Origin of the sequence: Campylobacter sp. RM15925, from assembly GCF_012978775.1 — a bacterium.
GTDB classification, from domain to species: domain Bacteria; phylum Campylobacterota; class Campylobacteria; order Campylobacterales; family Campylobacteraceae; genus Campylobacter_A; species Campylobacter_A canis.
On record NZ_LIWP01000002.1, the window covers coordinates 57,672 to 115,342 of the forward strand.

Sequence of the window (57,671 nt, forward strand, 5' to 3'; positions counted from 1 at the left end):
TAATATCGCTTTCTTTTAGTTGTAAACTAAAATATAAACTACTATTATATTGTTTTGGAATAGCCTTATCAATTCGATATAAAAATTTAATATGGCATATCCGATTGTCACTTTGTACATGCCTTATAATCCCTATACCAACAAACACCTCAATATTTTCGCTATTTATAAAATAAAGCTTTATAATATCATTATATGTTAATTCAATAGATGAATTATTTACAAAAAGTTCATTACCTTTTACGTTTTTATATAAAGGTTTAAGTTTAAGTTTTTTAATAAAGCTATAGTCTGTTGTATCTTTCTTGATATCATACAAGTAGCCAACAAGAATTGAAACAGTGACTAGAAAAATAAAAATAACAAAAACAAGCCATTTTATACTTATCAAATCATTTAGATTAATAAACAAAGTAACAATAGCTGACAAAAAACCTGATACGCCTATAACAATCGAAATTATATTTGCTTTAAAATATTCAAGCATAAAATGCCTTTTATAAAAATTAATACTACATACATTTAAGTAAAAAATCCAAATTTTTCAGCCACTCGTTAATCAAATTTATCTGCTTTTGCACGCTAGAATTTGCCGTGCCGCCAAGCGACGTTCTAGCCTCTTTTGAGGCGTGCAGATCTAAAAATTTAACCGCATTTTCGTCCAAATTTTCATCGACATCTTTTAACTGCTCAGAGCTAAGCTCGCTTAGATCAACACCCAAACTCTCAGCCTTTGCCACAGCTTTACCCGTGATAAAGTGAGCGGTTCTAAACGGCACGTTTTTTTCTCGCACTAGAAAATCAGCCAGATCGGTTGCGCTTAAATGCCCTTTTTTAGTCGCCTCAAGCATACTTTTTTTATTAAATTTAGCCTCTTTCATCATCTCATTTAAGATATGAACCGATGTAAGCGCAGTATGCACGCTATCAAAAACACCTTCTTTATCCTCTTGCATGTCCTTGTTATAGGCTAACGGCAAGCCTTTCATGGTAGTTAAAAGCGCTATTAAATTTCCATTTACGCGACCCGTTTTTCCGCGGATAAGTTCCGCTACATCGGGGTTTTTCTTCTGAGGCATGATGGAGCTTCCTGTCGAGTAAGTATCGCTAATGGTTACAAAGCCAAATTCTTGCGAACTCCAGAGTATCAACTCCTCGCAAAGACGCGAAGCATGAGTCATCAAAACGCTTATGTTAAATAAAATTTCCATAGCAAAATCACGATCCGAAACGCTATCCATCGCATTTTGCGTAACGCCGCTAAATTTAAGCTCTTGCGCCACAATCTTTCTATCTATAGGATGTGGTGTGCCCGCAAGCGCAGCTGAACCCAGCGGACAGAGGTTATTTCGCTCATGCGAGCTTGCAAATCGCTCATAATCGCGCTTAAACATAAAAGCGTAAGCAAGCAAGTGATAAGCAAGGCTTACCGGCTGAGCGTGCTGAAGGTGCGTAAAACCGGGCATTAGCGTATCAAGATGCTTGCTTGCAATAGAGCTTAAAGTAGAGACAAAAGAGTAAATTTCATTCATGATTTCAAGCGAGCTACGCTGCACATAAAGTCTAAAATCAAGAGCGACCTGATCGTTTCTGCTGCGCGCCGTATGCAGTCTTCCTCCAAGCTCGCTTCCGATGATCTCGCTTAGACGCTTTTCAACCGACATGTGGATGTCCTCGTCTTCGATTTTAAACTCGAATTTATTATGCTCTATCTCGCCCAAAACTATATCAAGTCCTTTTATGATAGTTTGCGCCTCTTCTTGCTTTAATATCCCGCACTCGCCAAGCATTTTTGCATGAGCCTTGCTACCTGCGATATCTTCGCGATAAAGGTTCTTATCAAATCCTATAGAGGCGTTAAACTCTTCAAGTAATTTGCTGCTTTCGTTTTTAAATCTGCCCGACCACATCTTTTTCATGATTTTTCCTTTTTAAATTTAAATGCTATTTTATAAAATTTAGCCTAAAGAAAATCCAAATCGCCTACAGATTATGGAAATTCTATGATTTTAAAATTTGAAGCTATAATAGTAAAAACTCTACGGAATTTTAAAACTTATGCCTTTAGAGTTTGATATGAAAGAGCATGCTTCAAAAGAGAAATTTGCAAAACTTGGGCAAATTTTATCCTTAAACGATTCCGCTCAAGGAGATATAAAAGTCGGCGATTTGATGCTGTATAGATCAGATACCCTAGTGCTGTTTTATAAAGATTTCAATGAGAGCTTTTATAAATACACAAAAATCGGCACTATAAAAAATACCGACGAGCTTTTAAAAGCGCTTGGAAATGCTGATGTGAAAGTAAAAATTTAAGCTTCAAAAATAGTCTTAAACCTACTTTCTTAAACCTCTTCCTATAAGAACAAATACTATTATCACGCCGATAACCATAAGCGTGGCTTTGATGATATAAATTTTGCGTTCGCTTTTGGCTTTTGGCGAACTTTCGCTAAGGCGAACTTTGACCTCATCTCCACCGCTTGTCTTTATCGTAAGCATATCACCCTCCAAGCCGCTTAAATTCACGCTTAAAGTGTTTGTTCCGCTTTGTTTAACCTCTGAATTTAAAAGAGCGGATGAATTATAAGAGTAACTTGTAAGCAGGTCGTTGCAGTCCTTTGGACGAAAGAAAATTTCATATACGGTATCCGGTTTTACGCTCAGCACATCGCCGTCTTTTGCATCAAAATAAGGAAATTTAAGCGTTTTGGTCTTAAAATTCCACTTTATCTGTTTAGGTTCATTTTCTTGCGTGTAACTAAAAATAGCCGTATAATCTGCGCCAAATTCAAAAACATCTCTTGAAAATGCAGCAAACTGATGAGATGAAAATTTGCGGTTTATGTCGCTTTTTTGATCTAGAATTTTTAAATTTCTAAGTTTCTCATCGCCTTTATAAATTTCAAAATTCAGAAATTTTATATCTTTTAAATTCTCGTTAAACTCTATACTTACAGGGTTTGCAGTGATCTTGCACTCAGGAAACGGATCTGGAACTTCGCCGCTAAAATAAGGCACAACAGGAGCTTTATCAGGGAATTTTACATACTGTTTGGTTGATTTTAAAAACCCCTCAAGCCTAGTGTCTTTTACTTTGATATCTTTATTCGCGCAGACATTTGTGTAGAATTTACCAGAACCGTTATCACTCGCACCTCTTTTGCAAAAGCCATTAAGATTTGAGTTGCCCATCAAAAAAACATAAGCGCTAAATTTATCAGAAGTTGCCGCATTGAAACCTACTTCATTTACGCTTAAATTTAAAAAGGCAAACCGATGATAAATCGCCGAAAAAAGCCCGTCTATGGAGGTTATAAAGTCACTCTTATAAGCTATATTTTCAAGCACGTGCATAGAGCTATAGCCTGCAAATTTTGCTCTATCGCCCGGAGTTACGCCTGTAAATTTTGCAAGCCCGGCACTCTCGTCATGCCCCATATGTGAGTTGGCTACGCTGTATTCGGCATGATTTTTAGAAGCTAGGCTTAAATTTTCATTGAATTTAAGCGCAAACAGTCCCGAGCCTCTGCGATAGTCGTTTAAATAGCTAAGCGCATCGCTATCGATTATGTAAGAAATTTGAGGCTGGCTTGCCTCTTTGAGTCTTGCGGGATCGTAACTATTTTTATAGTCGCATCCCGCAAGAAAAATAAATCCGAAAGCAATCAGCCCAAATTTAAGCTTTTGGGCCTGCTTTTGCGTATTCAACGCCCTCTTTCACATCTTCATATCGTTTGAAATTTGCTTCAAACATCTTAGCCAGCTTATCTCTCATGGCTATATATTCATCTTTATTTTCCCAAGTATTTATCGGATTTAAAAGCTTTGTTTCCACACCCGCAAGCTCTTTTGGGATAGATAAGTTAAATTTCTCAAAATTCTCAAATTCGCACTCTCTTATGCTTCCGTCAAGTATAGCGTTTATGCAAGCGCGAGTAGCTTTTATGCTCATTCTTTTGCCGACCCCGTAAGCGCCACCGCTCCAGCCGGTATTTACAAGATATACATTTACGTTGTGCTTATCTATTTTTTCACCTAAAAGCTTAGCATATACGGTTGGATGAAGCGGCATAAAAGGCTCTCCAAAGCAAGCGGAAAATGTCGCTACAGGCTCGGTTATACCGCGCTCTGTTCCTGCAACTTTAGCCGTATATCCGCTTAAGAAATAATACATCGCCTGCTCTTTTGTAAGCTTTGCAACAGGAGGAAGCACGCCAAACGCGTCCGCCGTTAAAAATATAATATTTTGCGGATGTCCGGCACTTAGGCTTGGCTCGTGATTTTCAATATGCTCGATCGGATAGCTTACGCGCGTATTTTCGGTCTTGCTTCCGTCTTTATAATCAACCACTCCGTTTGCATCCGCCACGACGTTTTCAAGTAGTGCATTGCGCTTAATAGCTGCATAAATTTCAGGCTCGCTCTCAGGATCAAGGTTTATACATTTTGCATAGCATCCGCCTTCAAAGTTAAACACGCCGTCATCGTCCCAACCGTGCTCATCATCGCCTATTAGCTTTCTTTTTGGATCTGTTGAAAGAGTGGTTTTGCCCGTTCCGCTAAGACCGAAGAAAAGCGCCGTGTCGCCTTCTTTGCCTACATTCGCAGAGCAGTGCATACTTAGCTTGCCTTCAAGCGGAAGCCAGTAGTTCATCATAGAAAAAATTCCTTTTTTCATCTCTCCGCCATACCATGTTCCGCCTATAACGGCAACGTTTTCTTCTATATTAAATATAACAAAAACTTCTGAATTCAGGCCGTCTTCTTTGAAATTTTCATTTGAACACTTACAAGCGTTATAAACTACAAAATCCGGGCTAAATTTCGCCAAATCCTCTTTGCTCGGGCGAATAAACATATTTTTTACGAAATGCGCCTGCCAAGCAACCTCTGTTATAAATCTAACCGATTTTTTACTCTTATCGCTAGAGCCGCAAAATGCGTCTTGCACGTAGATATCTTTACCGCTTAATCTATCCTTGGCCTTTTTAAGAAGTTTGTCAAAAAGCTCTTTTGAGATAGGCTGATTTACCTTTCCCCAAGCGATGTATTTAGCGCTTGGATCTTGCTTCACGAAATACTTATCCTTAGGGCTTCTGCCGGTAAAAATACCCGTATCGACCATAAAGGTTCCGTTGCTACTCACCCTTCCTTCGCCGTTATTTTTCTCATGCTCAAAAAGCTCATCATAGCTTAAGTTATGATAAATATTTTTGATACCCTGCAACCCCAACTTATCGAATTCATTTACCATTGTTGTTCCTTTTTATTTATATCATCTGATTTTATTTTTATAAAGCATAGATCAAAAAATACTAAATTCTAGCTAGAATTTGACCGTTTTTGACCGTTTGCCCCTGTTCTACTTCGATTGAACTCACTACGCCGTCTTTTGGCGCAACTACTTCTATCTCCATTTTCATAGCTTCTAAAATAATAAGAATTTGTCCTTTTTTAACCTTATCTCCCACTTTTGCTAAAATTTTAAATACATTTCCCGGCAAGCTGCTTACCACGGCTTCGCCGCTACCGTTTTCATTGGTAGCCTTTCTTCCCGCAGGTGAAATTTCAGGAGGCATCAGCATAGCATCGCCTACGGGCTTTATGCTTTTAACCTCTACTTCTGCATTTTGGCTATCGTAAATTTCAACTTCGAATTTTTTACCGTTTACGACAACGCTATATTTTTCATTTACGCCGTCCTTGCTCTCTTTGGCAGTGCAAATTTGCTCTTTTGCCTTAGGCATTTGAGAAATTTTGCGCACATTTACCTTACCCTCTCCTTTTAAGAACGCTATGCCTTTCTCCTTACATGCGGCTGCTATAAAGATATTTTCTTCGGTTGCTTCAATGCCCTCTTTTTTAAGTAGCTCTTTTGTAAATTTGATTGATTTTGTTTCGTCACGATCTGCGATATCTATGGCATTTTCTTTGGTAGGTTTAAGCCCAAGCTGCTCGCTTGCAAGCTTGATGACCTCTTTATCGGGCTTTGACGGGGTCTTGCCGAAGTAGCCAAGCACCATCTTACCGTAGCCTTCGGCAATCTTCTTCCATTTACCAAACATCACGTTATTAAAGGCTTGCTGGAAATAAAACTGGCTCACAGGAGTTACGCTAGTGCCGTATCCGCCCTTTTCAACCACCTCTTGCATAGCATCAATCACATCAGGGAATTTATCTAAGATATTATTATCTCTCATCATTTGAGTATTTGCCGTAAGCGCACCTCCCGGCATCGGAGAAAACGGTATAAGAGGGCTAACTTCGGTAGCTTCAGGCGGTATAAAGTAGTCTTTAAGACACTCTTTTAAAACTCTTTCATATTTTAAGACTTTTTGAGTATCAAGGCCGCCCAGATCGTAGTCCTTGCCTTTAACGGCGTGAAGCATAGTAAGTATATCAGGCTGGCTTGTGCCTCCACTTACGGGACTTGCGGCTAGATCGATACCGTCTGCGCCCGCTTCAAGTGCAGCAAGATAGCACGCCACGCTAACGCCTGCAGTTTCGTGAGTATGAAGCCTGATGTGAGTTTTTGCAGGAAGTAGCTTGCGAGCCATTTTTATAGTTTCATATACCTTTTGCGGACTGCTTGTACCGCTTGCATCCTTAAAGCAAACGCTATCGTAAGGAATTCCTGCATCTAAAATTTCTCGTAAAATTCTCTCGTAAAACGCCACATCATGAGCGCCCACACATCCGGGAGGTAGATCCATCATCGTAACTACAACTTCATGCTTAAGTCCGTGATGAACTATCCGCTCTCCAGAGTATTTTAAATTCTCAACATCGTTAAGCGCATCAAAATTTCTAATAGTAGTCGTGCCGTGCTTTTTAAACATCTTAGCATGCAGATCCACAAGCTCCCTACTGCCCGTATCAAGAGTTACGGTATTAACACCTCTGCTTAGGGTTTGCAAATTTGCGTCTTTACCCGCTATCTCTCTAAATTTATCCATCATAACAAAGGCGTCTTCATTCAGATAAAAATAAAGACTCTGAAAGCGCGCGCCGCCTCCGAATTCAAAGTGTGTGATACCCGCTTCTTTTGCTGCGCTCACGGCAGGCAAAAAGTCATCCATCAAAACTCTCGCACCAAAAACAGACTGAAATCCGTCTCTAAAGGTGGTATCCATTACATCTATGAATTTTTTCGCCATAAGTCGCCTTTCCGTCGTAGTTTAAATTTGCTCAACGAAGCTAATTTTATCTTTATTTGCTTTAATTAATAATTATAAAAATGCAAATTTTATTAATTATTTGTTGGCTTTGTAAGCTCGTAAGTAAATTCTACTTTTTTGTTCTCGTTTGGTTTAAGCTCAAATTTCCAGCTTACTTCGCCCTGCTTGCTTATCTCGCTCTCTTTTGGCGTATTTTTAACGGCTACGCTTATGCTATCATGCGTTGAAACGGGAACTTTTTCTATAAGAGTTATATCCCAAGGCTTATCTGAGCCGTTTTTTATCTCGTAGCTAAAGCCGGTTGAAATTTTCTTTTTGTTACCGAAAAAGCTCTCTTTAGTAAAATTAACAAGACTCTCTTTTTTAACGCTTATGAGATCGTTTTTACCAAAATATACGAAATTCTCTTCGTTCGGCTTTAGACTAAAGCTTGAGCTCTTGCCCACGCTTATGCCGTCTATCTTCATGGCCGTGCTTGCATACTCCATGCTTTTTATAGGAGTAAAGATAGCCTTGATATAGCCGTTTGAGCCGCTGTATCCGTCTATGACTATCTCAAATTTAGCCTTTACGCTTTGTCTATCATAGACAAATTTATTATCCTCGCCCGCTTTTAAATTTACGTTTGAAATTCTCCATGAATTTGATAGGGTGTTTTGGACATTTTGTCCGCTTACTTCACTTGCGGTCATCTTAGCGCTTCTCATCTTAATGCTTGCGGCATCAGCCATCTCCATCATCGGTGCAGCCATGCTATTTACAGGTCTAGGCTCGGGCTTGCCCTCATACCACGGATAAAAATGCGGCGGGATCAAATTTGACGAGTAGCTAAAAGGATAAAGCGCGATATCAAGGTTCTTTATATCTTTTACAAACGGGCTAGTTAAGCTTAAGCCCTGAATGATATCTACTTGAGATTTTGAGGTGTCGGCTGAAATTTCATTTTGCAGATCAAGTTTTACATTTACGGGATATGAAATTTTTACGAATTTAGGCTCGCACTCAAAGCTTAGATCAAGCTTTTTAACCTGCTTTACTTTAAATTTATTAAGTTCTAAATTTAGCTTTTCAAGCTCTTTTTGAGTGTCTGAAATTTCATCTAAATTTTTTAACACAACCTCATAAAGCTTATCGCTCTCATCTTTTAAACTATCAGCCGTCATCTTATCGCTTGGAGTAAAGTCCGATAAAAAATTTGACTTTGAGTTAAGTGCGGATAGTTTGTTATTAAGGTTTTTAATACGTTTTGAGAGCTCCTCATGTAAGCTATATTCATCGTCTTTTACGAACTCGGCATCATTTAAGGTTAAATTTTGTACTTCACAGCTTGCCGAAATGTCGATATCTCTTATATTTATGGTATTTGGAACCTCGATAGAAAAAGAGCTTTTAGCATCGCTTAAATTCTGATGAAAAAATGCCCTGTTTTTATAAATTTCAAGCAAGCTTGAATCAGCCAAAACAAAAACCGCAGGGATAGAAATAAGACTTAAGGCTTTCATAAATTCTCCTGTTTTAAATTTATAAAATTATAACGCCTAAATGTTAATGCTCTATTTTAATCAAACTCTCCTTGCAAATTTGCAAGGAGCGATTTTAAAGTAGTATTATGGTAAATATTATAAGTATGGAAATTTGAAGCAGGATAAACGGCGCTACGCCTTTATAAATATCCATCGTGCTAACTTCAGGCGGAGTAACTCCCTTAAGATAAAAGAGACTAAAACCAAAAGGCGGAGTTAAGAACGAAGTCTGTAAATTCATGGCTATTATAATGGCAAAATATAGAGGATTTATACCTAAATTCATAGCAATAGGCACCAAGATAGGAAGTACGATGTAAGAAATTTCAACAAAGTCTATAAAAAATCCAAGCACAAAGATAGTAATCATGGCTAAGATTATAAAGCCCCATTTTTCGCCGGGCAAATTTGACATAAAGGCTTCTACGACCTCATCGCCTCCGGTGTAGCTAAATACCATAGAAAAGGCTGTTGCACCTATTAGTATGGTAAAGATTATAGCGGTGGTTTTAACGCTTTCTTCAAGTGCTTCTTTTAGAGTTTGAAATGAAAAAGTTCTGTAGCAGACAGAAAGTATTATCGCACCCACACAACCAAACGCCGAACTCTCAGTCGGTGTGGCAATACCGTTAAAGATAGAGCCAAGAACGAGCAATACAAGCACAAGAGGGGGTAAAATAGCCTTAATCGCATTAAAAATTTGCTTGCTTTTTGGTATCCCGCTCTCATCAATCACCGGCGGAGCGTAGTCTTTATTCATATAAGAAACAAATAAAATATAAGCTATATAAGCTCCTACAAGAGCAAGCCCCGGAGCTATAGCCTCGCGAAATAGATCTCCAACAGGCACGGTAAATACATCGCCCAAGATGATAAGCACGATAGAAGGCGGAATGATCTGCCCAAGTGTACCTGAAGCGCATATGGTGCCACATCCTAAGGCTTTATTGTATCTGTACTTTAGCATGACAGGCAAACTCATCACACCCATAGCCACGACACTTGCCCCCACAACTCCCGTTGAAGCCGCAAGAAGAGCGCCGACTAAGACGGTGCTGATAGCCACACCTCCGCGAATTTCTCCAAATAAAAACGCCATGCTTTCAAGCAAACGCTCGGCAAGCTTGGTCTTTTGTAAAATTATGCCCATAAATACAAAAAGAGGCACGGCTATTAGGATTTTATTTTCCATGATGGAATAAATTCTATAAGGCATAAAAGCAAACATCTCTTTAAAAATTTCAAGCCCGCCCACAAAGCCATCTCCGTCACCAAAGCTCTCCACTATAGCCCCTATAAGCCCAAAGATAACAGAAATAGCTCCAAAAGTAAATGCAACCGAAAATCCTATAGCAAGCATAAAAAGAGCAGCTAAAAACATCACAACGCCGGTCATTTTCGCTCCTCTTTTTTGCACGCTATATATAAATTTAGGTATTTGATAAAGTAGCCTATGCTAAAAAATATCAAAAGATAGAAAGAAAACGGTATAAAAGCCTTTATAATCCAGCGATAAGGAAGTCCGCCGGGATCTGCACTTCCTTCATTTGATTCATAAGCTTCAACCACATAATCAAAGCTAAGCCAAGCCACAAGAAGCGCTAAAGGAAGGATAAAAAACACAACTCCAAGCATATTTATAATCGCCTTTGTTTTGGGCTTTAATCCGTCATAAAAGACATCGACTCGCACATGAACGTCCTCTTTAAGCGCGTAACTCATGCCAAGCATTATGATAATGCTAAAAAAGTGCCACTCAAGCTCCTGAAGCCCTACATTGCCGTATTTGAAAAAATATCTAGCAGTTACGTTAAAAAACACATCGGCTATCATCAAAAACATCACAAATATACAGATGTATCCGATAATATCTGCTAGTTTATTAAAAATTTTCTCTATCTTTAGTAGTTTTTGCTCCATTTATTGCCCCACAATCTGCCTAATCATAACGAGCACGACGCAAGTCGGCGCTACGTATCTAAGCAAGAAATACCAAATTTTAAACACAATTTTACCCATATATGGCAAAAACAGCTCTTCTAACATCTCTTTTTTCATAAAAAATCCGACAAAGACGGCTATAACTATACCGCCAAGAGGAAGCAGGATATTTGAGCTGATATAATCAAGTATGTCAAAAAATCCTTTGCCAAAAAACGTTAGGCTCTCTTTAAACATATTCGTATTTGAAAGCGCACAAAGCACGCCAAGCACATACACGCAAATTCCTACGATCAAAATCGCTTTAAAGCGCGAAATTTTATACTCTTTTACTATGTGAAATATAAGCGGTTCTACCATAGAAATAGCCGAAGTAAGCCCTGCAAAAACAAGAGCGGTAAAAAAGGCAAAACTCAGTAAATTTCCTATGGCTCCAAGCTTGGCAAAAAGCGTCGGAAGCGAGATAAACGCAAGTCCAACACCTTGACTAGGCTTTTCTCCAAACTCAAATACAAATGTAAATACGATAAGTCCTATGACTATGCTAAAAACGATGTTTAAGATAACGACATAAAGAGAAGAGGTGAATAAATTTGTCTTGCTATCAAGGCTGGTTGAATAAGTGATGATAGCGCCTATACCAACGCACATCGTAAAAAACGCAAGTCCAAGCGCCATAAACACGGCTTCGCTAGTTAGTTTTGAAAAATCAAATACAAGCAAAAATTTAACTGCCTCGCCAAAGCCCTTCATCTGCATAGAATAAACAAGCATCGCAACAAGAAGAAGCGAAAACATAGGCAGTAGCCATAAATTTATGCGCTCAATTCCTCTTTTTACTCCGCGTGAAAGTATAAAAAAGTAAGCAAAAAAAGCGATAGAAAAGTAAATAACCTGCCCTAGGATATCAGTTGAGATGAAGTTATTAAAATTCTCGCCCGATTGGCTTATCTTAACAGGCAAAGTTCCTAAAGACGCAACTGCATACTTGATAACCCAGCCGATGATAAGCGTGTAAAAAGACGCCACAAAGACACCCGTGATCATCATGATGCCCGCAAAACTCCATAAATTTGAGTGTGTTGGAGCAAGCATCCTAAAAGCATTTACCGGATCTGCGTTTGAAATTTTACCCATTGCCATCTCGGCAAAAAATATACTAAGCCCCACAACTACGGCAAACACAAGATACAAAAGCACAAAAGCCGAACCTCCGTTGCTGCCTACCATATATGGAAATTTCCAAGCGTTTCCAAGTCCGATAGCAGCACCTACGATTGAGAGTATAAAGCCTATTTTAGAAAATTTATCGCTTGGCATAAACTAGCTCAAAATGGCATTTACGGATATAACGGCTATGGCAATCGGAGCAATGTATCTAATCATAAAATACCAAAGATCAAACATAAATTTGCTCATATAAGGACCGTAAAGCTCACGTAATGCCTCTTTTTTGATTACAAATCCGACAAAAACCGATACCGTGATACCGCCTATAGGCATGATGATATTTGAAACCAGATAATCAAGGCAATCAAACAAACTTTTGCCAAAAAAGACCAAATTCTCTTTAACGCCTTCAATATTTGAAAATATACATAAAATTCCGGCGATATATACGAAAGCGGCTATGCTGATAAGGGCTTTTTTGCGCGTAAAGCCAAATTCTCTTATAAGATAATATGTAAAAGGCTCAAGCATCGAGATAGCCGAAGTAATACCTGCAAATATAAGAGCGGTAAATAACGCAAAAGCAAATATATGCCCAAATGTGCCTAGCTTAGCAAACAATGTAGGCAAGGAGATAAACACAAGCCCTACTCCCTGACTAGGTTCGGCGCCAAACTCAAACACAAAAGTAAATATGACAAGGCCTATTAAAATTCCCATTATTACGTTAATGATGACGATGATTATGGACGAGCTTACTAAATTCGTATTGTTTGGCAAATTTGCAGAATAAACTATAATGACGCCCACACCCAATGAAAGCGTAAAGAATGCAAGTCCAAGCGCGGTAAGAACGCTATCAAAAGTTATCTTGGTAAAATCAGGCACCAGCAAAAATTTAGCCGACTGCATAAAGCCGTCCATAGTAACGGAGTATGCAAGCATTGCTATCACAAGCACCAACAAAGACGGCATAAGCCACACATTTACACGCTCTATCCCGCTCTTGATACCTTTTGAAACAATGTAAAAACAAATTATATTTGTGATAGTAAAAAATAGAATTTGAGACGATGCGTCTTTTGAGACAAAATCGGTAAATATAGCGGCCGAAGTCTCTATATCGGCTGGCAAATTCGTTAAAACCATAAAAGCGTATTTAAATATCCAGCCTATAACGACGGTATAAAACGATACGAGAATAATCGCTCCAAGCATAGTAAAACCGGCAAATTTCCAGCTGTTTTTATTCGTGGTCGCAAGCTTTTTAAAAGCATTTACCGGATCTGATTCTGAAAGTTTTCCTATCGCTACTTCACCAAAAAATATGGTAAGTCCGATAAAAAACGTCAAAAACAAATACAAAAGAACAAAAGCCGAGCCGCCGTTTTGTCCGACCAAATATGGAAATTTCCAAGCATTTCCAAGACCTACCGCACTTCCTGCAACGGCTAATATAAAGCCGATTTTAGAGAACTTATCCTGCACTTAGCAAACCTTAATTTTATTTAAAATCATTAAAAAATCTTAAATTAGCATAAAAAAGCTTTTAAATTTCTAAGCTTAAAAATATTTCATTAATTTTGTTAATAAATTCGTATAAAATCGAAACAGCTTAAAAATATTTTGTAAATTTGTAGCATTTTTAGATACAAACAAATTTAGTTGATAAATTTTTCAAAATTTAACTAAATCAAAGCAAATTTTATATAAAATGCGCCACAAAGTTTCAAAGTAGGGGTCTGATCCGAACTGGCTTAAATTCATCAAAGGAAATTTCATGAAAAAGATTCTTTTTCTTATGGCTGCACTTGCTTCATTTGCATTTGCAGGTGACGGCGAAATGCTAAAATCATACTCAGTTCTTGCAGCTGCTCTTGGTCTAGGTCTTGCGGCACTTGGTGGAGCTATCGGTATGGGAAGCACTGCTTCTGCTACAATCTCAGGAACAGCTAGAAACCCTGGCGTTGGTAGCAAACTTATGACAACAATGTTTATCGCTCTAGCGATGATCGAAGCGCAAGTTATCTACGCACTTGTTGTTACACTAATTATTCTTTACGCAAACCCAATGTTTTAATATTTCAGCCCAACTTCGGGCTGAATTTCTTTATAAATTTTACTTCTGTTGCGATCATGGTGGAATTGGTAGACACGCTATCTTGAGGGGGTAGTGCCGGTAGGTGTGCGAGTTCAAATCTCGCTGATCGCACCATACTTCAAAACTCAAATCTTAAAATGTATTAAATTTTATTTAAATTCAATATAAGCTTAAATTTATACACAATTACAATAAATACTATCTATATTATAGGTTTTTTAATTAAGACTGCAAAATCATACTCTAAATATAAGATAATTTATTTATAACTATAAATATTACTTTAGTAGCGAAATTGCTTAAACTTTAAATATTAATTCGTTTTTATATTGTTTCTAAAATATTATTATCTTAAAATTTCTTCAATCAAACATCAAAACAAGGAGATGAGATGAAAAACAAAAAAGAGTTAGGTTTCTTTGAGGCTTATAAACAAGATCCTATCAAGGCTGATCTTGATATATTCGGAAGAAAGACCGATGAGAGCAGAAGAGGATTTTTAAAGAAAAGCTCGCTTCTAGCGTTTGCGGCACTGGTTGGAGCAAACATCCCTTTTGCAGCTAATTATCCAAGCGGACTTATACCTGCAGCGCTTGCCGCAGTAGATGAAAATTTCAAAATAGAGGGTAAAAACGGACTTCTTTACCACAATGACAAGCCTATAACGGCAGAAACTTTACCTCAATTTTTTGATTCGGAATTTGTAAAACCTGAGCATTTTTTTGTTAGAAACAACGGTTTAGCACCGGAGATAAAAGATCTCGATCCTAAAAATTGGAAGCTCGTAATTGATGGAGAGAGCTGTCTTAAGCCTACTACCTTTACGCTTGAAGAGCTAAAAAAGAAATTTAAACACTACACCTACGCTCTAACCGTTGAGTGCGGCGGAAACGGTAGAGGCGAGATCATACCTGCTACAAGCGGTACTCAGTGGGGAGTTGGCGCGATAGCTTGCGGAAGATGGACAGGCGTGAGAGTAAAAGACGTGTTAGAAAGTTGCGGTATTAAAAACGATGCGGTTTATGTAGGCTACGAAGGTATCGATATCCCGCTTGACGGAGATGCTACCAAAAAGCCGATTAGCAGAGGAATCCCTATCAAAAAAGCTCTTGAGGAGGAAACGCTTATAGCATGGGCTTACGAAGGAGCCGATATTCCATTTATGAACGGCTATCCGTTAAGACTTGTTGCGGGAGGTTTTCCGGGTTCCGTTTCAGGCAAATGGCTAACTAAACTTTCCGTTAGAAATATAGTTCATGACGGACCAAAAATGTCAGAATCGTATAAAGTGCCTGTTAATCCTGTAGCTCCCGGAACAAAAGTAAGCAAAGATACCGAGATGAAGATCATTGAATCAATGCCTGTAAAATCAGTCATATCTCATCCTGTTACAAATTTCAAAATGGAGCTTGACAAGACGCTTGAAGTTCGCGGCAAAGCATGGGCAGGCGACCTAGAAGTAAAAGAGATGGAGATAAGCATCGATTTTGGCGAAACATGGCAAAAGGCAACTATAGAAAAACCTCTAAACAGGCTTGCGTGGCAGTCATGGAAAGCTTCGGTCAAATTCCCTCAAAAAGGATACTATGAAGTCTGGGCAAGAGCTACCGACACAAACGGTAAAAAGCAGCCAATGGTTCTTCCTGCATGGAATCCAAAAGGCTACCTAAACAACAGTTGCCATAGAGTAGCCGTATATGTGGGGTAAGCTATGAAAAAATTACTCGCACTGCTTCTTGGGCTTAGCTTTGCACTAGCGAACGAGCCTAAGATCGACCCTGAAACAGGGCTTAAGATAGATGAAGGCTGGGAGCTTATAGTGGGGAACTGCATGGCATGCCACAGTTTAACGCTAGTAACCAAACAAAAAGGTGATAGGCAAACATGGAAAGACCTGATAAGATGGATGCAAGAAACGCAAGGACTTTGGGAATTTGATCCTGAAAGTGAGAATTTGATCCTTACTTACTTGGCTAAAAATTACCCTAACGACTACACGACAAGAAAGAGAATTCCTTTAAAAAATACTCTTAAAAATTAACATTAAAGAGGGGCGATTCCCCTCTTTTGATCTCATTATTTATACTTACTAAAATTTTGTATTTAAATTTCACTATCCAAACGAAATGCTGGTAGATTTTTGAGATTTAAATAGCTTAAATTTGCCTATTTAATAAAACATTTAAAAATGCGAAATCAATTTTAAATCATTGGAATTTAGCTAAAAAGGGCATATACGCCCTTTTTGTTACATAAATACAGGAATTTGCGTGTGTTTTAAAAAGTATCTCGTAGTTCCGCCAAGGAAAATTTCTCTAAAGCCGTTTTCGCCGTATCTGCCTGCAACTATAAGATCAAAATTCCCTTCCTTCGCAGATCTTAAAAGCGCTTCACCCGGAACTGAAGTAGTCTTTACAATTTCAAAAGTCGCGTTTATCTCGTGTATCTTTAGATACTCTTCAAGCTTTTTTAAGCTCTCTTCGGCAGATTCGTCAGGATGAGCTTTACAAGTGATACAATGAACCTTTTTTGCTTTTTTAAGCAGGTCTATCGAGCTTGAAAGCGCGCGCGAATTTTGAGTAGAGCCGTTCCAGCTTACAAGGATATTATCCGTGCCAAATTTCGTTAGTTTTCTTGGTATGGCTATTGCCGTCTTGCCGCTTTTTAGTACCGCAGCCTCAAATGTGCCCGTAACCCTACCGTCAAGCGGAGCTGCAGCTACAACCATATCGCAAAATTTCGACTCATGCTCTACTACAACGCTTCTTTTGCCACTTTTAGTAACAAATTTTGCGCTTGCCTTGCCCGTAGGAGTATCGCTTATCTCCACGCCAAGTTCGGCGCAAATTTTCTTAAACAAAGCCTCGTTTTGCTCGTGCTCCACGCCAAGCTCCGCCTTTGCAGCTTTTAAAAACTCCTCATACAAAACTCCGCCGCGAAGAGTCATTTTCATATTATAAACCGCGCTTGGATCAAGCTGACTGGCTAAAATTTCAATATGCGTATCAAAATGCTTAGCCACGAGCAAAGCCCCGTAAATTCGTTCTTTTACATCATCCCCCGCACCGATTGGGAAAAGCAACTTCTTATACTGCATGATACTATCCTTTTGAATTATTCTGCTAAAACAAGGGAAATTTTATGCCCTTTTTGCTCGCTTACTTTGACCTTTACTCTATCGCCCTCTTTTAGCGGTGTTGAAATTTTTGAGATATGAAGCAAGCCGTCAACTCCGCCCTTAAGTCCTACAAAAGCTCCAAATTCGACTACTTTTTTAACCTCGCCTTCAAATTCATCGCCTATATTAAAGGTAGGCTTTGCTCTATCTTTATCTCTGCCGTCTCTTCTTTTTCCGCCAAATCCGTTTTTAGAGCCGTCTTTTGAAACTATTTGGATGATATAATCTTTCGCCGCATCAACCTTTGTCTTTTGAGCTCCTGCGATTTTTACTTCGCCCTTTTCTCTATCAAGATCAATGGAAACTTCAAATTTCTCTATGATCTCTTTTATGGTCTTGCCAGCTTGTCCGATGATATCTACTATCTTGCTAGGATCAACGCTAAATAGCTCAAGTTTAGGTAAAATTTCATCATTTACAGCTATCTCTTCGTTTGCTTTTTCCATCAAATTTAAGATATGAAGTCTTCCTTCACGAGCTTGATAAAGAGCCTCTTTTAAAACATCAAGGCTAATTCCTCCAAGCTTTATATCCATTTGAAGCGCGGTTATACCCTCGCTACTTCCGGCAACTTTAAAGTCCATATCGCCGTCATGATCTTCAAGCCCCATTATGTCGGTTAAAACCGCATGCTTGTCGCCTTCAAACACAAGCCCCATAGCAACACCTGCTACAAGTTTTACGGTATCTACTCCTGCGGCACGCAGAGCAAGAGAGCCTCCACACACGCTTGCCATAGAACTTGAGCCGTTTGATTCTAAAATTTCAGAAACCAAACGAATCGTATAAGGAGAATTTACATCCACACTTGGAGCAAGAGCGCGCTTAGCCAAGTTTCCGTGCCCAAGCTCTCTTCTGCCAGGAGCCTTTAGAGGGCTAGCTTCGCCTACGCTAAAGCCCGGGAAGTTGTAGTTAAACATAAATTTATCCACGATTGCAGATTTTTCGGTAAGCATATCATACATCTGCGCATCCGTATCCGTTCCAAGCGTAGCTACCACAAGCGCTTGAGTCTGTCCGCGCGTAAAGAGACAAGAGCCATGTGCATTTGGCAATATATTTGTCTCGATACTTATAGGGCGCACATCCTTAAGTCCTCTGCCGTCGGCTCTTAAACCTTCGTTTATGATCTGGTTTCTAACGATTTTTTTCTTATATTTGCCAAGAACGTTCATTATCACGTCCTCTTCCCAGCCCTCTTTTTGCGCAACTTCATCGGTTAAAACCTGCTTGGCTATCTTATTTAGCTCGCTTGCGCGCTCGCTTTTTGCCATCTGATTTATAGCGAATTTCACATCGTCTTTATAAAATTCATCAAGATATATCGCGATACTTTCGTTTTCTATCTCGGGTTTTAGCTCAAGCTCGGCATCAGCCTTTTTATGCGATTCAAACGCCTCTTCATAAGCGTTTGATGCCCTAAGTATCGCTTTGCCGGCTTCGGCTATAGCCTCTACGATAAGATCTTCGCTAAATTCATTCATGTATTGCTGTAAAATAATACCGTCATTTAAATTTGGATCCATAATCGCATCAACGGCTATCATAGGCATAACTTCACCTCTTGCTTGAGCGATACTTCTCATCTCTATCATCAAAAGCTCATCCTTAACGCCTGCCACATATAGATCAAGAGCGCTGCTTTTTAGCTCAGAATTGCTTGGGTTTATGACAAATTTATCGTCTATATACCCGACTCTCACACCACACACAGGAGAATTCACAGGAATATCGCTTAGATAAAGGGCGACGGAAGCTGCATTTAAAGAAACTACTTGCAAATCAACTTCAGGATCGGCAGAGAGTACCATAACTACGATTTGCGTAGGATATGCATAGCCCTTTGGAAAAAGAGGTCGCAAGGAACGATCTATGATGCGAGCCGTTAGAGTCTCAAAGTCACCCGGTTTAGTTTCGCGCTTAACATATCCGCCGGGAATTCTGCCTGCGCCATAAGCTTTTTCTATATATTGCACCGTTAGCGGTAAAAAATCCTCGCTTACTTGAGTATCCTCTCTTGCTACGGTTGCTAAAATGACCGTATTTTTCACTCGCAACAAAACGGCTCCGCTTGCTTGTTTTGCGACTTTGTTTATATCATAAATTTCAATTTGGTTATTAACTTCTATTGAATATTGCATGCTTTAATATCTCCTTGTTTTTGTAGTGGTATATAAAATGGACTCTCTTCCAATATAGAGAGTATAACTGACGGCTTTGGTTCGATCTTGTTCTTGTAGTAAAAATCCACGTCGATAAAATTTGCGATCTTATGCACGGAATAAATTTCATCTACAAGTTGGGTTAATTGACTTGCTACATTCGTAGCTATAAGCGGAGTAGCGTATCTAACGGATTTAACGCCCTCTTTCATAAGAGTTTTGATGCAAATGAGAGCGGTTATGCCCGTCTCGCAACCCTCGTCGATTAACAAGATGTTTCTATCTTTTAAATTTCCTATTAAATTTCCTTTTCTGTACTTATATACGTTTTTTAAAATTTTCTCCTCATACTTTCTTTGAGCTTCACCGTATATGAAGTCATAGCTTATCCCGAACGACTTAACAAGCTCGTCATGCACAAGTATCTCATCGGTTTCGCTTACCATAGCAATCTCGCACTCGGGATTGTTCGGAGCAAAAACTCTTTCCGTAAAGAGCATTTCGTAGCTTAAATTTAGCCCTCTTGATACTACGTCAGTTAATATAACTGAGTCGATAGAAGAGCAAATAACAAGATAGTTGTTTTCCGTAAGCTCTTTTTTGGGCAAAATTTCAAGCAACTTGGCTGCGGCTTCAAGCTGGTTTTCAAACATAAGCTCGTCTATATAACTCATCTATTTTGCTCCTTTGAGCTATCACCGGTAATGCTGTCTAACGAAAAATCGTAATTAATACCACCCATAGGGTAGAAATTTATCGTAAAATAAACGCCTTTTGACTTCTTGGATGCCGAACCGCTTGTTGTAGTGATAGGCTCAATGTCTTCTTCGTAAACTATAGAATAATTCCAGCACTTTCTTTTATGCCCTATTCCTAAGTGCCAGTGTTTAGTATACTCTCTTTGTATATCATACTGAAGTCCGCCAAGCAATCTATACTGACGAGGCAAATTTATAAAACCCGAGCCGTAAATAAAATTTTGCTTATCTTCTAAGTTTTTACGCTCAAATGTATGCCATAAATTTGAGCCGAAATACTCGTTTGAATAGTTAATGCCTGATTGTATTTTTTCTAATTTTTTGTATTTGTGAGAATACTCAAGCTTATTATAAAGAGATAAATTCGTAAAAGGAAAAACGGCTATTATATTTTTTAAATTCGAATACTCGCTCTTTTGCGTATAGTATCCTTGAGAAATTGTGTGTCTTAGATACTTTCTGCCCTCGCCAGTGAAAAAATACTGTGTTAGTCTGCCGGCAACTTCGTCTTCAGTGTATTGAGAACCTATGAAATTTTGATATTTGCGACCAAGCGCATCATAGACATAGATATCTTCATCGTTTTGAGTAACTTCATAATCATCAGGCAAACTACCGTCATGATATCCTCTAAATACATAATCAATCCCCAAATTCAAGCTATGATAAAAGCTCTCATAAGCTTTAGCCAAATCAGTATGAAGCGAGAATTTATGTGCATTTTCCATATAACTTGCACTCTTATCCTCATCGCCTGTCGGTCTATAAATTTTGTTTGAATAATTAACCAAAGTAGCATAAAAATCATGATAGTAGGAGAAATTCAGATATTCGTCTACAAGAGGAATATGCAAAGACAAAGGAAGCTTAAACTCGTATTGAGTAGCCTTAACGCCTATCTTTCTAGTGTAATTGTGCGAATGCAAATCAACAGAGTATAGCAAATTCGGCAAAAAGATAGAATCTACGTATTTGTGATACTGAAAGCTAGGATACTCCTGCAATGTGTCTTTGTTTTCGTTTAGGCTACCCACCTTTGCAGTATCTATATAATACCTTGCATAAGCTCCGAAATAGTGCTCATCGCTACTTATAAAGTAGTTAAATTTAGAAGTAACAAGTGAATTTTCATCATTATTACCCCCGCTTCTACTCTTTAAATTTATATAATCTATATCGTTTAATTTAGTAGCGTCAAGCCACAATCCTTCTTGCAAATTCTCGTCTATAAGATGCTTTACCAAACGATCTCGCTCATACCTTACCTCTATGCCTTCGTGAGTTTTGTTTTTTAAAGGAAGTCTGTTTGAGTTTTTGGCAATCTGCCTTTCTTTATAGCTTGCTTTATCCCAGAATTTACCCATAGCAATAAAGCCTTTAGAATAAGGCGAATCAACAAATCTAAATTTAGAATAAATTCCATTACCGCGCATCGTTCTAATCTGCGGATTTAGCTCTATGTCCCATGAGTTATATTCGGCTATATAAATCGGCTGCCTGTAAAAAAATCCATCGCTTTTACCGTAGCCAAATTCAGGAGGAAGCAGTCCCGTTCTGCGTCTAGTATCGGTTGAAAATCCAAAATAAGGCAGATAAAAAACAGGAACTTTACCTAGATAAAAAACCGGATTATAAAGGTGCAAAAACTTACTTTGCTTATTTAGCTTTCCGCTACTAAATTTGATACTCCAGTCAGGATCCTGGACATTACAACTTGATACGATAGAGCCGTTTGTTTTGTAGTATTTTTCATTACTCTCGCTCTCATCGCTTTGCATCCAAACTTCCATATCGCGATTCATCATAAATAGCGCTTCGTAGCTGCTATTCTTGCTATTTAGATCGATTTTAGCATACCCGCAGCGAGATACTTCATCCTCTCCACGCATTACATTTACGTTGCCAAATAGCTCTAAGATACGTTTTTGCTGATCATAAACAGCCTTGTCCGCGCTTATCAGATACTCTGAAGAATAAACAAGTACGTTTTTTTCAGCTGTTACGATATCTCCTTGACGATTTACGTCATCGGCTAAAAGCTCAAAATCCTGAGCGCTTAAAAGGGCTGAAACGGAAAAAATAAATATAAAAAATATTCTAATAAACATCGATCACCACTGTCTTTGCGGTCAAATCATGCCACGTTTGAAGAGTTTGGTTTCCAAAAGCCCAAGCAAAGCCAAGGAAAAAGCAGTTTTCGCTAATGATCCTAACGATACTTCTTATGATGGAAGCAGTTAAATTGGGCTTATCTAAAAGTGCTAAATCTACACAAACTATCTTCATGGCGATTTTGCCAAGAGTTGCGCCGTAATACCAGATAAAAAACGCTTGATACAAAACCTTTAGCATCACAACTTGAGGAATCAAAGAGTAAGTTATATTCATCACTTCTTCATAGCTGCTCGTCTCTGCAAATTTGCCCCAGTAAATCACGGTAAACAAAACAGATATCAAAAGCTCGTCTATCAGATAAGACATAGCGCGCTTTTTGGTAGAAGCTAGGCGAATACCTTCTCTGTCAAGCTTATCTAGGATATTTTCGCTCATCTAAGAGCCTGCCAAGCGATATCTTTGCGGTACCGCATACCGTCAAATTTTACATTTTCGCAGAGTTTATAAGCCCTATCTCTAGCCTCTTTTACATTTTTTGCGCTTGCTACGCATACTAGCACTCTACCGCCGTCAGCGTAAATTTCACCGCTTTCTTCGCTAACTCCCGCATAGGCTATATGAGAGCCTTGGGGAACATTTTCTACGCTTATTTTGGCTTTAGGGCTGTTTTTATAAGGATAGTTTTTGCTAGCAACTACGACTCCGACAGCAAATTCATCCTTTATCTTAACGTCTATTTCGCTAAGCCTTCCGCTTGCTGCCTTATATAAAATTTCACTCAGATCAGATTCAATCAAAGGCATCAAAACCTCACACTCGGGATCACCGAAACGAACGTTAAATTCAAGCACATAAGGCTCGTTTTCAACCACCATGAGTCCTACAAAGAGTACTCCGCAAAACTCATTTCCCTCAGCTTTCATACCCCTTAAAGTAGGCTTTACTACTTCTTCTTCAACTTGTTTTATAAGCTCTTTCGTAGCTAGCGGACTTGGTGCATACGCCCCCATACCGCCCGTGTTTGGACCCTCGTCATTATCAAGCAGTCTTTTGTGATCTTGAGCTACCGGCAAGCTTACGAAATTTTCGCCATCGCATAGAGCAAAAAAACTAAGCTCAAATCCGTCCAAAAACTCTTCTACAACTACTCTTTTGCCGGCCTCGCCAAAGCTTTCGCCGTTTAGCATCTCTTTAGCAGCTTCAAAGGCCTCTTCATGAGTTTTTGCTATTATTACGCCCTTGCCTGCACATAGTCCGTCCGCCTTTACCACGATCGGTGTTTTTAAGGATTTTATAAATTCATTTGCTTTATTTACGTCATCGGTATTTAGATATTTAGCCGTTTTTATAGCGTGTCTTGCAAGAAAATCTTTCATAAAAGCCTTTGAGCCCTCAAGCCTAGCAGCACTCTTACTTGGTCCAAAGACAGTTAAGTCATTTGCCTTAAAGATATCCACTATCCCTTCGCTAAGCGGCGCTTCAGGACCTACGATAGTTAAATTTATACCTTTGTCTTTAGCAAATTTTGCAAGCTCTTCATAATTTTTATATTTGATATTTTCGCCAAGTTTTGAAGTGGCTCCATTGCCCGGAGCAAAGTAGATTTTACCGACGTTTTTTTCGCTTTTAAGCTTTAAGCCTATGGCGTATTCGCGCCCGCCGCTGCCGACTATTAGTATATCCATGCCGTCTCCGTAAATTTAAAACACCCGAGCGAGCGGTGCGTAAGTAAGCGGCCCTAAATTAAAGCCAACCTTGCAAATAGGCAACATCCCTTAGGTTGCAACTTCTCGCGCTTGTAAGCGTTCAGGCAAAGCCACATCACACAGATATCGCACATCTTCGCCCATACTAATGTGTTGGACCCAAAAAAATACGCTGCCAAATCACTCAGGCAAGTAAATTATATAGTGATTTTGCTTAAAGTAATGTTTTAGCAAGCCTTATACAAGACTCTACGCTTTGAATTTCACTTGTGGTAGCAGTTGTAAATTTATCCAGCTCTTTGCTTGTCGTTTGTCCTATACTAACGGCCTTATAGCTATCATCCCAGCCAAAATTTGAAATAAAATTCTTAACCGCCGAAGGAGCGGTAAATATGATCACGCTTTTTGGTTCAGGCTTTAGCCCTATTTCCGCCTTCAAGCAGACATTTTCGTAAGCTACTATCTGAGTGATATTAACGCCTGCAGCTTCTAAAATCCCGCCTAAATTTGAAACCGTTTTTTTAGCTCTTAGATAAAGCGTTTTTTTATCTTTTAAAAGCGGTAAAATTTCGCTTGCAAACTCTTTGCCGTGCGAGTTTTGTCCGATATAAATTCTATCAAATCCTATCTGTTTTGCCGCGTTTGCACTTGCGTCGCCTATGGCGTAAATTTGCAAATTTTTATCGATTTTGATTTTATTAAATTCTAATGCTTTTATAGAGTTTTTAGAGGTTATAACAAGTGCCTCAAATTCGCTTAAATCAACTTCAAATTCACTAAATTTGATCTCATTTAACCTAAGCGTCTTTGCACCCTCATAATCCAAATTTGAACCGACTAGATAGATCATTTTAGACTTCCTCTCTTTTGAAAATAGGCTTTTGCTCTATCTTTTAAAATCGTATATATCGTAACTCCATCGCCGCTACCGTATTTTTTTATAAGTGCGTTATGAAACTCCAAAGCGTTCTTGCTTTCTCTTGCTATCTTCTTTATCTCCTGAGAATTTTTAGATAAAAGATTGTTTGTGTCGGGATTTTTTATTGGGCTTAATTGATCTTGTTTAGTTTCATCATCCAAATTTGAGCTATTTTTAGGCTCCTTAGGCAGAGTTTTTATTTTAGGCGAAGCAAGCATTTTGGAGGCATAAATTTGTCTTGCTTTTTGCTTAAAAGTTTTATATATAACCAGCCCCTCATCCTCTCCATAAGCGCTTTTTAGCATGATATGAAGCTCTTGAAGATTTGAAGATTTTAACAAAATATTTTCAACCTCTTTGCTTCTATTCTCGTCTATTTTTAAACTTACATCTTTTTGTAAAGTTATTTTTTTAAATTTCCCCCTTTTTTCGGCTCTTAAAGCGTTAAAAAATCCTATTACGCTATCGTAAAATTTATCATTGCTAACTACGCAAATTTTACCCTTCTTATCAAAAAATTTTCCCATTAAAAATACTATTATCTTATCGGCAAAATCTCTATCCGCATCGCTTATCATAAAAATTTTAAACTTTACTTTTTTAGAGTTTAAAATTTTTAAAGTCTGCATGGATATCTTTTTTCTTGCATTTGTAACTATATAAATCCTATCTTTTTTCTTGGGATCTATTATCTTAAAAATATTATCAACACCTATGTTTTCATCATCTATTATAAATCTTTTCAATTTTATCTCCAAATTTAGAGTTTATCTATGCTTAAAAACTCTCTCAAGCCAAAAGCCAAATGTCGTATCGGGGATAAAAAATTCCCCATCTTGCTTATCTATTATCTCTTTAGCAAAAAGCTGTTTAAGCGCCGCTTGCAAGGACGTTTTGCTTATGTTAAATTGCGACAAAACGCCGAGTGAAAAATACTCTTTTTGACCTTTAGCAATGATCTCAAGCGCTTTTTTTTGATTACCTGTAAATGTATCAAAAACAAGTCTGTAAGCGCCGTCTTTGCTTTGTAGCACTGTATCAAGTGCGCTTAAAACCGCTTTTTTATCAATTGTTTTTTCATTTTCATAGATAAAATACAAAACATTTTGTATAAGCTTCGTATCAAATTTGCATATACCCGCAAGCTCGTTTATCTGAGCTTGGGTTGTTTTTAAGAAATTTTTAGCGTATTTATAAATTTCATTTTGCTTTAACGCGCCAAGTTCAAAATGAGTAGCCATCTCAAAAAGAGGCATTTTATGGCTAAAAAGTGAAGTTAATATATGGCGCTTTGAGCCAAGAAATACAAACGAGATATTTTTACTGGTCTGCATAAATTTACGCAATTTCGCATCTATCCTAAGCTCGCTAAACTCGGCTATTTGCTGAAATTCATCGATGATAAAAACTACTTTTTTCTCTTTTGAAATTTCATCAAGCATATTAAACAGATCATCCATCGCCTCGTCAAAGCTTGCGTTTTTTATCATCGGGCTTGCCGAAAGTTCGTAAGTAAGCGGATCAAGAGTGATCTCAAAGCTTATTCTTTTGAGTTTGGCAAGGATAAACTTAAATGTACTTTGAAAATTCGCTTTTTGTGATTTGGCGACATTTTTAAGTAGCTCTTTTACAAAATCCTCTCCGCAAGTCATATCAAAGATGTCGCTATATATACAGACAAATTCCTCTTGATGACGGCGCATAAACTCCTTTATGAGCGTGGTTTTACCCATGCGTCTTTTTGAATAGATAAGCAAATTTGAAGAGTTTTTAGCAAATTTATAAATTTTATCAAGCTCGTTTTGCCTACCGTAAAATGTCGAGCCGTCAGCCAAGGTTTCAAATGGAAACGGATTTTTCATAGAGCGCCTTATATTGTTTGGTATGTAGATATTATACCATTATTTTTATACTAAAACTAAAATTTAAAAGATACTTTTTATTTTAAAAGTCCGTTTTTAACTAGATATTCTCGCGCGACATCATTGGCGCTACGCTTTAAAACCCGCACGGCATAGTTCATATCGCTCATCTGCTCACTACTTATCTTGCCGTTTAATTTACCTAGAGCATGCCCTATCTGCGGATATTTATCAAGCGTATCTTGTCTCATCAAAGCGGCCGCTTCATAAGGCGGGAAAAGTCTCTTATCGTCCTTAAGCGTTACAAGATCAAATTCTCTTATCTCGCTATCGGTCGAGTAGGCATCTATCACCTGAACTTCTCCGCTTAATATAGCTTTGTACCTTAATGCAGGCTCAACGGTTTTAACATTTAAATTTAAACCGTAAAGGGATTTAAGACCCGAATTTCCATCTTCTCTGTCGTTAAATTCAAGAGTAAATCCGGCAGTTAGACCGCCTTGAACCGACTTTAAATCAGATATGCTTTTGATATTGTTTTCATGAGCAAATTTGCGCAAAACCGCAAGCGCATAAGTGTTTTCAAACCCAAGCGGCTCAAGTAAAACAAGGTTATCCTGTTTTGCCAAACCCTCTTTTGCAGCCGCATAAACCTCTCTTGCGTCATTTGACAAATTTGCGGGCGGATTTTTAAGAAGACTTGATAAAATAGTACCCGTAAATTCGGGATAGATGTCAATATCTCCCGCCTTTAACGCCTCGTATAAAAAGCTTGTCTTGCCAAAATTCGCTTTAAGCTCGACCTTTAAATCAGTCTCATTTTCTATGAGTTCTTTAAATAAATTGATTAAAATTTCAGGTTCGGCACCAAGCTTGCCCGCTATCACGATACGATCCTTTTGCATACTCATATTCGGCACAAAAGACAGCGCAAGAGCGAGTAGAAGCGTTGCAAGAGCGGTTATAACGAGCTTAAGCTTTTGTCGCTCTAAAAACTTAATGCCCGCACTAAAAACCATCGCTAAAAGCGCAGATGAGATCGCTCCTATCAGAATTAGCGAAGTATCGTTCCTGTCAATACCAAGAAGCACAAACGTCCCAAGCCCGCCCGCTCCTATGAGTGCTGCCAAAGTAGCGGTTCCTATGATCATAACCGCAGCCGTTCTAATACCTGAGATGATAACAGGCATAGCAAGAGCCAGCTCAAATTTCTTTAGGCGCTCAAATTTACTCATGCCAAACGCCCTGGCGGCTTCTTTTAGCGCAGGATCTATTTCGCGAAGACCCGTAAGAGTATTTTGCACGATAGGAAAGAGTGCGTAGATGACAAGAGCTATTATGGCCGGTATCGCACCGATACCAAAAATAGGTATAAAAAGCCCCAAAAGAGCAAGCGAAGGTATAGTCTGAAAGATCCCTGCAACCTGCAAAACAAACTCGCTTATACGCTTGTGATTTGAGATAAAAATCGCAAGAGGAATTGCTATAAAGATAGCCAAAAGAAGCGAAGAAAGCGAAATTTGCAAATGCTCAAGAGCAGCTCGCACAAGCTCATCTTGCCTCTCATAAAGCGTAGAAAAAAGCTCACTCATGCTTGCGTCGCCTGGAAAAATTTAGCCACAAACTCATTAGCGGGCATATCTTTAATCTCTCCTGCGGTTCCCACTTGCACGATCTGCCCGCCATTCATCACACAAATTCTCTCTCCGACATTTTGCGCTTCGTTCATATCGTGAGTAACAAACACGACAGTCATGCCAAGATCTTTATGAAGCTCCTTAATAAGCTCCTGAAGTTCGGCTCTTGAGATAGGATCAAGCGCACTAAAAGGCTCGTCCATAAGCAAAATTTTAGGTTCGGTTATGATGGCTCTAAGGATGCCTACTCGCTGCTGCTCTCCACCAGAAAGCTCAGCGGGATAGCGGTGCAGATAGGTATCAGGCTCAAGTCCTACTCTTTGAAGCAAGTCTTTAGCCAGTGACACACGCCGCTTTTTGCCGTATTTTTTCATTTCGGCTATAAGGGTGATATTTTCGCAAACATTTAAATTCGGAAAGAGCGCTATTTGCTGCAAAACATAGCCGATATTTAATCTAAGCTCGCGCAGATCATAGCTTGTGATATCCGCGCCGTCTATGCTAATCTTTCCTGATGTCGGGTCTATAAGGCGATTTATCATCTTTAGCGTAGTCGTCTTGCCGCTACCGCTTGATCCTGCAAGAACAAAAAATTCGCCCTTTTTTATGTTTAGAGTGAAATTTTTAATTACTTCAGTATCGCCGTAAAGCTTGCTAACTCGCTCAAAGCCGATCACCACATTCCTTTAAATTTGCTTTAATTTTTGATAGTAGTTTATCATAAAAGCTTTAAAGCAAAATTTTACAAGAGTGGCAACCGGCTTGATATAAAAATTTTATTTATCTCTTGTTACTATTAAAAGCATTTTAAATTTATCTTTTATCTTTAGCCCGTGCGGGATCTTGCCCGGCATCACGATACTATCGCCCGCTTTGATATTAAAATTCTCATCGCCTATCGTAAGCGCAAGCTCTCCTTCAAGCGCAACTAGTAGCGCGTCGCCCGGTGCAGCGTGCGTGGAAAGCTCCTGCTCTCCGTGAAAACTCATAAGCGTCATCGTGCCGTTTTCGTTTTTTACAAGGGTTTTACTTACGACTTTGCCATCTTGATACTCGATCGCATCCGTAAGAGCGAAAATTTCAGCCTTTGGCAGGTGGTTTATCATTGTATTCTCCTTAAAGTCTATTAAAATCATCTTTGTCTTTTCTTCACTCACGATCTTGCGCCACGTCTCTTTTTCTATAATAAAAGCTTCATTTTGTTTAAGGCTAAATTTCTCATCTTCACAAAATAGCGAAATTTCACCTTCTAAAATCCACACTAACGAGTCACCAAATCGCTTCTCCTTATCAAGCTCTTCAGTCACATCAAGCGCGTAAAGATCAAGCTCTAAATTTTTATTTGAAAATAGTCTTTGGCTTACTATACCGCCACTTTCAAAGCAAATTTCGTCTTTGATATTGTAAATTTTACTCATTATTTTCCTTTGTAAATTTGTATCAACTACCAAATCAACAAAGGAATTTTAGCAGGCTGAACGATAAATAATCTTGATATAGATTATCTTTTTTTAAATTTATTAAATAAATTTTAATGTCAATATAGACTTGTTATTTTAGTATTTATAATTTAGACTTAACTATAAATAAATGAATTTATAGTGGCTATTAAATACAAAATCCAAACGATATTCAAGATGCAAAAGAAGAAACAATATAAAAATATTGATTTGAAAGAATCAAAAGCTTATTTTACTACTCCCACTCTTCATATAAATACTACTATCTATTACAGAATGAGTATTTGCAAAGCTTTTATTTGTGTCCATTATATTTTTTCATCTTTTTTATAAGTACTTTTTAAGCTAAATACTTCAAAAGTACTTCATATTTCTAAACTTCTATCTATAAAACAGTTTGCCTTAAAAGATTAGTGTATGAATCATTCTTCTATGATTTTGTTGATCTCGACAGAATCGTATGTTACTTCATGTCCACTGTTCTCACAGACAATCATTGCTCTATCAATTACTTTTTGAAAATTTCTCCACTGAACATAGTCAAGCACGATGGCAAGCTCTCTTGCACTCCAATATTCGCTTCCATCTTCTCTAATATACTTAATATCTTCAAATTTTTTATATTCTTTTGCTTTTAAATTTGGCATATAACATACACATCCTTATCTTTGCACTTGTTATAAACATAAATCCTATGGTAGTTGTTCAAGATCAAGCTCTTTCAAGAATACATTATGAGCATCTTTTGCCTTTTTGATGTCATCCTCTATTGTCCTCAATTCTTTTGCCACTTCTTCAATATCAATTATTTTTTCTTCAGGAGCTGTGCTTACATATCGAGAAATATTTAAGTTGTATCCATTCTTCTCAATTTCTTCCATAGATACACGACGTGAATACCTCTTGTCATCTTCTCTGCGGAACTGATATGTCTCAACAATCTTGTCTATATGTTCAGGTAAAAGAACATTTTGTCTTTTCCCTTTTTCGTAATATTCACTTGCATTGATAAATAACACATCATCAGGTTTCTTGCATTTTTTCAATACAAGAATGCAAACCGGTATTCCTGTCGAAAAGAATAAATTAGCCGGCAATCCGATTACCGCATCAATATTTCCATCTTTCAGAAGTTTAGTTCTAATTTTCTCTTCTGCTCCCCCTCGGAACAATACTCCATGAGGCAAGATGATTGCCATGGTTCCATTATTGCTCAAAAAATGAAATCCGTGCAGTAAAAACGCAAAATCAGCCGCTGACTTTGGTGCAAGTCCGTAGCTTTTAAAACGAAAATCTTCAGCAAGTGTATCATTCGGTTCCCATCGATAACTAAAAGGAGGATTCGCCACTACAGCATCACACTCTAACTTTTTTGCCGGATTCATTTCATTCAGAAACGACCAATCATTAAGTAGAGAATCACCATGAAAAATTGTAAATTCTGAATCTTTAAAGCCGTGTAATAACATGTTCATTCTTGCAAGGTTATATGTTGTTATATTTTTTTCTTGTCCATATATTTGGCTAATACTATTCGGTTCAAGATGTTTCTTTACATTGATAAGTAAAGAACCCGAACCACACGCGAAATCCAAAAGATTATTTATAAAGTCTCTTTTTCCTAATTCCGGTTTATGGCTATCCAATATAACAATTCTGGAAAGAATATTAGAAATCTGCTGTGGAGTATAAAATTCTCCGGCTTTTTTACCAGAACCTGCTGCAAATTGCCCTATCAAATACTCATAAGCATTGCCTAACAAATCTACTTCATTGGTAAACTCGGCAAGTTTTTCAGCAATTTCTGTTATTATTGAGCAAAGTATTTCATTACGTAATTGATAATTTTTACCGAGTTTATCCGAATCAAGGTTTACCTCTGAAAATAAACCATGGAATGTACTATCAAACGATTCATTTTCAATAAACTTAAAACCAGCTTGCAAAGTCTTCAAAAGTTGATTATTTTGAGTTCGAGATAACTCATAAATATTACTCCATAAGTACTGTGGCTTAATAACAAAATGAACCTTTTTACGCATCTGATTCTCAAAAAAAGATACTTGATCTAAATTATTGATATACCATAAACTCAAAGGAGTTAGCTTTTGACTTTCAAGCAAACTGGTATATTCATCAACAAGAGTTTGTCTTGCTCTTTTGATGACTTCATTATTTGTCTCATTTTCCTTTACGGGCAGCTTACTTACAGGCAATGTATTGAAATAATCCGTTATCTTTAATTTTAACTCGGCTATAACCTTATCTATGTTTCCACTATTTTTTATGTTTTCAATTTCTTTCTCACAATCTGTATAGTCTTTGCTAAGCTCCTTATTTGCCGCAGTTTCATAATTGTCTGAAAGATATCTTAAAAAAAGAAAGGACAACATATAATCACGAAAGTCATCCGCATTCATAGTTCCTCGGAGCTTATCAGCGATTCCCCAAAGTGCTGATCCTAATTGTTTTTGTTGTGTATCATTCATTGCTCTTCCTCCTGATTTTGAGTTTCCTCAAATATTCTCTGATTAAAATTATAGTCTTCCAGAAAGTTATTAAGGATGTTTCTAAAATATTCTTTATTTTCCTCTACCATTTCTTTAGGATCAAATAAAGAATAGTTTCCATGACTCAAAAGGTTGACTATCCTTGTATATACTGGCTCATTTTCTTCATCACCTTTTCTAATGCATGAAGAAAAATGAGCATAACCATGAAATGACGCTGTTTTTTCTAATATGTTTCTCAATATATTGAAATGATAAGTGTATAATATTCCAGTATCGGACGCTTTTTTTAATTCTTTCAATAATGCAACATGATGAAAAAACGGCGTTTTGGTAGTATCTTTTAAAATATACGTAGCGTTGTCTTTGCTTTTTTGCAAAAATAACTGCTCAGCTCTGCTAATTTCATTACATAAAACATTAAAAAACAATGTGTGATGTGATGATACAATAACTTTTACACCTTCTCCTTTCACAAGTGCAGCCAAATGGCTAGCTACGGCAATTGCATTATTATCATCCAAAGAAGAGATAGGATCATCTACGTAAATATATTTTACCCACTCATATGCCTCCGCTTTGTCTATTACCAATTGGACAATAGCCAAGAAAAAGCACCAAATAAAAATGTTCTCTTCGCCCCGAGATACCTTAATATTGTCTATTCTTTGCGTAGATTCTTCTCTATAAAAATTTATAGATGCATCATCATAATTTATACTAAAATCAAAGTCAGCATATCGCTGAAGAAGAGGGCGAATCCTGTTATCCATATCAAGATCTTTTAATCCATTGAAAAAACGAGAACTCTTATTGAACTTTAACACACGCTCTGTATCATTATCCAAATCATTATCCCAATAAAACAAATCTTCTGTAAAAGCATTGTAATAGAGTGTATCTGCTGTTTTTTCTCCAGTTTCTTCATTCAATTGCTGTCCTAAAGACTTGAATTCACCAGAAAGTCGTGTTTTACCTGTTCCATTATAAGCAAATAAAACAATGTATTTTTTCTCTTCCGATAATCTTTTAAAATATTCAGCAATTTCTCTAATTGAATTAAATTCTTTATATCCAATTCTTTTAAAAATAAAATCTATATTTGCAAGTGCTTCATTAGATATTCCTTCTTTCAAAATATAATTTCCAGAACCTCTATCTTTTTTATAATTATCCGTAATTATTTTTTTATATTGTTGAAATGGATTATTATCCTGAGGTTTATTTCCTAAGGTTTTGTTTGTTAGTTTTTGAAACTCTTCTTTTGTGAAGCTTTTTGGGATATTCAAACTCATTTCCAAACCTCCTCAACAGCAGGAAACAAGCCTTGCATCAATGCTTTTTTATGTTGTTTTAATGCTTCTATTCTATCTGTTTGAGTACTTATTAGATCATCTGTCCCAGATAAAAAATTTGCAATTTTTTGTTGTTCCTTTTCATTTAATGTTACAGAAATTTGAATTTTTGAAAAATCAGTTTTATTTATTATAGGAACTGTGGTATTCGATATACCAGACTTTATTTTATTGACATTGTGAAACAGCGAATAATAAATAAACTCATTATAATAACCATTTTTTGTAATTATCGAATTTATTTGTTGATTAGTAACGGAAGGATATACAGAAATAGCCATTTTCCCAATAGACGCAATACAGGTAAACATAATAGTTCCTTTCGGCAGCACTTTCATATTGGACGTTTTTACGACTGTTCTTTGGACTAGTCTCTGATACTTATCCCCAACAATATCAGTTGGTGTCACAAATTGTATACTTCCGTTCCACAGTGAATCATTTGATGTAGGTGGAGTTTTACCAGCAATTACCTTTCCAACTGTATCAATTTCTACACATTTCCAATTGTTATCATCCTTAAACTCGGGAAATCTCCATTCGGGAACTGTTTTTCCTTCGGTTGGGAACAACTTTTGCATCCAGCCTTTTTTATAATCATTTAGCAATGATAATTTCTTTTCTTCGGCAGAAATAAGGTCATCAATAGAAGATAAACAATCCGCGATTTTTTGTTGTTCATTAATATCATCTGGATACATAACTAATGTTTTTGATATATTTGTCTTGCTTATAGAACACACCTTTACCCCTACCACAAGAGGAATCAAGTTCCTTCGATAACTCGATGAATTTAGGTTATATCCCAAAAATTTAGGAGCAAACTTGAATTTGGGTCTACATAATATTGTGTGTAACCCCGACAATACTTTCCCATCAATGTTCTGCACCTCTATCGCTTTACCTACCGTTAAATCTTCAGCTGTATCAGCGATGATAATATCTCCATTTTGTAAGTAGCTCTCTTCTTTAAATTTTAATAAACTAATATCTTTATTTATATACGGCACTTCTTGTAAATCACTTAAAATATTCCCATATTTTATCAAGATATCTCCATAATGAATATTTCTTGTAAATTCTCTTCTATTATTCATTTGGTTTCTTGAAAATGTATTTGTCTGATGAAAATCAAATATACCTTTAAACTCGTCTTCTTTCCAATCAAGATGAAATTCAGGAAATCTATATCTAATCTTCGTCATTTTTCTTTTACTCATACGCTTTTAACCCCACAATCTCTCGTCCATCTGCCATTTTCTTTAATAACGGAACCAATTCATCCATAAGCTCCAATTCTTTTTGTGTTCGCTCTCTCCAACTAAGATTCAGAGGTTCAAGTAAATCAATCAATTTTTCTCCATCAAAAATCATTCTTTCCATAATTCCATTTACAAAAGTCTCTAAAGAACCAGACTCAATCCCATACTTTTCAGATATGGAAATCAGCTTCTTAGAAGATTTTTCAGATTTAAATTTCTGGTATCCCTCCATTACTTCCTTTTCACTTAAGCCGTTATTCTCTTCTGAAGATTTAATAAATTGGTCAAGCTCTTCTATATACTCTTCAATATCTTTTCGCTCATCCATAAGGTTAGAAGTAGAAGCAATCAAATCAATCAGTTCTTTTTTCGTCATTTTTTCTTTCTTTGGCACATTAGATTGAGTATACCTTGAAATAAGTGCCATAATATAATCATAATCAATAACTGCTGAAGCAAATAACACAAATTCAAAGTCCAATTGCTCTACTTCCGGAGACATATTATGACTGTCTTTTTCCTGTTCATCTTTTAATCTTCCGGCAATATCCAAATATGCTCCTCTAAATGCTCGAACTGTATCTTCGGGTAATAACGCCTCAATAGTAGCTACTTGCTCCTCTTTTATATCTGTGTACTGATCAAGTTGGGTTTTAAGCCTCTGTATTTGTTTAAATCTATCAATAAACATGGCACGAGCCGTATCACCTTTAAGGTTACTTACTGCTTCAGGCTTACACTCAAGTCCTTGTGCATTCATAAACTGCTCAAGTTCATCCACTGCTTTTTCCAACTTTTTAATCATAATAGGAGCTGGATCCACAAGCCAAATTTCTTTAACTTTCTCACTGTTTTCTTTTCCTGAAAACAGTCTGATCGCTGCATCAACTTCATCTTCATGTCCTCTAAAATCAATAATATTGCCATAAGGTTTAGTGGTATTAAGCACACGATTAGTTCTTGAAAAAGCTTGAATTAATCCATGTTGCTTCAAGTTTTTATCTACATATAAAGTATTTAAATATTTGGAATCAAAACCTGTCAAAAGCATATCTACAACAATAACAATATCTATTTTATTCTCATGTGGATAATCCACATTTGTATATTGTTGGTCTTTTATACGTTTTTGTATGTCTTGATAATATAAATCTAATTCATTTATATTGTGATTAGTTCCATATTGTTGTTTATAATCATCTATAATTTGTTTTAATGCCTCTTTTTTCTTGTCTGGCTCATGTTTATTATCTTCTTTTTCTTGCACAAGATCCTCTTGTAGTTGTTTCACATCCTTATTTCCCTCAGCAGGCGGTGAAAAAACACATGCAATGTTCAGTGGAATAAAATTCCCATCTGTACTTGTATATTGTTTTTGAACCTCTTTAAATAAATCATAGTATTCTATTGCTTCATTGATACTTGCTGTAGCAAAAATAGCATTATAACGTCTATTATATGTTGCTGCATCATGCTTGGATAAAATAGCTTCTACTATTTTCCTTTTGCTTATCTTCGTATCTGCTTTTGCTGCAATTTGAGTATCATCAGGCTTAAAATAATCAATGTGAAAACGTAAAACATTACCATCATCAATCGCATTTGTGATGGTGTAAGAATGGAGTTCTTTTTCAAAGACGTCTTTTGTTGTTTTATAAGAACCAATTGTCCCATCAACTTGTTTATAATTTGAATTTTCTTCAAAAATTGGTGTGCCGGTAAAACCAAATAATTGTGCTTTGGGGAAGAAAGTCTTTATTGCTTCATGATTATCTCCAAATTGTGAACGATGGCATTCATCAAAAATAATCGCCATACGCTTATCTTGAAGCTTTAGTAGCCTTTCTTTAAAAGTCAATTCGCCTCTTTTTCTTTTTTCTTGATTACGCTTACTATCATCATCAAGTGCAAGTCCAAGTTTTTGAATGGTAGTAACTATCACTTTATCCTTATAATCATCAGATGTGAGACGCTTAACTAAACTTTCAGTATTTGTATTTTCTTCTACACATCCTTCTTGAAACTTATTAAATTCTATACGAGTCTGTCTATCCAAATCTTTTCTATCCACAACAAACAAGCACTTTTCAATATCTGGATTATCTTTCAAAAGTGTTGATGTCTTAAATGATGTAAGAGTTTTGCCACTACCTGTAGTATGCCAAATATATCCATTGCCTCGATTTTGCTCAATACAATCTACAATGGCTTTCACAGCATAAATCTGATATGGTCGCATAACCAATAATTTTTGCTCACTCACTACTAGAACCATATATCTACTGATAAGTTCTCCAATAGTACACTTAGGCAAAAAACAATTTGCAAACTCATATAGGTTGGTTATTTTGTTGTTGTCCTTATCTGCGAATTCATAAATAGGCAAGAATCTCTCATCTGCATTAAATGAAAAATGCTCCTTGCGATTATTGGCAAAATAATAGGTATTCGTTTCATTGCTAACAATAAAAAGCTGAATAAAACAAAGTAGAGAATTTATATATCCATTTCCCGGATCATTTTTATAATTCACTATTTGTTCCATCGCTTTTTTAGGTGTGATTTGTAAAGTCTTTAATTCAATCTGAACTACTGGGATACCATTAATAAGCAAAATAACATCATAACGATGGTTACTATTTTCTGTATTAATACGCAGCTGATTAACTACTTCAAATTCATTTTTGCACCAGTTTTTGAGATTCACAAGAGTATATTGCAAAGGCGTATCATCATCTCTTTTAAAAGTATTTATTTCTCTGAGCTTTTTTGCATTCTCAAAAACATCTGGATTTATTATACTGTCACGTAATCTTATGAATTCAGAATCACTTAATTTTACACGATTCAATCTTTCAAAATGCTTTCTGAAATTTTCTTCTAATGAAAATTTATCTCTAATGTCCTCACGGTAAACATATTTTAAATCTATCAATTTTTCGATAAATTCATTCTCTATTTGCTGTTCGCTCTTCATACCCCATCATCCTTCATCTAACTTAATTCATCGCTTCTAATAACGAAATCAAATCCTGCCCCAAATCTTTCTTTTTACAAAGCTCTATCAAAGCATATCTTGCTATCTGATTAGGTTTTGATTTATTGTTCTCCCACCGATTTACTGAACTGAAGCCGACATGTAGTTCTCTGGCTAATCCTTCTTGAGATAAATTTAATTCTGAACGAATGGTCTTAATGATTTCAGAAAGTTCCATATCAATCTTCTCCTTAAAAATTTTTATACTACATTTATAAGTCATATATTATATCATAAGCTATAGCGTTTAGAAATATCATTCAATATGATTTCACTTTATAAATCAATTTCTTTTGAATTTTTTCTATTATTTCTTGCAGTCTCTTTTGTTGTAACCTTATCCCTAGCCTTTTCTCTATTGAGGGTTTTAATAATTGATTCTTTTTCCTTTTCAACTCTATCCCTACCAAGATAATCATTCATATTAACTTTCAGATGTTCCAAATCTTCATATTGTGCGGATAATGAATTATGTTTCTTGATTATCTCCTCTTGTTTAGCTTGCAATTCTTTAGAATGCTCGTTTAATTTCCTTAAAAGATTTTTACCGGATTTGTTCTTCAATCCTTCTAATACAGTATCTTTCAAATGTGGAAATTGCTTAAGGAAAATATCTATTTCCTCATAGGATTTCTGATAGGCTTCCACATCTTTTCTGTTCATCATCATATAAATTTTATCGTTCGGATTTTTGCGATAGCCTTCATAATGTTCTCTTTTGCTGATACAGATTTGAATATGCTTAACTACTTCCTTTATCCTCTTTTGTTCCCATGAAAGTTTGTCAAATTCTTGTTTCAATTCATTTTTTTGAAATGATATTTTTTGAATTCCTTTTTCCAATGCTTCCATAGAGGTAAAGCCTTTATCTCTTATTTTAATAGAATTTTGGATGCTACTTGCATGTTAGTATGAACTACCCAATCCTGATTTCCATATTTGGTTTTATCTACAAACTCTCCTATTTCTTTATCTTTATTTCGGATTCTTTCTTTGATTTTTTCTTCTGTGTAATTATCCCCTATGGTTTTCGCTCTGGTAAATCTCTGCTGATTTTTCTGTTTGAAAGCAATATACTTTCCAAACTTAATTTCATATCCATATTGTTCCATTATTTTAAGAAAATGCTCCCAGTTTATTGCTTTTTGAATTACTCTATCCATATCAAATTGAAGTCTTGATTTATAACTTTTACCTTTTTTATCTTCATTCCAGTCATACCAATTCGCGAACTTTCTTCGCTTAATCTCGTTGATTTCTTTTTCTGTTTCTTGGTCAATTACAGATAAATTATGCTCTTTACATAGCTTGTCGCTTTGATTTCTGATGTTCATATAGGAACCGTAATAGGAATGATACACCTTACCTTCATCCACATCGATCGAATTAAAAATGATGTGATTATGAATATGGTCTTTGTCGATATGAGTGGCTAAAACATATTCATATTTCCCACCTAAAATCTTTTCGCAGAGTTCAATTCCCACTTGATGTGCTTCTTCAAAGCTCACTTCTTCCGGCACGAAGGATTGGATCAGATGATGAGCTAAAGTCTTGGTTCTTGAGTTAAATTGTTTCTTTGTAAGTTCAAACTCTTTGTGAGCATTTTCTCTGCTGCAAAGATGGGTAGTAACATAGATTTCATCATCGGTTTTATCGCCATTGCAGATATAGTCTATCGCTTTTTTCAACGTAGTCTTGATTGGATGTATCTTCGTAACCGCCATCAGCTGATCACCTCGTTGATGATATAATCCGAAACTTTTTCTCGAAATTCAGATAAAAATTGAAGCTCACTTTGCAAGGCTTTCTTGATGACTTCTATATCATCTTTGTAGATAATTCCTGTGGTGTTTACCACCTTTGCTATCTGATTTAGGTTCGCTGAATTGCGACTGACAAGAGAAGAAAGCTCCCTCAGTTCTTTTCTAAACTCACCGGATAAATCAATGCTGATGATCCTGTTCTTGAAAATACTGTCTCGGTAAAACTCTCTCTTACTCTTAAAATTGGTCAATCCAAATCTTCTATTTAGCTCATTCATATCTTCTTCATTCACCATGAAATGAACAGTGCAATTGTTTTTACGATTAACGCTCTTTGACATATTTCATCGCTCCTTTCTTTTTCGGGGTCTTAGGGTTCTCCCTAGAGTCTGCTCCAGCCAATTATCTCCAACGAAAATATATTTGAGTTGCTGAGATAATTAGGCGAGGGTAAAATTGGTTAAGCTGAATTCCCAGCTTACAAGCCTACTTTTTGGACTGTGGTCAAAAAGTAGGCTTGCTATCTCTCTGAACATACTCTTTTTGTGAAAATAAGCTCTATTCTCTTATGACTATCACAGAAGAATAAGGGTGTCCCGTAGCCAAGAGGGATAACGCTCATTCTGCCCAATTTCCGTTTTATAGAAGTTTGAAAGTTATCGCTACCACTACCTCACTACCTTTGAAGTCGGTAGCAAAGTAGCGGTAGCGGAATTTTTCAAAACTCTTAGAATGGTATCTCCAACTCTTCCACTTCCATAAAGTCTTTAGATATCGTTCTTTTGTAGAATTTCTTGCTGACTAGAACCACTCCGTCAATCCTCACCTTTTTGCTTTTCACATTTGCTTCTAAGATTCATTTTCTTTCCATCTCATTTGCCATCAGTCCTGAAAAGACTTTTTCATTCGTTTCAGGATACTTACTTGCAAACTCTGCTGAACAAAGTAGATTTGGAGTATCGGATTTTGTCATTTTCCATTCCATAAAGTCCAGGAAGTTTTGGACATGTCTGTTTTCACTTTTATGCGTTTGAATGACAAGGCTCAGATCATCTTTCAATTCTTTAGGCAAATAGAAATCGTGCAGTCTATTTTCGTAAAGATACACGGCCTCCGCAATAGCTCCTTCGAAATCACTCCTTACCATTTCCTCATGTTCTTCTATTGTGATAGTCTCCAATACAGGAAATTTTTCAGGATCATACATGAGCGGCATTTGTATTTTGTCCATATCCACTTTTACCGGCAAGTATCTTCGCTCTTCCGAAAAATCTCCCAAGAATGTCGCATCGTTTGTAGTCGCAATCAAGATACAAGTTCTTTTTACAACCTCAAATGATAGTGAGTCCAAAGAAAGAATTATTGAGTCATTTATCATAGAGGCAAATAAATTGCTCAATTAAGAGGATCAGACGGATGCACAATGAAATTATTATATATAAAAATGGTGAATTAGAACTTCCTGTAGAAGTAGCACCGGATAAAGAAACCGTATGGCTAAATAGAAACCAACTGGCAGCTTTATTCGAACGAGATATAAAAACTATAGGTAAACACATCAATAATGCACTTAAAGAAGAATTGGATAGTTCAACTGTCTCAAAATTTGCGACAGTTCAAAAGGAAGGTGCCAGAGAAGTAAAAAAGTCTGTCGAATACTACAATCTCGACATGATTATCTCAGTCGGATATAGAGTAAAATCAGCACGAGGAGTTGAATTTAGACGCTGGGCTAATAAAATTCTAAAAGATTATATTGTACAAGGGTATGCAGTAAACGATAGAAGATTAGCTGCTCTGAACAGAGTAGTAGAAATACAGTCGAATATCATAGCAGGTGTACTTGATCTGGATGCCGAAAAGGTTCTTGGTGTAGTAAAGAAATATTCACTCGCATTAGAAATGCTTGATGACTATGATCACCAAACCGAAGATAAGTTCCGATGAGGTGTATAAACTCACTTATGAAGAGCGCAGAAATCTAATCTCCAAAATGTCCTATTCGGAAACATCTGAAATATTTGGAAAAGAAAAAGGAAAAAGTCTATTAAAGGGAATCATCGACTCCATCTATCAAAGTGCTTTTGGAGAAGAGGCTTATCCGTCAATAGAAGAAAAAGCAGCAAACCTTCTTTACTTTATCATCAGAGATCATCCTTTTGTAGATGGATGCAAAAGAATTGCAGCTACAACATTTTTATATTTCTTGGATATGAACCGAATTCTCTATAAAAACAACAAGAAAATACTATCAGACAGCACCTTAGTTGCCCTAACACTTCTTATAGCGGAATCAAAACCCCAGGAAAAAGAAATCATGATTAACATCGTAATGAATTTCTTAACATGGTAAATTGTAATTCCTTAAACCATTTACACAGATAGAAAAAAGCCAACAGAATTTTACAATCTGTTGGCTTAATTATTTGCTCTTAAAAGTGGCTTACCACTTTTTTTCTTATAAAAAAGTACTTCAAAAATACTTCAGTTAACCACCTGAAACGTTAGAATAATAAGTATTACCAATGGTTTCAATTAGTGCTTAGGCTACTCCCACTCAATCGTTGCAGGCGGTTTAGAGCTTATATCATACACTACGCGGTTTATACCACTAACTTCATTGATGATACGGCGTGAAACGTTTTCAAGTAGATCGTAAGGAAGTCTTGAAAAACTTGCCGTCATGCCGTCGCTTGCATCCACCACGCGGATACAAACGGCATTTTCGTAAGTACGATTATCGCCCATTACGCCAACTGAATTTACGTTTAGCAGTACGCAGAATGCTTGCCAAGTTTTGTTATACCAGCCAGTTGATTTAAGTTCGTCACGAAGTATCACATCGGCTTTGCGAAGCAGCTCTAGACTAGGAGAATTTACCTCACCCATGATACGTATCGCAAGTCCCGGACCTGGGAACGGATGGCGGAAAACAAGATCACGAGACAAACCAAGCTCAAGCCCAAGTTGGCGAACCTCATCTTTAAAAATATCTTTTAAAGGCTCTATCAGCTCAAAGCTCATCCAGTCAGGTAGCCCACCTACGTTATGATGGCTCTTTATCGTCTTACTTGATCCTACGACCGAGCTTTCTATGATGTCTGTATATAACGTGCCTTGAGCTAGGAATTTTACGTTATCGTGCTTTTTAGCCTCTTTTTCAAAAATTTCTATGAATGTTTCGCCGATTATCTTGCGTTTTTTCTCAGGATCGGTTATACCTGCAAGCCTCTCAAGAAAAATCTTGCTAGCATCTATACTCACAAGCTCTACGCCAAGCTTGGTTCTAAAAGTCGCCTCAACCTGCTCTTTTTCGCCCGTTCTTAAAAGTCCGTTATCGACAAATACAAGTATGACGTTTTCAGGGATTGCGTTAGCTAAAAGTGCTGCAACCACGGAGCTATCCACGCCTCCGCTTACTGCGCATAGGACTTTTTTATTGCCCACTTGCTCTTTTATCTTCGCAATTTGCGTTTTAGCAAAGCTTCCCATATTCCAAGTGCTTTCGCAACCGCAGATATATTTGGCGAAATTCTTTAAAATTTGCGTTCCAAATTCGCTATGCTGCACCTCCGGATGAAACTGAAGCGCATAAATTTTACGTTTATCATCGCCAAATACGCAATAAGGAGAATTTTCGCTTACGGCAAGCGATTCAAAGCCGTTTGGTAAATTTAAGACCATATCCGAATGACTCATCCACACGATCTGTTTTTCAGGCGTATCCTTAAATAAATCATGAGGCTTGATTACGTTTAATTCGGCCTTTCCGTACTCTTTTTGATTTGCAGCCACAACTTCGGCTTTATTTACGTGAGCGATAAGCTGCATGCCGTAGCAAATTCCCAAGATAGGAAGCTTCATTTTAAATACGCCCTGATCGCAAAAATACGCATCATTTGCATAAACGCTTGCAGGTCCGCCGCTTAAAATTATCCCTTTTGGCTTTTTGGCTTTTATATCCTCAAGCTTAGCGTTAAACGGCAAAATTTCAGTATAAACGCCCTGCTCGCGAAGGCGACGAGCTATGAGCTGAGTGTATTGCGAGCCAAAATCCAAAACTATAATATCTGATTGCGTCATTAGTATAATCCTAAAATTTCAAATTGCACATACCAAACGACAAGCGATACGATATAGCCTACCACTATCGTCCAAGCATGCTTCATGTGAGCGCCAAACGTATAAATTCCTTTTAGCTTGCCCATTACTCCAACACCCGCAGCAGAACCAAAGCTGATCATAGAGCCGCCGATTCCCGCTGTTAGAGTTACTAGCAACCACTGATCAAGTCCCATTTCAGGGCTTGACTTAAGCACCGCAGACATTACAGGGACGTTATCAACGATTGCCGATAAAAATCCAACCGCTATATTCATAGTCGTAGGTCCGAATTGATCATAAAGCGCAACAGCGTGATTTAAAAATCCTAAATAGTGAAGCGCGCCGACTGCCGCCAAAATACCGAAAAAGAAGTAAAGAGTGTCGTTTTCTATCTTTGACATGTAGTGAAATACATGCATAGGCTCTTCGTTTTTATACATTCTTTTATAGTAGTAAGTATAAAGACTAAGCAAAGAAAGACCAAATATCATGCCCCACATAGCAGGCAAATGGAAAAGTTGGTGCGACATTACGGCAGAAAAAATTGTGAAAATTCCAAGCCCGATTACTACCTTGCCGCCTTTTTTGATAGTTACTTTAGGCTCCGTAGCGGGATCAAAGTGAGGACTTCCTTCAGGAACTACGCGCACAAGCAGTACCGCAGTAACGATCCAACCGATAAGAGAAGCAGGAAAAAGTGCTAAGAAATCAATAAACGGAGCCTTGCCTGCAGCCCAAGCCATAAGCGTAGTTATGTCGCCAAACGGACTCCATGCACCGCCTGCATTTGCCGCTACGACGATGTTTATAGCTCCTGCGACCAAGAAATTCGTATTGTGTCTATCTATGGTTATTAAAACCGTAGAAAGGATAAGTGCGGTAGTTAGGTTGTCAGCTACCGGGCTTAAGAAAAATGCTAGCACACCCGTTAGCCAAAAGAGTTTTTTGTAAGTATAGCCTTTTGAAACGAGGTTATATTTAAGCGTGTTAAACACGTCTCTTTCGATGAGCGCCTCGATATAAGTCATCGCAACCATTAAGAAAAACACGATTTGCGAAATTTCAAGGATCAGGTGATCGACCTCGTTTTTAAGCGAGCTTATCTCCATGCCGTTTAAAACCATATAAAAGCCGATAAGTATAAACATAAACGTTCCGATAAACATAGCAGGCTTTGCTTTATTTATATGGAAATTTTCTTCAGCGGCGATAAAAAAATACCCCACGACAAAGATGATAAGACAAGTTATACCTATCCAAGTCGTAGTAAGATCTACAGGCTCGCTACTGCCGCCTCCTGCAGCGAAAGCAAGCCCGAACAAAAGGCTTAAAAGTCCAAAAATCCTCATTTTTTCTCCTTAAAGTTTATTTATTTTTTCGGTTTTAGTAGTGTTTATTCTATCTGAATCGTCATAAAACGGATCGGCTTTATACCCGCACCCGCTAAGAAAAATTAACAAAAAAAATGCTAAAATCGCCTTATGAAAGACGCTAAATTTATCATAAATCATATCGTAAACAATCCCTTTTTTTATAAGCTAAAAAACCAAAGCGAGTGCGCTAAATTCGTTAAGCTACTAAGCTTAAACCACCAGCGCATCATAGCCTTTTGCTACGTTAAAAACAGCATTTTGTTTTTTGCCCTTAAGCACCCTTTGGGGCTTCAAGAGTTTAAACGAGATAGTAATATAAATATGTTAAAAGGCTTATTAAAAATTTATGCTAGCGCAAACGAAGGCTCTATTTTAGGTCAAATTTCAGATATAAAATTTTTCGTTACTAAAAATTTGCGCTTTAGCGTTACACCTAAAATCGCAAAAAAACAAATTTACATAGAAAAATCCAAAGGCAAATTTATAAATCTAGCCAAAAACCCTCAAATTCACGCTAAATTTGAGAACATTCGAGAGGCTATAAGGTCGAATTTAGATGCTAATTGACGAGATTCGCTCGCTGCCAAACAGCCCGGGAATTTATCAGTATTTTGACAAATTCGATAAGCTTCTTTACGTAGGCAAGGCTAAAAATTTAAAAAACCGCGTTAAGAGCTACTTTAGCTTCACACCTTCTCTTACGCCTTCACCTAAAGTAGGAGCTAGAATTTTTAAAATGATAAGCCAAACAGTTCGTCTTGAATACATAGTAACTCCAAGCGAAGCCGACGCGCTGATACTTGAAAACTCTTTCATCAAGCAGCTAAAGCCAAAATACAATATTCTTTTGCGAGATGATAAGACCTATCCTTACATATATGTCGATTTTGACGATGAATTTCCACGATTTGACATTACTCGCAGGATTATAAAAGGCAAAAATATCAAATACTTCGGGCCCTATTTTAAGGGAGGACGAGAGATGCTTGAAGCGCTTTATCTAAATTTTAAGCTCGTTCAAAAAAGAAGTTGCGTCAAGGGCAAAAAATCCTGTTTATTTTATCAGATCAAGCGTTGCGAAGCGCCGTGTGAAGGCAAAATAACCAAAGAAGAGTACGCTAAAATCGTAAATTCGGCCATAAACGCTTTGCAAAATCCGCATAATTTGCAAGCAAATTTGTCAAATTTGATGATGCAATACGCAAAAAACCAAAACTACGAACAAGCGGCTAAAATTCGCGACAAGATAGAAATAATAAAAGATTTGGAAGTAAAGATAGAAGTTGATCTTGCCAAACTTGAAGACTTTGAAGTATTTGCCATAAATCTGCATGAAAATTTTATCTGCGCGGTTAGATTTAGCGTGCAAAACGGCAAAATAATCGGTGTAAATCAAAACATAACTCCGTCTAAAACCGCCTCAAGCGAAGAGATAAACGAGGCTTACAAGCAGATCATCTTAGAAAGCTTTAGCATAGATAGCCCGGTGATAACGACTAAAATTTATACTAATGACGAATTTGAAGATGCAAGCTTGATAGAGGAAATTTTAAGCAAAAGGCACGGCAAAAATTTTAGCGTCAAAACTCCAAAAATAGGCGAAAAAAAGCGAATTTGCGAGATGGCTAAAACAAACGCCGAAATTTCTATCAAAAACTATATAAAAAGCCACGATAATGACTTTTTACGCTCGCTTAAAGAGTATTTTGAACTCACTCACACGCCTTATAGGATCGAAGCATTTGACAACTCTCATATGTTTGGCGAAGCTTGCGTTGGAGCGATGATATGCTTTGATAACGGCGAATTTGTAAAAGAGCGATATCGTCATGTGCATTTAGAAGCTAGAAACGACTATGATCAGATGAAAGAAATGCTTATAAACAGGGCTTTACGCTTTGACAAGCTGGCTCCGCCCGATCTGTGGGTGATAGACGGGGGCGAGGCTCTTTTGAATTTAGCTAACGAAATTTTAAAAAGCAGCGGTGCAAATATCGATGTGATCGCAATATCAAAAGAAAAAATAGACGCTAAGGCGCACCGAGCAAAAGGAGCCGCAAAGGATAAAATTTACACCGCAAAAGGAGTATTTTCGCTCGCTACGGACGACAAAAGGCTTCAGTTTTTTCAGAGATTGCGCGATGAGGCGCACCGCTTTGCCATAACCTTTCATCAAAAAAGCAAAAAGAAAAAGGATTTGCACGCCAGCAAGCTTGCAAATGCGGGAATTTCAGCAGGAAGTATCGCCAAGCTCATTAAATTTTATGGAAATTTTGAAAGCATATTAAGCGCCCAGCTTAGCGAAATAACAAAAGTTACAAACAAAAGCGTAGCAAATAAAATAAAAGCTCTTAAAGATAGTGAAATTTAAGGCTAAATTTTAAGAGCAAATTTGCCAAGCGTTTAGTGGCTTTTCTTTTCTAGCTCCTCATAGCTTTTATAAAATTCGCAACTATCCTCATATCCCATATCACAACCCATTTTTAGTAACTTATTCGCTCTTGCTTTGTCTTTATTTACTCCCTTTCCTTCATAGTACAAAAATCCTAAATTCATACAAGCGCCCGGATATCCTCCCTCACAAGCCATGGTAAATAAATTTGCGGCTTTTTCATAATCAATAGCGCCGTATAAAGAGCTGTTGTATAGATTTCCAAGCGCAATGCAACCATCTAAAAATTCATTTTCGCAAGCGTTTTTATAAAGCTCTTTAGCTCTATTTATGTCCATATCGACACCATATCCGCTCTCATACAAAGATCCCAGCTCATAGCAAGCCTGCATTAGTTTGCCGTCGCAAGCCGTTTTAAAAAGTTCGCCCGCTCTTTCATAGCTAAGCTTAAGATCAACCCCGTCATAATATAAATAAGCGATTTCCAAGCAAGCCTTTGCATATCCGAATTTGCAATACTTGTAAAAAGACTCATTAATAATTTTTTGGTTTTGGCTAGTTTCAAACGATGTTGCGTAACGTGTCGCGGCAAGATAACACTCCAAAGAGTCGTTTATCTCGCAAGACATTTGAAAAGAGGCGTTAATTTTTGGATATTTAAGCTCAAGCTTGGCTGCTAGAGCGTAAGAAATTCCAAGCTCTTTGCAAGAGATGATATCATTAAGCAAACAAGCTTTTTTTAAAAGATTATTTGCTTTTATATCCTGCTCTTTGGTACCTTCTTCAAAATAAACAAATGCAAGATAGCGACACCCTAAAGGTTCATCAAGATTACAAGCAGCATGAAAAAACTCACTCGCCTTATGGCGGTTCATAGTTAATCCAAATGCTCCATTCAAATAAAAGCTTCCAACGCAGTAGCAAGCAAAGCCAAGCCCCATATCGCAAGCTTTTTTATGAAATTTAACTCCTTTTTTATAGCCTCTCTCGTCTTCTTCAAGCAAAGAAGCTCCTGCGACAAGACAGCTTCTTGCATCTCCTGCATTACAAAGCGCCTCTTCGTCGCTTAAATTATCAATTCCGGCGTTTAAAACGAGAGTGAAAAAGAGCAAAACGTATAAAATTTTTATCATTGATTTTGGACTTTTATTGATATCAAAAATCAAATTCTATAATTTAACTACTAGATATTTGCTTAAATTTGTTAGCAATTTTATGAATTTATAAATAGAAGATAAATTTGACTTGAAAGTCTAAAATTTCAAGTCAAATTTGCTAAATTTTAAGCTTAATAACCCTTTGCTTTTAGCGTTTTGTAGTTATCGCACGCAGGCTGATATCCTAGCTCGCAAGCTCTACCGTAGTGCTTTTTAGCAGTTCTTAAGTTTCTCTCTACGCCAAAAGCTTTATCGTAAAGCTCGGCAAGATTATTGCACGCTCTGTATTCGCCGGCATCGCATGCAGCCCTATATAACAAGATAGCCTTTTTGTTATCTTGCTTTACGCCTTGTCCGTTTGCATAGAGCACTCCGAGATTACTGCAAGCTAGAGCGTGTCCGCCGTCGCACGCCTTGGTAAATAGCTCAAAAGCTTTTTTAAAGTCTTGCTTGTCGCCCTCTTTCATATAAGCCGTGCCTAAATCATTGCAACTTACAAAGTTTCCGCCTTCGCACATCGCTTCAGCGTTGTTCATGTTTGCCCACAAAGCCAAAGCTCCGACAGTTAAAGCAAGGATAAATTTCCTCATCTTAATTCTCCTTTTTATAGAAATTTTATTTATCACTCTTTTTTTCTTGCGGACTATCGCCTTTAAACCAGTTTATAACCTTATCAAAGACGCTTTCATCGGCACTACTTTTGCCGCCTTCTATACCAAAACTCGCCTGAAGCTTGTTTAAAAGCTCTCTTTGCTCGTCATTTAGCTTACTTGGAGTTTGAACCGAAATTTGAGCTATCAAGCGACCCACTTTTTTGCTATTTATACTTTTTACGCCTTCGTTTTCAAAGACAAATTGCTGCTTATCTTTAGCCCCTATCGGCAATTTTAGCTCAGTCGTGCCCTTAAGCGTCGGTATAGTTATCGTCTCGCCAAGCATCGCCTGAGTAAAAAACACAGGAATTTCGATATAAACGTCATTACCGTTTCTTACGAAGTGCTCATCCGGCTCAACGGAGATATTTACGTAAAGATCTCCTCTGCTTCCATCAACCGAGACATTGCCTTTACCGCCAACTCTCATCCTCATACCGTCATCAACGCCGGCAGGGACATTTATCTTGACGCTATGCTTTTCCTCTTCGTATCCTACGCCGCTACACTTGCCGCATCGCTCTTTTACCACTTCGCCGGTGCCGTGGCAATACGGACACTCCTGCACGAAGCTCATAAATCCGCGCTGCTGGCTTATGCGACCTCTTCCGTGACAATGCGGACAAGTCTGATGCAAGCCGTCTTTTGAGCCTGTACCTTTACAGCTTGCACACGGCTTTTTAACTTTATACTCAAGCTCTTTTTCTATACCGAAAATCGCTTCGTTAAATTCTATCCCTATTGATATCTCAAAGTCAAGCGGATATTTATCTAGGCTTCTTTTCTTCCTGCTTGTGCCGCCAAAATCTCCGCCAAAAAACGAGCTAAATATATCTCCCAAATCAAAATCCGCTCCAAATCCGCTAAAGCCGCCCATGCCGCCTTGAAGGCCTGATTTGCCGTATCTATCGTAAATGCTCCTTTTCTCCTCATCGCTTAGCACCTGATAAGCTTCGTTTATAAGCTTAAATTTATCTTCAGTCTCTTTATTTCCTTGGTTTCTATCCGGGTGATACTTAAGAGCAAGTTTTCTAAACGCCTTTTTTATAGTTTCTTGATCGCTTGTTTTACTGATTTCTAAAATTTCGTAGTAATCAATCTCCAAAAAAATCTCCTAAATTCATCTATTTTAAAAGGCGATTTTATCCTATTTAAACTAAATTAAATTTTATTTATCATTTTTTAATCAAAATATACGAGCGGTGCGAGTTGGCTTTGTGTTTTCTATAATTTTAAAATTTTTAGTTATAATTGCGCTATCATAGTAAGAAAGGAAACAAAATGATTAATGTTTTAATGATTGAAGACGATCCGGAATTTGCTCAAATTTTGTCTGAATACCTAGATAGTTTTAACATCAAAGTTACAAATTTCGAAGATCCTTACCTCGGACTAAGTGCGGGGATAAAAAATTATGATTTGATCATTCTTGATCTTACGTTACCGGGAATGGACGGACTTGAAGTTTGCAAAGAAATTCGCGAAAAATACGATATACCTATCATTATCTCTTCAGCTAGAAGCGATATAAGCGATAAGGTCGTAGGTCTTCAAATAGGTGCTGATGATTACCTGCCAAAACCATACGATCCAAAAGAGATGCACGCTCGCATCATGAGCTTAATTCGCAGATACAAAAAGACTAGCGAAAGCGTTGAAGAGACGATTGATTCACTCTTTAGAATAGATGAAAAAAGACATGAAATTTACTATAACAACGAAGCCTTAACCCTAACTCCTGCAGAATATGAGATACTTACTTATCTTATCAAGCAGCACAGCTTTTCGGTATCTCGCGAGCAGCTGGTATATAACTGTAAAAGCCTAAAAGATAAAGACTCAAAGAGCTTAGATGTCATCATAGGAAGATTAAGGGCAAAGATAGGCGATAACTCAAAAAGCCCTAAACATATCTTTTCGGTAAGAGGAATAGGCTATAAACTCGTAGGATGATACGCTACTCTATAACCACGAAAATAACGGTAGTATTTGCTATCGCTTTCTCACTTGTTTGTATGTTGCTTTTAACTTTTGGCAACATACAACTAAACGATATGCTCGAAAAGACTAAAGACAAGCAGATGAGTGCAATAACTTATCTTGTCGATCTTTATGAGCGCTCAAATCCGCCAAGCGACCTCTCGCAGTATTTTAAAAACTTCGGTTTAACCTACGTGGATAATAAAAATTTAGCCGCAGACATCATCGCAAACGGGCATGTGGTTCAAGCCAAGCAAACCCCAATAGGCATGATGCAATCAATCCACTACAAAGACAATGTTTTTTTGCATATCAAAAATTCAGCTTTTCAAATTCTGCTTGAGAGCAATGACGCTAAAAACATAAACGATCCGCTTTGGATAGGATTTTTTATCACGACAACCCTGCTTGTATCGCTATATATTTCGGTTATCAACTCACTTGCTCCGCTTAAAAAACTTGGTAACGATATGCGAAAATTTGCCGCCGGCAATATGGACGTAGAGATAATCTCTCCGAAAATAGTAAAAACGGATGATGAAATTTCGCGAGTCGCGATTGAATTTGATAACGCTGCAAGCAAGATTAGAGAGCTTATCCGCTCGCGCCAACTGTTTTTAAGAACTATTATGCACGAGCTGAAAACCCCTATCGGCAAGGGTCGGATAGTATCTGAAATGGTGCAAAACGAAACGCAAAAAAACAGGCTAATAACCATATTTGAAAAGCTTGATATGCTTATAAACGAATTTGCTAAAATCGAGCAGCTACTATCTAAAAGTTATGCGCTCAACTACCAAGAGTGCTTCTTTTCTATCATCATGGATCAGGTTAAAGATATGCTCATGCTTGATAAATTCGAAGAAAAAGTATCCTGCGAGATCAACGACGACATGCTACTTCGCGTGGATTTTCAGCTCTTTACTCTAGCGCTTAAAAATTTGATCGATAACGCCATAAAGTACGCCGATGATAAAAAAGCGCATATAATCTGCGATAAAAACGAAATTTACGTTAAAAATTTGGGCAAACCGCTTGAAAAACCGATTGATTATTATATGCAAGCTTTTATCAGAGAAAAAAATAGCAAAAGCGCAGGAATGGGGCTTGGACTATACATCATCGAACAAATTTGCAAGATGCACAAATTTAGCCTCACATACTCCTACAAAGACGGTTATCACATCTTTTGCATAAATGCAAAACCAAAGGAAGCAGTTGAAAAAAGGGCTTGAGAAATTTAACGAGCTTGTGTCCGCGTTTGAAAAGCTTCCCGGAGTCGGCAAAAAATCAGCCCAACGCTTTGCTTATCACGTCTGCTTGCAAGATACTTTTGGCGGGCTTAAGCTGGCTCAAAGCATAGAAGATGCTGTTAGATTTACAAGAAAATGCCAAATTTGCGGCGGGCTTAGCGAAAACGAGATATGCGATATCTGCAGCGATGAAAAGCGCGACAGTACCCTTGTAGCCGTAGTGGAAAACGCAAAAGATATCTTAGTGCTTGAGCAAAACGGAATTTATAGCGGGCTATACTTCGTGCTTGATGAGATAACTCCTGAAAATATCGGCAAGCTTGAAAATATGATAGTCAAAAACGGCGCCCAAGAGATAATTTTCGCCTTCACGCCAAACATAAACAGCGACGCGCTTATGCTCTTTATCGAAGATCAGCTAAAAGATCTAAATGTAAAATTTAGCAAGATAGCTCAAGGAGTTCCGACCGGAGTTAGCCTTGAAAACATCGATCTACTCTCGCTCATGAAGGCGATTGAAAGCAGAACGCAGGTATAAATTTACGTTTAATCTGCAAACTAAGAAAGCGTATAAAAGCCTTAAATTTATAAAATCAAATAAACCATATACTAAGCCACAAGCCTTGTTTTGGCACAAATTCAAATTTCTAAAATTCGCAAGTCAAATTTTAAAAGCCGATAGTTCAAGCTTAAAATTTGATGATTATCTCTTTGTATGATTTAAAATTTACGGCATTAAGCCGTAAATTTAAGTTGATTATTTTGAAGATTTTTCTATATAAGAAAACTCAGAAATTTTAGTCCATTCTCTAGCTTTTTTTAAAAACGCTCTTTGAGAATCAAGAATTTCTTTAAACAGCGTGTCCTTGCTCGCCTCTTCGTCTAAAATTTCATCAGTCGCCTTCTTAAGCGCACTCATCACATCTTCAGGAAATGACTTAACCTGAATATCAGGAAATTCGCTTTTCATCTTGTTCCAAAATTCGCTATTTTCATAATACGCTTTTGTGAAAAGATCGCTTGCGACTTTATTCATAGCTCCTTCTAAAATCGCCCTTAGATCCGCAGGTAGCTTTTCAAAGCTCTTTTTATTTACGAAAAACTGAGTCTGACCGCTTGGTTCTTGCCAGCCGGTGTAGTAAAATTTAGCAACCTTATGAAAGCCAAGCCCCATATCAAAAGCAGGGCTTACCCACTCTACAGAGTCAATCGTCCCCATCTCAAGCGCCATATAAAGCTCGCCGATAGGAATTGTGTTTATCACTACGCCAAGTTTAGCCATAACCTCACCGCCAAAGCCCGGAATTCGCACCTTTAGGCCTTTGAGATCATCTAAGCTCTTAACCTCTTTTTTAAACCAACCGCCCATTTGAGTGCCTGTGTCGCCCGCGTTAAATACTTTGATGTTGTATCTATCATAAACTTTAGCCTCAAGCTCTTTGCCGCCGCCAAATTCATACCAAGCGCGAAGCTCGCTTGCCGTCATACCAAAAGGAAGTGCGGTAAAAAACATAGTTCTTGCATCTTTTCCTTTATAATAATAAGAAGCCGTGTGTCCGATATCGTATTGTCCGCTCTTTACAAAATCAAGTATGCCAAATGGCGACTTGTGCTTTGACGGGTGATCAACTCTTATCTCAAGTCTTCCTCCCGACATCTCTTCGGCAAGGCGCTTAAATTCCTTAATCGCATCTCCAAGCACCGGTGTAGTGCTCTCCCAAGTACTAGCTACTTTAAGTTTATATGTCTTGCTGTCCGCAAAGCCAAAAGTTACCGCAGCCATCGTTAATAAAACAGCTAAAACCGCTTTTGGCTTCATCGCGTTTAAAAACATTATCTCTCCTTTAGGTTAAAAATATCTAGGAATTATATAAAATTTTGCAAGAGGCTTTATAAAAATGTGTAGATAAAAGTTTCGTTTTTCGTTAAAAGCTACGAATTGTAACTATTTTGTTTCTAAAATTTAGATAGAATTACCAAAATCAAATCAAGGGCAACTATGATAAAAAAGACAAAAATTCTAGCGACCATCGGACCTGCGAGCGAAAGCGAAGAGATACTTGAAGAGCTTGTAGAAGCCGGAGTAAATGCGTTTAGACTAAATTTCAGCCACGGTACGCACGAATATCACAAAGCAAATATAGAAAAGATAAGAAGAATAGAAAAAAAGCTAAACTATCGCATCGGCGTCTTTCAAGATATCTGCGGACCAAAAATAAGGATAGGTAAGCTCAAAGAGCCTTTTGCACTCAAAGCGGGCGATATCATAGAGGTTTACGGCACTGAAATACTAGGCGAGCAAACTGCACAAAATCGCTACAAGCTAAGCATCAACCAGCCTCAAATTTTACCTATATTAAAAGAAGGAGAATACATCTACTTATATGACGGCTCAATCCGTGCAAGAGTCATAAAAAGCGGAAAAGTCGTAGAGGCGATGATAGAAAATAACGGAATTTTAAGCTCAAACAAGGGAGTAAATTTCCCGAATACAAAGATAAATATTGAAGTTATTACGCCAAAAGACAAAGAAGATCTTAAATTTGGTGCTCAAAACGGGGTAAATTTCGTAGCGATATCCTTTGTGCAAAACGCAAACGACATCATCAAAGCAAGAGAAATTTTAAAAACCTTTGGCTCAAAAGCTAAAATTTACGCCAAGATAGAGAAATTTGACGCCGTAGAAAATATAGACGAGATCATAGCGGTAAGCGACGGGATCATGGTTGCGCGCGGCGATCTTGGTATAGAGGTGCCCTATTACAAAGTGCCAACCATACAAAAGCTAATCATCAAAAAAGCAAATGAAGCGGCCAAACCAGTCATCACGGCAACTCAAATGATGCTAAGCATGACAGAGCATGAAACCGCAACAAGAGCCGAGATAAGCGATGTGGCTAACGCTATCCTTGACGGTACCGACGCGGTCATGCTAAGCGAAGAAAGTGCCATAGGCAAAAACCCCGTAGCCGTCGTAAAAGCGATGAAAAATACTATCGTGCAAGTGCAGCAAATTTATCCTTTTAATAAATTTGACGCTTTTAGCTACTACGATGAGACCGACATGGTCGCCTCCAGCACCACACGCCTTGCTACTCAGCTTAAGGTTGACGGCATACTTTCAGTAACGGGCTCGGGAAAATCGGCTATAAAAATGGCAAGATACCGCACGGATATCGATATCATCGCAGTTACTCATGATGAAGAAACGGCTCATTCGCTAACTCTGGCTTGGGGCGTGATACCCGCCTTTACGGTTGAGCAGGATATGCTAAATTTAATCATCGCCAAAACAACCAAAAAGGCGTGCGATCTTGGATTCATCCAAAAAGATAAGACTTATATAATGACTGCGGGATATCCTGCCGGAGTTGAGGGTAGCACCAACCTTATACGTATATTAAAGCAAGATCAGATTGATTATTACATCGATGTGGCAAACAGCTTAGAGAAGTGAGGCAAAAATGCAGAGTATAAAAAAATGGCTTAAAATAGGTGCGATTATCGCAGTTGTGCTTGCTATTATCATAGGTTTTCTAATCGTGCCGTTTTTAAACGTGGATCGAATTCAAAGATTTATCCTAACCGATAGCCAAACAAAAGTTACCGAAAAGCTCTCAAAGCAGCAAGATGATATGTTAATGCTTTTAAAGGAGCAAAACGAGCTTCAAAGGCAAATTTTAAGCGAGCTTAAAAGGCTAAATTTAGAGAAATCTCAGTAGATAAATTTGTATGTAAAATTAATAAATCAGCAGGTGCAATTAAAGCAAAAAAGCTTTCCTCATAGAGACTTCTATCCTGCTTTCATCAAGTTCGTTTGAATAGAATAAATTTAGAGCTAAAACCGCTTGATAAAGAAGCATATCGCTTCCGTTTTTAGCAGTAGCTCCAAGCGAAACGGCTAAGGTTAAAAACGGTGTAGGTTTATTGTAGACAACATCAAAGGCAAATTTGCTTCGGCGTAAAACGTCCTGTAAAATTTCTTTTGGCACAGGCAAGCTATCGTCATTTAATCCTGCGGAAGTAGTATTTACTACCAAATCAAAATCACGAATTTTAAATTTATCCCAAGTAAATTTATTAAATTCGCCAAAATTTTCTAGCCTAGCCAAGCTTCTATTTAATACGCAAACATCGACATTTGCGCTACTAAGAGCATAAGCAACCGCTTTAGCAGTGCCGCCTGCTCCTAAAATGAGAGCTGATTTTATCTCGCCAAAATTTTCTATCGCTTTTAAAAACCCGAACGCATCCGTGTTGTATCCGTAAATTTCATCATTTTTTAAAACGATTGTATTTACAGAGCCGATTTTTAAGGCGCTTTCTTCAACTACGTCGCATTGATTTAGAGCTATCTCCTTATGAGGAACGGTTATGTTGGCTCCATTAAGTTTTAGCTCTTTAAATTTATTGACTAAATTTGATCCGTCTTCAAGCAGATATCTTGAATAAATCCCGTCAAGCCCCATTTCGCTAAGAGCCAAGTTATGAAGCCTTGGCGAAATGGAGTGTGAAATAGGATTTCCAAAAACGGTAAAGAATTTCATCACTTAATATTTACTATAAATGCACCGCTTGCAATGTTTTTCTTAATTTTAGCTAGCTCGCTCGCAAGCTCTTTGCTGCTATAAGGACCTACTAGAATTTTAATTACTTTATTTCCTTTAACCGTAGTTCCGTAGAGATTATAAGCATAACCGTTTGCCTTAAGCTTTCTTATCTCTGCTGAATTTTCATCAAATTTACTAACGGCAAATACTTGGATATAAGTCCCACTAGGCGGAGTTACACTAGGATCTTTTGAGTCGGCTTTAGAAGCAGGTGTATCTTTTTTAGGCTGCTCTGCTTTTTTCTCAGGCTTTTTCACTTCTTCTTTTGGCTTAACTACTGTTATTTTAGGCTCTTGCTTTGCAGATTTTTCTGCTTTAGCGTCTGCTTTTTTAGTAGTTTCGCTAGCTTTTTTCTCGGGCTCTATAATTTTTTGTATAGTCTTAGGCTCTTGTTCAACGGTTAAATTTTGCTCTTGCTTATGCTTAGAATCTTTATCTTTTAAAGCCTTAACCATATCCTCAAAACTATCTTGCGTCTTTCCTTCCGGTATAATAGGAACTTGCTG

At 37.4% G+C, this 57,671-nt stretch carries 54 protein-coding genes and 1 tRNA gene (2 of these 55 cut by a window edge); 15 read left to right on the top strand and 40 right to left on the bottom strand.

Translation table 11 applies throughout. The features are described 5' to 3' along the window. Positions 1-487, bottom strand: the 5' portion of a protein-coding gene (locus CDOM15925_RS01645) for a hypothetical protein (RefSeq protein WP_169940435.1). Its footprint begins 32 nt before the window's first position; only the first 487 of its 519 coding nucleotides appear in the window; the start codon lies at positions 485-487; its stop codon lies beyond the left edge, outside the window. 25 nt (positions 488-512) lie between these two features. Beyond that, complete coding sequence (argH, locus tag CDOM15925_RS01650) at positions 513-1,919, bottom strand: argininosuccinate lyase (RefSeq protein ID WP_169940437.1); 1,407 nt, start codon at positions 1,917-1,919, stop codon at positions 513-515. 139 nt (positions 1,920-2,058) lie between these two features. Between argH and CDOM15925_RS01655 the strand changes: the two genes are divergently transcribed. Then, positions 2,059-2,316, top strand: a complete 258-nt coding sequence (locus tag CDOM15925_RS01655; RefSeq protein ID WP_169940439.1) for a cyclophilin-like fold protein — start codon at positions 2,059-2,061, stop codon at positions 2,314-2,316. 21 nt (positions 2,317-2,337) lie between these two features. Here the strand turns inward: CDOM15925_RS01655 and CDOM15925_RS01660 are convergent, their stop codons facing one another. From CDOM15925_RS01660 to CDOM15925_RS01695, 8 genes are all read right to left on the bottom strand, one after another. Further along, on the bottom strand, positions 2,338-3,711 hold the full coding sequence (locus CDOM15925_RS01660) for a CAP domain-containing protein (protein ID WP_169940441.1): 1,374 nt from the start codon (positions 3,709-3,711) through the stop codon (positions 2,338-2,340). Further along, positions 3,680-5,257, bottom strand: a complete 1,578-nt coding sequence (gene pckA, locus CDOM15925_RS01665) for a phosphoenolpyruvate carboxykinase (ATP) (RefSeq protein WP_169940443.1) — start codon at positions 5,255-5,257, stop codon at positions 3,680-3,682. Before pckA ends, CDOM15925_RS01660 begins: the two co-directional genes overlap by 32 nt. 61 nt (positions 5,258-5,318) lie before the next feature. After that, positions 5,319-7,160, bottom strand: a complete 1,842-nt coding sequence (locus tag CDOM15925_RS01670; RefSeq protein WP_169940445.1) for a biotin/lipoyl-containing protein — start codon at positions 7,158-7,160, stop codon at positions 5,319-5,321. 92 nt (positions 7,161-7,252) lie between these two features. Continuing rightward, positions 7,253-8,683 (bottom strand): DUF4139 domain-containing protein, encoded by a 1,431-nt coding sequence (locus CDOM15925_RS01675; RefSeq protein WP_169940447.1) that lies wholly within the window; start codon positions 8,681-8,683, stop codon positions 7,253-7,255. Between the two features lie 94 nt (positions 8,684-8,777). Continuing rightward, positions 8,778-10,100 (bottom strand): TRAP transporter large permease, encoded by a 1,323-nt coding sequence (locus tag CDOM15925_RS01680; protein ID WP_169940449.1) that lies wholly within the window; start codon positions 10,098-10,100, stop codon positions 8,778-8,780. Continuing rightward, positions 10,097-10,624, bottom strand: a complete 528-nt coding sequence (locus tag CDOM15925_RS01685) for a TRAP transporter small permease subunit (protein WP_169940451.1) — start codon at positions 10,622-10,624, stop codon at positions 10,097-10,099. The genes CDOM15925_RS01680 and CDOM15925_RS01685 overlap by 4 nt, the downstream gene beginning before the upstream one ends. Beyond that, on the bottom strand, positions 10,625-11,965 hold the full coding sequence (locus CDOM15925_RS01690; protein ID WP_169940453.1) for a sodium-dependent transporter: 1,341 nt from the start codon (positions 11,963-11,965) through the stop codon (positions 10,625-10,627). It lies immediately after the preceding gene. 3 nt (positions 11,966-11,968) lie between these two features. Then, a complete protein-coding gene (locus CDOM15925_RS01695; RefSeq protein WP_169940455.1) occupies positions 11,969-13,303 on the bottom strand; it encodes a sodium-dependent transporter in 1,335 nt (444 codons plus the stop codon). A 292-nt stretch (positions 13,304-13,595) separates the two neighbouring features. On the opposite strand from CDOM15925_RS01695, the gene CDOM15925_RS01700 reads away from it, so the two are divergent. From CDOM15925_RS01700 to CDOM15925_RS01715, 4 genes are all read left to right on the top strand, one after another. Beyond that, positions 13,596-13,895, top strand: a complete 300-nt coding sequence (locus CDOM15925_RS01700; protein WP_169940457.1) for a F0F1 ATP synthase subunit C — start codon at positions 13,596-13,598, stop codon at positions 13,893-13,895. 50 nt (positions 13,896-13,945) lie between these two features. After that, positions 13,946-14,030 (top strand) — tRNA-Leu (locus tag CDOM15925_RS01705). Between the two features lie 277 nt (positions 14,031-14,307). Further along, positions 14,308-15,624: a sulfite oxidase gene (locus CDOM15925_RS01710; protein ID WP_169940459.1), complete on the top strand. Its 1,317-nt coding sequence runs from the start codon at positions 14,308-14,310 to the stop codon at positions 15,622-15,624. A 3-nt stretch (positions 15,625-15,627) separates the two neighbouring features. Then, a complete protein-coding gene (locus CDOM15925_RS01715) occupies positions 15,628-15,957 on the top strand; it encodes a cytochrome C (protein ID WP_169940461.1) in 330 nt (109 codons plus the stop codon). Between the two features lie 207 nt (positions 15,958-16,164). Here the strand turns inward: CDOM15925_RS01715 and CDOM15925_RS01720 are convergent, their stop codons facing one another. The 22 genes from CDOM15925_RS01720 to CDOM15925_RS01820 form a co-directional block, all read right to left on the bottom strand. Then, the gene (locus CDOM15925_RS01720) at positions 16,165-17,013 is read right to left on the bottom strand and encodes a universal stress protein (RefSeq protein WP_169940463.1); all 849 of its coding nucleotides are present in this window, start codon (positions 17,011-17,013) and stop codon (positions 16,165-16,167) included. A 17-nt stretch (positions 17,014-17,030) separates the two neighbouring features. Then, complete coding sequence (locus CDOM15925_RS01725) at positions 17,031-19,235, bottom strand: polyribonucleotide nucleotidyltransferase (protein WP_169940465.1); 2,205 nt, start codon at positions 19,233-19,235, stop codon at positions 17,031-17,033. Next, on the bottom strand, positions 19,220-19,909 hold the full coding sequence (locus CDOM15925_RS01730) for a sodium:proton antiporter (RefSeq protein ID WP_502707273.1): 690 nt from the start codon (positions 19,907-19,909) through the stop codon (positions 19,220-19,222). The genes CDOM15925_RS01725 and CDOM15925_RS01730 overlap by 16 nt, the downstream gene beginning before the upstream one ends. Before the next feature lie 17 nt (positions 19,910-19,926). Then, complete coding sequence (locus CDOM15925_RS01735) at positions 19,927-22,122, bottom strand: LPS-assembly protein LptD (RefSeq protein ID WP_169940469.1); 2,196 nt, start codon at positions 22,120-22,122, stop codon at positions 19,927-19,929. Further along, positions 22,112-22,564 carry an RDD family protein gene (locus CDOM15925_RS01740; RefSeq protein WP_169940471.1) on the bottom strand — a complete coding sequence of 151 codons (453 nt, stop codon included), beginning with the start codon at positions 22,562-22,564 and terminating at the stop codon, positions 22,112-22,114. The genes CDOM15925_RS01735 and CDOM15925_RS01740 overlap by 11 nt, the downstream gene beginning before the upstream one ends. Next, positions 22,561-23,814 carry a phosphoribosylamine--glycine ligase gene (purD, locus tag CDOM15925_RS01745; RefSeq protein WP_169940473.1) on the bottom strand — a complete coding sequence of 418 codons (1,254 nt, stop codon included), beginning with the start codon at positions 23,812-23,814 and terminating at the stop codon, positions 22,561-22,563. Before purD ends, CDOM15925_RS01740 begins: the two co-directional genes overlap by 4 nt. Before the next feature lie 235 nt (positions 23,815-24,049). Next, complete coding sequence (locus CDOM15925_RS01750; RefSeq protein WP_169940475.1) at positions 24,050-24,685, bottom strand: uroporphyrinogen-III synthase; 636 nt, start codon at positions 24,683-24,685, stop codon at positions 24,050-24,052. Beyond that, the gene (locus CDOM15925_RS01755; RefSeq protein ID WP_169940477.1) at positions 24,682-25,500 is read right to left on the bottom strand and encodes a PIN domain-containing protein; all 819 of its coding nucleotides are present in this window, start codon (positions 25,498-25,500) and stop codon (positions 24,682-24,684) included. Before CDOM15925_RS01755 ends, CDOM15925_RS01750 begins: the two co-directional genes overlap by 4 nt. 21 nt (positions 25,501-25,521) lie before the next feature. Next, the gene (locus CDOM15925_RS01760) at positions 25,522-26,616 is read right to left on the bottom strand and encodes an AAA family ATPase (RefSeq protein WP_169940479.1); all 1,095 of its coding nucleotides are present in this window, start codon (positions 26,614-26,616) and stop codon (positions 25,522-25,524) included. Positions 26,617-26,693: 77 nt separating this feature from the next. After that, positions 26,694-28,208: an ABC transporter permease/substrate-binding protein gene (locus tag CDOM15925_RS01765; protein ID WP_169940481.1), complete on the bottom strand. Its 1,515-nt coding sequence runs from the start codon at positions 28,206-28,208 to the stop codon at positions 26,694-26,696. Then, a complete protein-coding gene (locus CDOM15925_RS01770; RefSeq protein WP_169940483.1) occupies positions 28,205-28,930 on the bottom strand; it encodes an ABC transporter ATP-binding protein in 726 nt (241 codons plus the stop codon). Before CDOM15925_RS01770 ends, CDOM15925_RS01765 begins: the two co-directional genes overlap by 4 nt. A gap of 99 nt (positions 28,931-29,029) precedes the next feature. Then, positions 29,030-29,671 (bottom strand): cupin domain-containing protein, encoded by a 642-nt coding sequence (locus CDOM15925_RS01775; protein WP_169940485.1) that lies wholly within the window; start codon positions 29,669-29,671, stop codon positions 29,030-29,032. A gap of 464 nt (positions 29,672-30,135) precedes the next feature. Continuing rightward, complete coding sequence (locus CDOM15925_RS01780; protein WP_211436636.1) at positions 30,136-30,360, bottom strand: BRO family protein; 225 nt, start codon at positions 30,358-30,360, stop codon at positions 30,136-30,138. Between the two features lie 45 nt (positions 30,361-30,405). Continuing rightward, positions 30,406-32,202 (bottom strand): type I restriction-modification system subunit M, encoded by a 1,797-nt coding sequence (locus CDOM15925_RS01785; protein ID WP_169940487.1) that lies wholly within the window; start codon positions 32,200-32,202, stop codon positions 30,406-30,408. Beyond that, positions 32,199-33,518, bottom strand: a complete 1,320-nt coding sequence (locus CDOM15925_RS01790; protein WP_169940490.1) for an AAA family ATPase — start codon at positions 33,516-33,518, stop codon at positions 32,199-32,201. The genes CDOM15925_RS01785 and CDOM15925_RS01790 overlap by 4 nt, the downstream gene beginning before the upstream one ends. Continuing rightward, the gene (locus CDOM15925_RS01795; protein ID WP_169940492.1) at positions 33,515-34,798 is read right to left on the bottom strand and encodes a restriction endonuclease subunit S; all 1,284 of its coding nucleotides are present in this window, start codon (positions 34,796-34,798) and stop codon (positions 33,515-33,517) included. Before CDOM15925_RS01795 ends, CDOM15925_RS01790 begins: the two co-directional genes overlap by 4 nt. Then, the gene (locus CDOM15925_RS01800; protein WP_169940494.1) at positions 34,791-37,817 is read right to left on the bottom strand and encodes a type I restriction endonuclease subunit R; all 3,027 of its coding nucleotides are present in this window, start codon (positions 37,815-37,817) and stop codon (positions 34,791-34,793) included. Before CDOM15925_RS01800 ends, CDOM15925_RS01795 begins: the two co-directional genes overlap by 8 nt. Positions 37,818-37,839: 22 nt before the next feature. Continuing rightward, positions 37,840-38,055, bottom strand: a complete 216-nt coding sequence (locus tag CDOM15925_RS01805) for a helix-turn-helix domain-containing protein (protein WP_102905357.1) — start codon at positions 38,053-38,055, stop codon at positions 37,840-37,842. Positions 38,056-38,153: 98 nt separating this feature from the next. Next, positions 38,154-38,729, bottom strand: a complete 576-nt coding sequence (locus CDOM15925_RS09950; protein WP_211436637.1) for a hypothetical protein — start codon at positions 38,727-38,729, stop codon at positions 38,154-38,156. 20 nt (positions 38,730-38,749) lie between these two features. Continuing rightward, positions 38,750-39,568: a relaxase/mobilization nuclease domain-containing protein gene (locus tag CDOM15925_RS09955; protein ID WP_249934664.1), complete on the bottom strand. Its 819-nt coding sequence runs from the start codon at positions 39,566-39,568 to the stop codon at positions 38,750-38,752. Positions 39,569-39,603: 35 nt separating this feature from the next. Next, on the bottom strand, positions 39,604-39,984 hold the full coding sequence (locus tag CDOM15925_RS01815) for a plasmid mobilization relaxosome protein MobC (protein WP_169940496.1): 381 nt from the start codon (positions 39,982-39,984) through the stop codon (positions 39,604-39,606). Between the two features lie 515 nt (positions 39,985-40,499). After that, positions 40,500-41,021: a VapE domain-containing protein gene (locus CDOM15925_RS01820; protein WP_283956666.1), complete on the bottom strand. Its 522-nt coding sequence runs from the start codon at positions 41,019-41,021 to the stop codon at positions 40,500-40,502. 38 nt (positions 41,022-41,059) lie between these two features. Between CDOM15925_RS01820 and CDOM15925_RS09960 the strand changes: the two genes are divergently transcribed. Together CDOM15925_RS09960 and CDOM15925_RS09965 are read left to right on the top strand one after the other, a co-directional pair. Then, complete coding sequence (locus CDOM15925_RS09960; RefSeq protein ID WP_211436640.1) at positions 41,060-41,590, top strand: virulence RhuM family protein; 531 nt, start codon at positions 41,060-41,062, stop codon at positions 41,588-41,590. Between the two features lie 46 nt (positions 41,591-41,636). Continuing rightward, positions 41,637-41,996 (top strand): type II toxin-antitoxin system death-on-curing family toxin, encoded by a 360-nt coding sequence (locus CDOM15925_RS09965; RefSeq protein ID WP_211436641.1) that lies wholly within the window; start codon positions 41,637-41,639, stop codon positions 41,994-41,996. Positions 41,997-42,190: 194 nt separating this feature from the next. Here CDOM15925_RS09965 and guaA read toward each other — a convergent pair whose 3' ends face one another. Together guaA and nhaD are read right to left on the bottom strand one after the other, a co-directional pair. Next, entirely contained in the window at positions 42,191-43,726 is a 1,536-nt protein-coding gene (gene guaA / locus CDOM15925_RS01830; RefSeq protein ID WP_169940498.1) for a glutamine-hydrolyzing GMP synthase, read from the bottom strand. After that, positions 43,726-45,096, bottom strand: coding sequence for a sodium:proton antiporter NhaD (nhaD, locus tag CDOM15925_RS01835; RefSeq protein WP_169940500.1), 1,371 nt, complete (start codon positions 45,094-45,096; stop codon positions 43,726-43,728). The genes guaA and nhaD overlap by 1 nt, the downstream gene beginning before the upstream one ends. A gap of 132 nt (positions 45,097-45,228) precedes the next feature. Here nhaD and CDOM15925_RS01840 point away from each other — a divergent pair, with 132 nt between their 5' ends. Together CDOM15925_RS01840 and uvrC are read left to right on the top strand one after the other, a co-directional pair. Then, on the top strand, positions 45,229-45,687 hold the full coding sequence (locus CDOM15925_RS01840) for a hypothetical protein (RefSeq protein ID WP_169940502.1): 459 nt from the start codon (positions 45,229-45,231) through the stop codon (positions 45,685-45,687). Continuing rightward, positions 45,677-47,491: an excinuclease ABC subunit UvrC gene (gene uvrC, locus CDOM15925_RS01845; RefSeq protein ID WP_169940504.1), complete on the top strand. Its 1,815-nt coding sequence runs from the start codon at positions 45,677-45,679 to the stop codon at positions 47,489-47,491. Before CDOM15925_RS01840 ends, uvrC begins: the two co-directional genes overlap by 11 nt. 32 nt (positions 47,492-47,523) lie before the next feature. Here uvrC and CDOM15925_RS01850 read toward each other — a convergent pair whose 3' ends face one another. The 3 genes from CDOM15925_RS01850 to dnaJ all read right to left on the bottom strand — a co-directional run bounded on the left by CDOM15925_RS01850 (position 47,524) and on the right by dnaJ (position 50,427). Further along, positions 47,524-48,645 (bottom strand): tetratricopeptide repeat protein, encoded by a 1,122-nt coding sequence (locus CDOM15925_RS01850; RefSeq protein ID WP_169940506.1) that lies wholly within the window; start codon positions 48,643-48,645, stop codon positions 47,524-47,526. A 155-nt stretch (positions 48,646-48,800) separates the two neighbouring features. Beyond that, positions 48,801-49,259 (bottom strand): tetratricopeptide repeat protein, encoded by a 459-nt coding sequence (locus tag CDOM15925_RS01855; protein ID WP_169940508.1) that lies wholly within the window; start codon positions 49,257-49,259, stop codon positions 48,801-48,803. 25 nt (positions 49,260-49,284) lie between these two features. Next, positions 49,285-50,427 carry a molecular chaperone DnaJ gene (gene dnaJ / locus CDOM15925_RS01860; RefSeq protein WP_169940510.1) on the bottom strand — a complete coding sequence of 381 codons (1,143 nt, stop codon included), beginning with the start codon at positions 50,425-50,427 and terminating at the stop codon, positions 49,285-49,287. 176 nt (positions 50,428-50,603) lie between these two features. Between dnaJ and CDOM15925_RS01865 the strand changes: the two genes are divergently transcribed. The 4 genes from CDOM15925_RS01865 to CDOM15925_RS01880 are packed head-to-tail and all read left to right on the top strand — an operon-like array spanning position 50,604 to position 53,274. After that, a complete protein-coding gene (locus CDOM15925_RS01865; protein ID WP_169940512.1) occupies positions 50,604-51,275 on the top strand; it encodes a response regulator transcription factor in 672 nt (223 codons plus the stop codon). Beyond that, positions 51,275-52,537 (top strand): ArsS family sensor histidine kinase, encoded by a 1,263-nt coding sequence (locus CDOM15925_RS01870; protein ID WP_169940696.1) that lies wholly within the window; start codon positions 51,275-51,277, stop codon positions 52,535-52,537. Before CDOM15925_RS01865 ends, CDOM15925_RS01870 begins: the two co-directional genes overlap by 1 nt. Then, the gene (gene recR, locus CDOM15925_RS01875) at positions 52,521-53,093 is read left to right on the top strand and encodes a recombination mediator RecR (RefSeq protein WP_169940514.1); all 573 of its coding nucleotides are present in this window, start codon (positions 52,521-52,523) and stop codon (positions 53,091-53,093) included. The genes CDOM15925_RS01870 and recR overlap by 17 nt, the downstream gene beginning before the upstream one ends. After that, positions 53,071-53,274: a hypothetical protein gene (locus CDOM15925_RS01880; protein WP_169940516.1), complete on the top strand. Its 204-nt coding sequence runs from the start codon at positions 53,071-53,073 to the stop codon at positions 53,272-53,274. Before recR ends, CDOM15925_RS01880 begins: the two co-directional genes overlap by 23 nt. Before the next feature lie 38 nt (positions 53,275-53,312). On the opposite strand, the gene CDOM15925_RS01885 is transcribed toward CDOM15925_RS01880, so the two are convergent. Further along, on the bottom strand, positions 53,313-54,389 hold the full coding sequence (locus CDOM15925_RS01885) for a TRAP transporter substrate-binding protein (protein WP_502707272.1): 1,077 nt from the start codon (positions 54,387-54,389) through the stop codon (positions 53,313-53,315). Between the two features lie 165 nt (positions 54,390-54,554). Between CDOM15925_RS01885 and pyk the strand changes: the two genes are divergently transcribed. After that, the gene (gene pyk / locus CDOM15925_RS01890) at positions 54,555-56,012 is read left to right on the top strand and encodes a pyruvate kinase (RefSeq protein WP_169940518.1); all 1,458 of its coding nucleotides are present in this window, start codon (positions 54,555-54,557) and stop codon (positions 56,010-56,012) included. Positions 56,013-56,019: 7 nt separating this feature from the next. Next, positions 56,020-56,277 carry a hypothetical protein gene (locus CDOM15925_RS01895; RefSeq protein ID WP_169940520.1) on the top strand — a complete coding sequence of 86 codons (258 nt, stop codon included), beginning with the start codon at positions 56,020-56,022 and terminating at the stop codon, positions 56,275-56,277. A 39-nt stretch (positions 56,278-56,316) separates the two neighbouring features. Here the strand turns inward: CDOM15925_RS01895 and CDOM15925_RS01900 are convergent, their stop codons facing one another. Further along, positions 56,317-57,102 carry a shikimate dehydrogenase gene (locus tag CDOM15925_RS01900; RefSeq protein ID WP_169940522.1) on the bottom strand — a complete coding sequence of 262 codons (786 nt, stop codon included), beginning with the start codon at positions 57,100-57,102 and terminating at the stop codon, positions 56,317-56,319. Further along, a protein-coding gene (locus CDOM15925_RS01905) for an SPOR domain-containing protein (protein WP_169940524.1) crosses the window boundary here: on the bottom strand, positions 57,102-57,671 show its 3' portion. It continues 336 nt past the right edge of the window; the window shows 570 of its 906 coding nt (coding positions 337-906); its start codon lies off the right edge, out of view — the gene reads right to left on this strand; the stop codon is at positions 57,102-57,104. Before CDOM15925_RS01905 ends, CDOM15925_RS01900 begins: the two co-directional genes overlap by 1 nt.

Bases quoted from the DNA above. Each gene is read 5' to 3' on its own strand.
- CDOM15925_RS01900 (WP_169940522.1), bottom strand. From the start codon at position 57,102: ATGAAATTCTTTACCGTTTTTGGAAATCCTATTTCACACTCCATTTCG.
- CDOM15925_RS01735 (WP_169940469.1), bottom strand. From the start codon at position 22,122: ATGTTTATTAGAATATTTTTTATATTTATTTTTTCCGTTTCAGCCCTT.
- CDOM15925_RS01820 (WP_283956666.1), bottom strand. From the start codon at position 41,021: ATGATAAATGACTCAATAATTCTTTCTTTGGACTCACTATCATTTGAG.
- CDOM15925_RS01655 (WP_169940439.1), top strand. From the start codon at position 2,059: ATGCCTTTAGAGTTTGATATGAAAGAGCATGCTTCAAAAGAGAAATTT.
- CDOM15925_RS01805 (WP_102905357.1), bottom strand. From the start codon at position 38,055: ATGGAACTTTCTGAAATCATTAAGACCATTCGTTCAGAATTAAATTTA.
- CDOM15925_RS01675 (WP_169940447.1), bottom strand. From the start codon at position 8,683: ATGAAAGCCTTAAGTCTTATTTCTATCCCTGCGGTTTTTGTTTTGGCT.
- CDOM15925_RS01765 (WP_169940481.1), bottom strand. From the start codon at position 28,208: ATGAGTGAGCTTTTTTCTACGCTTTATGAGAGGCAAGATGAGCTTGTG.
- CDOM15925_RS01865 (WP_169940512.1), top strand. From the start codon at position 50,604: ATGATTAATGTTTTAATGATTGAAGACGATCCGGAATTTGCTCAAATT.
- CDOM15925_RS01760 (WP_169940479.1), bottom strand. From the start codon at position 26,616: ATGAAAAATCCGTTTCCATTTGAAACCTTGGCTGACGGCTCGACATTT.
- CDOM15925_RS01775 (WP_169940485.1), bottom strand. From the start codon at position 29,671: ATGAGTAAAATTTACAATATCAAAGACGAAATTTGCTTTGAAAGTGGC.
- guaA (WP_169940498.1), bottom strand. From the start codon at position 43,726: ATGACGCAATCAGATATTATAGTTTTGGATTTTGGCTCGCAATACACT.
- CDOM15925_RS01670 (WP_169940445.1), bottom strand. From the start codon at position 7,160: ATGGCGAAAAAATTCATAGATGTAATGGATACCACCTTTAGAGACGGA.
- CDOM15925_RS01815 (WP_169940496.1), bottom strand. From the start codon at position 39,984: ATGTCAAAGAGCGTTAATCGTAAAAACAATTGCACTGTTCATTTCATG.
- CDOM15925_RS01740 (WP_169940471.1), bottom strand. From the start codon at position 22,564: ATGAGCGAAAATATCCTAGATAAGCTTGACAGAGAAGGTATTCGCCTA.
- argH (WP_169940437.1), bottom strand. From the start codon at position 1,919: ATGAAAAAGATGTGGTCGGGCAGATTTAAAAACGAAAGCAGCAAATTA.
- CDOM15925_RS01795 (WP_169940492.1), bottom strand. From the start codon at position 34,798: ATGAGTAAAAGAAAAATGACGAAGATTAGATATAGATTTCCTGAATTT.
- CDOM15925_RS01855 (WP_169940508.1), bottom strand. From the start codon at position 49,259: ATGAGGAAATTTATCCTTGCTTTAACTGTCGGAGCTTTGGCTTTGTGG.
- CDOM15925_RS01790 (WP_169940490.1), bottom strand. From the start codon at position 33,518: ATGAGTTTGAATATCCCAAAAAGCTTCACAAAAGAAGAGTTTCAAAAA.
- purD (WP_169940473.1), bottom strand. From the start codon at position 23,814: ATGGATATACTAATAGTCGGCAGCGGCGGGCGCGAATACGCCATAGGC.
- nhaD (WP_169940500.1), bottom strand. From the start codon at position 45,096: ATGAGGATTTTTGGACTTTTAAGCCTTTTGTTCGGGCTTGCTTTCGCT.
- CDOM15925_RS01750 (WP_169940475.1), bottom strand. From the start codon at position 24,685: ATGATCTATCTAGTCGGTTCAAATTTGGATTATGAGGGTGCAAAGACG.
- CDOM15925_RS01840 (WP_169940502.1), top strand. From the start codon at position 45,229: ATGAAAGACGCTAAATTTATCATAAATCATATCGTAAACAATCCCTTT.
- CDOM15925_RS01720 (WP_169940463.1), bottom strand. From the start codon at position 17,013: ATGCAGTATAAGAAGTTGCTTTTCCCAATCGGTGCGGGGGATGATGTA.
- CDOM15925_RS01700 (WP_169940457.1), top strand. From the start codon at position 13,596: ATGAAAAAGATTCTTTTTCTTATGGCTGCACTTGCTTCATTTGCATTT.
- CDOM15925_RS09965 (WP_211436641.1), top strand. From the start codon at position 41,637: ATGTCCTATTCGGAAACATCTGAAATATTTGGAAAAGAAAAAGGAAAA.
- CDOM15925_RS01850 (WP_169940506.1), bottom strand. From the start codon at position 48,645: ATGATAAAAATTTTATACGTTTTGCTCTTTTTCACTCTCGTTTTAAAC.
- CDOM15925_RS01715 (WP_169940461.1), top strand. From the start codon at position 15,628: ATGAAAAAATTACTCGCACTGCTTCTTGGGCTTAGCTTTGCACTAGCG.
- CDOM15925_RS01780 (WP_211436636.1), bottom strand. From the start codon at position 30,360: ATGCCAAATTTAAAAGCAAAAGAATATAAAAAATTTGAAGATATTAAG.
- CDOM15925_RS01710 (WP_169940459.1), top strand. From the start codon at position 14,308: ATGAAAAACAAAAAAGAGTTAGGTTTCTTTGAGGCTTATAAACAAGAT.
- CDOM15925_RS01800 (WP_169940494.1), bottom strand. From the start codon at position 37,817: ATGAAGAGCGAACAGCAAATAGAGAATGAATTTATCGAAAAATTGATA.
- CDOM15925_RS01680 (WP_169940449.1), bottom strand. From the start codon at position 10,100: ATGACCGGCGTTGTGATGTTTTTAGCTGCTCTTTTTATGCTTGCTATA.
- uvrC (WP_169940504.1), top strand. From the start codon at position 45,677: ATGCTAATTGACGAGATTCGCTCGCTGCCAAACAGCCCGGGAATTTAT.
- CDOM15925_RS01725 (WP_169940465.1), bottom strand. From the start codon at position 19,235: ATGCAATATTCAATAGAAGTTAATAACCAAATTGAAATTTATGATATA.
- CDOM15925_RS01685 (WP_169940451.1), bottom strand. From the start codon at position 10,624: ATGGAGCAAAAACTACTAAAGATAGAGAAAATTTTTAATAAACTAGCA.
- CDOM15925_RS09950 (WP_211436637.1), bottom strand. From the start codon at position 38,729: ATGGAAGCATTGGAAAAAGGAATTCAAAAAATATCATTTCAAAAAAAT.
- CDOM15925_RS01895 (WP_169940520.1), top strand. From the start codon at position 56,020: ATGCAGAGTATAAAAAAATGGCTTAAAATAGGTGCGATTATCGCAGTT.
- pckA (WP_169940443.1), bottom strand. From the start codon at position 5,257: ATGGTAAATGAATTCGATAAGTTGGGGTTGCAGGGTATCAAAAATATT.
- CDOM15925_RS01885 (WP_502707272.1), bottom strand. From the start codon at position 54,389: ATGTTTTTAAACGCGATGAAGCCAAAAGCGGTTTTAGCTGTTTTATTA.
- pyk (WP_169940518.1), top strand. From the start codon at position 54,555: ATGATAAAAAAGACAAAAATTCTAGCGACCATCGGACCTGCGAGCGAA.
- CDOM15925_RS01785 (WP_169940487.1), bottom strand. From the start codon at position 32,202: ATGAATGATACACAACAAAAACAATTAGGATCAGCACTTTGGGGAATC.
- CDOM15925_RS01690 (WP_169940453.1), bottom strand. From the start codon at position 11,965: ATGCCAAGCGATAAATTTTCTAAAATAGGCTTTATACTCTCAATCGTA.
- CDOM15925_RS01730 (WP_502707273.1), bottom strand. From the start codon at position 19,909: ATGTTTGAAAACCAGCTTGAAGCCGCAGCCAAGTTGCTTGAAATTTTG.
- CDOM15925_RS09960 (WP_211436640.1), top strand. From the start codon at position 41,060: ATGCACAATGAAATTATTATATATAAAAATGGTGAATTAGAACTTCCT.